Below are 57,671 nucleotides of genomic sequence, written 5' to 3'. Positions count from 1 at the left end.
TTCAATCGGCTTGATGGCGCCGTGCAGCTCTTTGATCTCGCCCATCATGGCTTCATCAACCGCCAGACGACCGGCGGTATCGACGATTAGCACGTCGTGGAATCTCAGTTTCGCCTCAGCCAGCGCCGCATTGGCGATATCCACCGGTTTCTGCTCGGCGGTGCTAGGAAAGAAGGTTGCACCGACTTCAGTGGCAAGGGTTTCAAGCTGCTTGATGGCCGCCGGACGATAGACATCGGCACTGACCACCATCACCTTTTTCTTTTCTTTTTCCTGCAGGTAGCGCGCCAATTTGGCTACCGAGGTGGTTTTACCCGCCCCCTGCAGACCGGCCATGAGGATGATCGCCGGCGGCTGGGTTGCGAAGTTCAGGGGTTCGGCCTGCGAACCCATAATCTTTTCCAGCTCTTCCTGAACAATTTTAACAAACTGCTGACCCGGACTCAGGCTCTTGCTGACCTCCTGGCCTACCGCCCGCTCACGCACGATGTCGACAAAGTCTTTCACCACCGGCAAGGCTACATCGGCTTCCAGCAGGGCCTTGCGCACCTCGCGCATGGTGTCCTTGATGTTGTCCTCAGTCAGGCGCGCCTGCCCGGTTACCGCGCGCAGGGTGGAGGATAAACGTTCGGTCAGATTCTCAAACATGCCAGTCAGCTCTCTTGCCCGCGCCCTGCTCTGTCGACAGGGCCTTGTTAACACGCTTACAATCGTGCTCTAAAAATTGAAGGCGGGCATTATAGCGAACTAATGCCCCAAGCCCCACCGGAAACCGCCGTTTTACCACGGCCCGTATTTAAGGACAGCGTGCCGACACCATGAATACCACACTCAGTTTGCTGGCTATTGCCCTCTACGCGGGGGCGACAGTGCTGTTGTGGCAGGAAATCCGTCAGGGCCATGCGCGCTACAAGCTTGCCCTGACACTCGGTGTCGCCGCCATGTTCTGCCACGGCACCGCCAGCTATGTGGGCATGTTTACCACTCAGGGCATGAATATCAGTCTGACTGAGATGAGCATTCTGATCAGTTGGTTTGTAGTCGTCATCACCCTGATCAGCGGCATGCTGCGGCCGCTGCTCAATATTCTGCTGATGATTTTCCCGTTCACCGCGGCCATTCTGGGCATTACGCTGTTAGCTGACTCCCCCGCCAAATTGATTCAACACCCAGGCGGGGTGATGCTGCACATCGCCCTGTCTGTGCTCAGTTACAGTGTGCTGACCATGGCGGCATTGCAAGCCATCGTGCTGGCAGTACAGGAATATCGCCTGAAACACCACCAGCTGAACGGTATCCTAAAAGCCCTGCCGCCGCTGGTGACCATGGAAGCCATGCTGTTCGAGCTGGTGTTGATTGGCTTTATCCTGCTGACCCTGTCGATCGGCACCGGTCTGTTTTATGTGGACGACATCTTCGCCCAGCACCTGGCCCATAAAAGCGCCTTCTCCATGATGGCCTGGGCCTGCTTCGGTATTCTGCTGATTGGCCGCCACCAGCTTGGCTGGCGCAGCCGCACGGCGATCCAGTGGACGCTGGCGGCCTTCGCCCTGCTGCTGCTGGGTTACGTGGGCTCCAAGTTCGTACTGGAAGTGCTGCTTAACCGCATCTAAGCTTGCGAGCTGCCGGATATTTCTTCAAGATAGGCGCCTCATATCGATTATGAGGTTAAAGGCTTCTTGAACGAGGCACCGCTGGGTTTCCTTTTCGGCCTGATTGGCTTTCTTATTCTCCTCTCCGGTTTTTTCTCTGGCTCTGAAACAGGCATGATGGCGCTGAATCGCTATCGCCTGCGGCATTTGAGCAAGAGCGGGCACAAGGGTGCACGCAAGGCCAGCAAACTGCTGGAAGAGCCCGAGAGCCTGATCAGCACCATTCTTATCGGCAACAACCTGGTCAACAACCTCGCTGCGGCCACTGCCACGATTCTGGCCATTCGGCTCTACGGCGACAGCGCCGTTGTCTTCGCCTCGATCCTGCTCACGCTGGTATTCCTGGTATTTGCGGAAATCATTCCGAAGACCATTGCCGCCTACAAATCCGAAGCCGTCGCCTTCAAGGTCAGCTATGTGCTTCTGCCGCTGAAAACCCTGCTGTATCCGGTTATCTGGGTAATCAATCACTTTATTCGCGGGTTTCTGCGTCTCACGGGTTTTGATGCCCGTAACGACGACGAACACCTGAGCATTGACGAGCTGCGCACCATTGTCGGCGAGGCCGGACAGATGATTCCCCAGCGTCACCAGCATATGCTGATGAATATCCTGGATCTGGAGCAGGTAACGGTGGACGACATCATGATCCCCCGCAACGAGATCTATGGCATAGACCTCAATGACAGCACCGACGTGATTCTGCGGCGCTTGCAGGAATCGGAATTTACCCGCATGCCGGTGTTTCGCGAAGACATCAACAACATCGTCGGCATCCTGCACCAACGCGATGTAATCAGCAGCATTAACAACCGTGGCGAAGTAGATCTCGACAAACTGATGAGTATTGTCAAAGAACCCTACTTTGTGCCGGAAAGCACGCCTCTGCACACCCAGCTGTTCAACTTTCAAAAACAGAAACATCGCCAGGGTGTGGTGGTGGATGAATACGGCATGGTGCAAGGGATTGTGACCCTTGAAGACCTGCTGGAAGAAATTGTCGGTGAGTTCACCTCCAATCTGCTGGAGGAGATCAATCAGGACATTATCCATCTCAAGGACGGCACCCACCGCATTGACGGCACAGCGACCATTCGCGATGTGAATAAATCGCTGAAATGGGAGCTGCCAACCGACGGACCGAAAACCCTGAACGGTCTGCTGCTGGAGCATCTCGAGTCCTTCCCCGACGGACCCTGCTGCGTCAAGCTGGTAGGCTGCCACTTCGAAATTGAAGCGTTAAAAGACAACCGGATTGAAAGCGTGCTGGCCTGGCGGCCCGGCAAAAAGGCCAAAAAACGCAAAATAACCTGATGTGCATTCTGCACTTTGACGGCAGTGCCTGGGTCGGCTTTACTTTCGACATCATCCTAGCTGCAAGGAGCAAGCCAAATGAAGATCGACATCCCCGACTACATGCCGGACTGGATAAAGAATCACATCGAGCTCTACCTCAACGATCCGGAAAAGGCCCATCTGTGGGACGCCAGCCTGGGCGGTGGCTCCGGCATGCTGTACACGTTGCTTCTGATTACCCGGGGCCGAAAGAGCGGCGAGCTTCGCCCTCTGCCACTGATTTACGGTGAAGACGGCGACAACTATATCGTGGTTGCATCCAAAGGCGGCGCCCCGGAGCACCCGGCCTGGTATCGCAACCTGCTCGACCATCCCGAATGTGAAATTCGCGTCGGCAGCAAGCAAATGACAGCCAGAGCGCGCACGGCTGACGATGAAGAGCGGGAACGCCTGTGGAAGAAGATGGCTGAAATTTATGCGCCCTACGATGACTATCAGAAGGCGGCGGGGGACAGAAAAATCCCTGTGGTGATTCTGGAACCGGTCACAGACTGACCGCGTGTGGCGGCAAAATCAGTGCCGCCGTTTTAAGATTATCAAATCAGGCGAGGTTATAACGGCGCTTCATACGCTGCCGCGCCTGCGCAACCACTTCGCGCTTTCTGTCGTTCGAATACTCCGACCAGTCGGTGATTTCTCGCATCGAGCGAAAACAGCCGACACACACATCGTCGTCATCCAGCGCACACACGTTAATGCAGGGAGATTTTACCGTCTCCGTCATGACCTCGCCTATTGCTCCGCTTTAAGCTCTTTGCGAAAACGCTGACCGTTTTCCACATAGTGACTGGCAGACAGTCGCAGTGCCGCCTGTTCGTCTTCAGATAACATACGTTTCACCTTGGCCGGCGCGCCCAGCACCATGGAGCCATCCGGTATTTCGGTGCCCTCGGTAACCAGGGCATTTGCCCCAATAAGACAGCCCTTGCCAATTTTTGCGCCGTTCAAAACGACCGCATTAATACCAATCAGACTGCCATCACCGATTGTACAGCCGTGCAGCATAGCCTTGTGTCCCACGGTGACATCCTCGCCAATTTCCAGCGGAAAGCCCGGATCGGCGTGCAGCACCGAGGCATCCTGAATATTGGAGCGGGCACCAATGCTGATTTTCTCGGCGTCGCCACGAATCACCACGTTAAACCACACACTCACTTTTTCAGCCAAGGTCACATTACCGATTACCGTGGCATTGTGGGCAATAAACTGGTCGTCGCCTTGGCATTTAACTTTCAAATCACCCAGCTGAAACAGCATCACTTATCTCCTGTTCGAGTTTCGATGGGCAATTCCGCATCGAGCAATTCATTGAGCAGATCGGCGAGAACCATCGCCGTCACACCCCAGATATCGTGATCCTGATACTGAAAGCGTGCAACCCGCTTGGTGATGCCCGTATCCAGCACATCGACCACACTGAACAGCCTACCATCAATCAGCTCGTCCAGTGGCACGTAGAAGGCCGTGTCCAGTTCACCATAGTTAATTTTAAAATCGAGTCCCGCCGGCAAAATCCCCAGAAACGGAGTCATTCGAATCTGGGTTCGGGTAATGCGCTGGTCGAGAGGGCCCAGACATTCAAAGTGCTTGGCCGCAACACCCACCTCTTCTTCCATTTCGCGCACAGCCGTATGCAAAAGGTCGCGGTCGTCCTCATCCTGCTTGCCGCCGGGAAAGGCAATTTCGCCGGCGTGAAGACTGAGATGAGGCGAGCGCTGGGTAAGCAGCACTCCAGGGCGGTCGCTGTCATTGATGGCAACCACCACCGCCGCATCCGGATAATCACCCGCAACTTCGCGCGGCTCGTAATCATCAATGCGTTGCCGGAGCGATTGCAGCAGCGGAGAATCAGCCATCGATATCCACCAGCTGAATCACTTCAAAAGCCGGTTCCTCGTAGGGATGGGCCTCGCGCAGCGCACTGACAACTGCTTTCAGCCGCGCTTCCTCACAGAGCATTTCCACTCGGTACTCGGCAACCGTCTCAATGTTACCTTGCTGGCCGATAAAGGGCTTGCTGCCATCCAGTGGTCTAAACTGCCCCTGCCCCAGCGTCTGCCAGGCGCAACAATCGTAATCCCCCTGACGGCCGGCACCGGCTGCAAACAATGCGGTTTTAACCTGTTCTGTATGAGTTTCGGGTATGAAGACAATCAGCTTGTACATCGCTCCTCCCGTTGCTGGCTTTGGTAGAACTGATCGGCAAAGGCGTCCAGCGACTTGTTTTCAATCGCGCTGCGAATAGCCGCCATATGGGTCTGATAAAAACGCAGATTGTGGATGGTATTCAACTGGGCGCCGAGAATTTCCTTGCAGCGATCCAGATGATGAAGATAGGCCCGGGAAAAATTCTTGCACGTGTAGCAGTCACAATGCTCGTCGAGCGGAGCCGTACTGTGCTTGTGGCGCGAGTTGCGAATTTTTACCACCCCCCCCGACGTAAACAGGTGGCCGTTGCGCGCATTGCGGGTTGGCATGACGCAATCGAACATATCCACGCCGCGGCGCACGGCCTCCAGAATATCCTCCGGCTTGCCCACTCCCATCAGATAGCGGGGTTTGTCGGCGGGCATGGCGTGGGCGAGATGGTCGAGCACATTGAGCATGTCTTCTTTCGGCTCGCCCACCGACAGGCCGCCAATGGCATAGCCGTCAAAACCGATCTCGGCCAGCCCTTTCAGGGACTCTTCGCGCAGATTCGGGTACATGCCCCCCTGCACAATACCAAACAGGGCCGAGGGGTGATCGCCGTGAGCATCGCGGCTGCGTCGCGCCCAGCGCTGGGACAGCTCCATCGAGTCACGTGCCTGCTTTTCGGTAGCCGGATAAGGCGTACATTCGTCAAAAATCATCACGATATCCGCGCCGAGATCATGCTGCACGCGGATGGAGGTTTCCGGGTCCAGGTAGACTTTGCTGCCATCGACCGGCGACTGAAAGCTGACGCCCTCCTCGGTAATCTTGCGCAGCTTCCCCAGGCTCCAGACCTGAAAACCGCCCGAATCAGTCAGGATCGGCCCCTGCCAGCCACTGAAGTCATGCAGGTCACCGTGGGCCTTCACCACCTCGGTGCCCGGCCTCAGCATCAGGTGGAAGGTATTCCCCAGAATAATTTCAGCGCCGATTTCCTTGATATCCCGCGGCAGCATACCTTTTACCGTGCCGTAGGTGCCCACGGGCATAAAGGCCGGGGTCTGTACGGTGCCGCGACTGAACGTCAGCTCACCGCGCCGGGCCTCGCCATCGCTACCGCTGACACTGAAAGACATATCACACTGACGCGCCACGCTTACTCTCCTGAACCAATGGCAGAATCGTTGGGAAATACCAGCATGGCATCTCCGTAACTGAAAAACCGGTAGCGCTGTTCCACCGCTTCGGCATAGGCGGCCAGCACCCGCTCGCGCCCGGCCAGCGCACTGACCAGCATGATAAGAGTGGACTCGGGCAGATGAAAGTTGGTCAGCAGCAGGTCGACACTTCGAAAACGGTAGCCCGGGTATATGAAAATATCGCTCTCCCCGGTATAGGGCGCAATGGCGCCGGATTGCGAGGCCGTCTCCAGACTCCGGACTGAGGTGGTCCCCACCGCCACCACCCGACCACCCCGGGCGCGGGTGGCATTCACCGCATCGCACACCGCCTGATCCACTTCCAGATACTCGGCGTGCATATGGTGGTCCTGAATATTTTCCACCCGCACGGGCTGAAAGGTGCCGGCCCCGACGTGCAAGGTCACAAAGGCCGTTGCCACGCCCTTGGCCTGGGCTCTGGCCAGAATGTCGTCGGTAAAGTGCAAACCCGCAGTGGGCGCGGCCACGGCGCCGGGCTTTTGAGCGTAAACCGTCTGGTAGCGCTCTTCGTCGAGGCTTTCGTCTGCCCGGTCGATATAGGGAGGCAAGGGCATATGGCCGATGGACTGCAGTACGGTCAGCACGGGCTGGTCAAACTCCAGCTCGAACAGCTCGCCCCGCCGACCAAGCACCGTGCAACAGGAGTGTTCAGCTGCGCCGTGCTCGCGCGTCACTGACAGCCGCGCACCGCTTTTGGGTGATTTGCTGGCACGAACATGCGACAAAGCGGTAAATTCGCCCGTCACCCGCTCAATCAAAAATTCCAGCTTACCGCCGCTTTCCTTGTGCCCGTAAAGGCGACCGGGAATCACCCGCGTGTTGTTGAACACCAGCAGGTCGCCCGGGTCGAGAAAATCGAGAATATCTGGAAATTGCCGGTGCTGAACCAAACCATCACCCGTTAGCACCAGCAAACGGCTCTGATCGCGTTGCGCGGCCGGGTAGCGAGCAATCAGCTCGTCTGGCAGCTCATAGTGAAAGTCGCGGGTTTTCATGGGGGCGTCGTTCATAAAACAGGCGCGCAGGGTACCGGAAAACCGGTTTTCCCTCCAGTTACACCGAATAAGCCGTCAAATACCTTTGACCGCCTGCGCGAGGTTGCTATAATCGCGCGCTGTTTTCATCCTGTGCCAGAGTGGTGAAATTGGTAGACACAGGGGATTCAAAATCCCCCGGGGTAAAACCCGTGCCGGTTCGAGTCCGGCCTCTGGTACCATCTCTTGATTCTTCCGCAACATCAGCTCAAGCAATTCATGAACGAAGCCACCCCGGCCGGACGAGAACCAGCAGGTTCGACAAAAAGCGACCATAGGAGCTTTTTGATACGAGCGGCTGCAAGCCGCGATGCCCACAGGGCTGTAACAGCCCCAAGGCTGTTACAGTTACAAATTGCGAGTAGCAATTTTATACGAGCGACTCCTAGCCGCTCAGCCCGAAGAGCTGGAAGGTAACAGACTCGATATGATCAATCCGGGCTTTGGGACGGACCTAAAAACAACAGCACACGTTTAATAGCACTTGTCGCTTTCGAATAAGCTCGGCAAAAGGCTTTTAAACTAGCAGGCAGAGTGCGACTCAAGGTAGTCAACATTGAGCCACCATTCACCACTGTGAAAGGCTCTGAGACGCTTGAGCTCCCCCCGAAGGTATGCCGCAGGCTTTTCAAACGCAATGATGAGGTCTTGCTTGACCGGTTGCTCTGCACTGTCGTGCTTGGCCTGTTTCTCTGATGTGGCTGGTTTCACTATGTTCTTCATCATTTATCCCCCAGGTTATGGGCCGATTGCTCTCTTATGGAACAAATCAGCAGATGTGTGCATTTTGGAGGGAATCGCTGCTTTACATAATTCGGTGAAACACGTGTTTGTATAGGTGATTTCCCTTGGTTAGCTCAACCAGATCGCTCACCAATTCAACTCGATAGGTCTTGCGCACCCAAAAACTGACGTCTTTCCCCAGGGCTGATACAGACCCAAGGCTATTTACCATCCAGGTTGCAGGTATTTGTTTGAAGAGTTAATGCCTGTCGCAATACCCAAAGCACGCTCTTCAATGGCGGAGCGCATTTTTAGGTGTCAGTGAGGAGTGCTTAGCACGCTGAGCGCGAATCAATGTAGTCGACGTAGTCAACATTGAGCCACCATTCACCGCTATGAAAGGCCCTCAGACACTTGAGCTCCCCCCTAATGTATTCAACAGGCTTTTCAAACGCAGTGGCGAGGTCTTGTTTGACCGGTTGCTCTGCGGTGTCTTGCTTGGTCTGCTTGGCTGAAGTGGCTTGTTTCACTATTTTGTTCATCATTTATCCCCCTGATTACGGGCTGATTGCTCTCTTACGGACCAAATCAGCAGATGTATGCATTTTGGGGGTAACCGCTACTTCACATAATGCGGTCAAACACGTGTTTGCATAAGGGGTTTCCCCTAAATCGATTAGCCGGATGCTCTACAAATCGGAGGGATAGCCCGTGCGCACCCAAAAACCGACCCCTTTCGTCATTGCCCCTGCACCGGCGAATAGCCAAACTTCCCCCTCTTTAAACCATGAGCGGAATCATGTCAGAACAGAACCTCCGGGCCCTCAGTGCCTACATCAGCACCTTGCGCCAGACACTGGAACTCAGCGCGAATCTGGATACCGATGCCGATAGCCTACATGCGCTGACCGAGCAATTGACGGCCCTCAACAAACAGTTACAGCCGGCAAGTGGCGTGAAAGCTGCGCCGCATTACATTGCCGATTACGGCGATGACATATCCGGCATTCTCCCCTACTCGCCGATCAGCGGTCGCCTGAATCCGATCGCTCCGCCACTTGAGGTCGAGCGCGATGACCATAAGCTCAGTGCGACGGTTACCCTGGGACGTGTCTACGAAGGCCCGCCCGATCTGGTGCACGGCTCTGTGGTTGCCGCTATTTATGATCAGATCATGGCCTTTTCTGCCGTTGACCAGAAAGTGGCCGGCTTTACTGCCAATCTGAGTGTGGACTATCTCGCCGGCACGCCTTTGTTGAAACCGCTTACCTTCAGTAGCTGGGTAGATAGCGTCGACGGCAAAAAAGTGATTGTAAAGGCAGAATGCCACAGTGATGGTACACTGCTGACCCGCTGTACAGGGCTGTTCATTACCTTTCAGCCCGAACCCAAAAAGTAATAAGACCCAGATACAGGAATCACCATGCTGACAAAACAAAAACAGGCGCTATTGGGGGCCGCACTGGCAGGTGCGACAACACTGACCCTGGCGGCAGAACTGGAACAGGTCATTGTTTCCGCCAGCCGTATCGAGCAGACCGAGGCACCACTGAACAGTCTCTCCGTTATTGGCGAGCAGGCTATCGAGCGGGTTTCTCATACCCATATCAATGAATTGCTTAACCGAGCCCCCGGCGTCTGGGTTTCCCGCGGCAACGGCCAGGAACACCTCACGGCGATTCGCTCTGCCGTGCTGACCGGCGGCGGCTCCTGTGGTGCCTTTTACATGGCCCAGGATGGCATTCCCCTGCGCGCGCCGGGCTTCTGCAACGTCAACCAGTTGTTTGACGCCAACAGTGAACAGGCCGCGCGCGTTGAAGTGATTCGCGGCCCCGGTACCGCCGTGCATGGTTCGAACGCCCTGAACGGCGTAATCAATGTGATTACCCGCGCGCCCACCGAAGAACCTTCTACTCGCATTTCTGCCGAGGGCGGCCCCCACGATTACAGCCGCCTGAAGCTGGAGCACAGCCAGGGCAATGAGAACCACCGCATAGGCTTTTACGCCAATGGCGCCCACGACGGTGGTTACAAGGACGATTCAGGCTTTGACCAGCAGAAAATGACCCTGCGCTATGATTATTCCGGTAGCGTCTGGAGCAGCCAGAATGTACTGACAGCAACCAACCTTAATCAGGAAACCGCTGGCTTTGTGCTTGGGCAGGATGCCTACAAAAACGAAGCACTGAAAAAATCCAATCCGAACCCGGAAGCCTACCGCGATACCAGCAGCGGACGGTTTTACAGTCGCTGGGAGCGGGAAGGCAGCCAGAATACCCACTTCGTCGCGACACCCTATTTGCGCTACACCGAGATGGCGTTCCTGCAACATTTTCTGCCCGGCACACCATTAGAAGAAAACGGCCAGAAAAGTGCCGGGGTGCAAACCGCCTTCTACAGCAGTCAGGGATCAAATACTCGCCTTCACTACGGCTTTGACCTCGACATCACTGAAAGCTATCTCCAGCAAGAACAAGCAGCCCCCACCTTTGCAGTTTTTCCAACAGGGAAACACTACGACTATGAAGTAGACGCCACCACTGCCGCCTGGTTTGTGGGCGGTACCTGGCAGCCCAAAGCCGAGCGCGAGCTGAACGCCGGCATGCGCTATGAAATACAGCGCTACGACTACGACAACCTCATGCTTGACGGCAATGACGATGAGAATGGCGTTCCCTGCCCAAGCCCCTGTCGCTACACCCGGCCCGCCGATGACAAGGACAACTTTTACAACTGGTCCGGTCATCTGGGTTACCGCGAAGCTCTCAGCGACACCGTTGATGCGGTGGTGCATTTCTCGCGCGGCTTTCGCGCGCCGCAGGCAACCGAACTCTACCGTCTGCAGTCCGGTCAGGTGAAGGCCGATCTGGAATCGGAAGAAGTCACCAATGCGGAGATTGGCCTGCGCGGGAACTGGTCGCGTGTGAACGCTTCCATCACAGCCTACCGCCTGGAGAAGGACGACGTTATTCTGCAGGACAGCAACCGGCTGAACTTCAGCAACGGCAAAACCCTGCGTCGCGGTATCGAACTGGATATCAGCTGGAATATTCTCGACAACCTGCGCCTTGATGTTCAGGGCAGCTACGCCAAGAGTCAGTACGACAACAATGTGCTGGGTGTTGAGGGCAATGAGATTGATACCGCGCCGCGTCAGCTCGCCAGCGCCCAGCTTTTATGGAAGCCCTTCTCCGCCACCACGGCTGAGCTGGAATGGGTGCATGTGGGCGAGCACTATCTGGACGAAGCGAATACAGCGATGTACGACGGCCACAATCTGGTCAACCTGCGTTTGGCGCAGGGTCTTACCAAAGGCCTGGAAATCTCGGTGCGCGTAACCAACGTGACCGACGAAGACTACGCGGAGCGGGCGGACTTTGTAACGTTTGGTGGTGGCAACTACCGCTATTTTATCGGTGAGCCGCGCAGTGCTTATGTGGGGATTACGGCAGAATTCTAGACCGCTCCCCCTCACCCCAGCCCTCTCCCATAGGGAGAGGGTGCGCACTGAAGCTGGAATATCGGTTCCCTCTCCCTCTGGGAGAGGGATAGGGTGAGGGATCTTTTGAGAATGCGCTTACGACAACGGCGGGATACCTACCGCCGCTTTCACTTTAGCCAGCAACTTACCTGCCCGCTCGCGAGCCTTTTCCGCACCTTTGCGCAGCTCGGCATCGACAAAGCCCGGATCGGCCATCAGCTTTTCGTACTCTTCCCGAGCCTCAGACAACTCGCTGTTGATCAGCGCACCCAGCTCTTTCTTGGCCTGCCCCCAGGCGATGCCTTCTTCAAACTGCTTGCGCATCCAGGCCGTCTGCTCTTTGGACGCAAAGGCCTGCCAGATCTGAAACACGGTTGAGGTGTCAGGGTCTTTCGGCTCACCCGGTTCCAGCAGATTGGTTTTGATTTTATTGATCGCTTTCTGCAGTTTCTTTTCCGGAAGAAACAGCGGAATGGTGTTGCCGTAACTCTTACTCATCTTGCGACCGTCGAGACCATTGAGCACGGCGACATCGTCGTCAATCTGGGCTTCAGGCAGGGTAAAGGTTTCGCCATAAAGATGATTGAAACGCTGGCCGATATCCCGCGCCATTTCGATATGCTGAATCTGGTCACGCCCAACCGGCACCTTGTGCGCGTTAAAAGCGAGAATATCCGCCGCCATCAAAATCGGATAGCTGAACAACCCCATGGTGATGCCGTAATCCGGATCCTGCTGCTCGTCTTCATTGGCCTGCACCGCCGCCTTGTAAGCGTGGGCGCGATTCATCAAACCCTTGGCGGTCACACAAGTAATCACCCAGGTGAGTTCAGGGATTTCCGGCACATCGGATTGGCGGTAAAAGGTGGTGTTTTCGGTATCCAGCCCCAGTGCCAGCCAGGTGGCGGCAATTTCACGCGCCGACTGCTGTACCTGCGCCGGATCGTGACACTTGATCAGGGCGTGGTAGTCGGCCAGAAAAAAGTAGGAGTCAAGTTCAGCGGATTTACTGGCGGCAATCGCCGGGCGTATGGCGCCCACATAGTTTCCAAGGTGGGGAGTGCCGGTCGTGGTAATGCCGGTCAGAACGCGAGACTTTTCAGGTGACACAGAAGGACTCCAGACTGATCACAGGGTAAACAAAGGCGCCTATGATACTGGCTCTCGGGGCAAATTGTTACCAAGAGCATGAGCTATGGCCGCCCGATACCGGGTCGCCTGGGCACTCCAGACTAAGCCTGACAAATCGGGCACATTGGGCAATCCGCGCTCGATCCATACTTGCAATCGATCTGCCAGCGCCTTGCTTTCCGCTTCAATGTCATTCGGGAAGCTGCTATAGCGGTATTGGGCGTCGAAGAAATCCGGGTAACACAGGCGGTCAGGCAATAAGGGAGCACAGCCGGCCTGCACGGCTTCCATAATCGACAGCCCCTGAAAGTCGTGGAGCGAAGTCGACAACACCACATCCTGCTCTCCGAGCAAAGCCAGATACTGCTCGCGATTCTCAATGAAATCGGGGCACTCCACGACCACAGCACCTGCCGGTAGAGCCAACAGGTCCGTCATGGCCTGCGGTACGCTGCGAAAGCGCTGCCCAAGCAGCGTCAGCCGCACCGGCAAAACCCGCCGGTTAAGCTCATTGACCAGCGCCAGCAGTCGGTCGACACCCTTGTCGTATTCCCAGCGATGATTCCAGACTACGCGCAATACGCTGCCGCGAAGGCCCTCCGCGCGTGGCGGCGATCCATTTTGTTCCTGCAGCGGCACTGGCAACACCAGAGCCTTTTCTCGCAGACCATGAAACCAGCCGGCAGAAGGCACCCGATCGGGCAGCTTGCGACACAGGGCTTCGCAGCCGTCTATCAGGCTGTCGAGATTGAACCGCGAATTAAACCAAAGAGCGTCCGCCGACAACGCCGCATAGAGGTTCACCATCTGCGGTTCGACCTGCTGGCGGACATTGCCCTCAGGCGAAGGCGGGTAGGCAAACTGGTTCTCATGAAAGTAGACCACCCACCGCGTATTGCGCCAAGCGGGTATCAGGCCGCGCAGGCTTGCCACGTCCACGGTTGAGGTGGCGATGATCAGGTCATAGGGAGTTTCGAGTTCGGGTCGGCCTTCACTGTACCAGCTCAGTGGGTTACCGCGGATACGCCAGTTGAAATAGCGCGGCGGCAAGGTCAGGGTATCCCAGCAATGCTCGGGCAGAGCCTTCTGCAGCCCCTGCAGCCAGTAGTCGTGACTGGCGGCGTGGTAGGCGGATAAAACCAGAATATGCATAGTCAGGGCAGCGCTGTGTTTTCAAAGTCGCCACCCTAGCCGATTCGTCACTCCGGCACTAGCCTCCGCTTGCTGCGGGCGCCGCTTCCTCTGGCTGCGGCTCGATATAGGCGTAACGCGCCTCGCCCTTGGCATTGCAGCCCGCCTGTACACTCGGCGTTTTGCAGCCCTTGAGCTTGAGCCCGTAAACCACACTGAAAGCCAGTACATTCTTGATGTATTCGCGGGTTTCGCCGTAAGGCAGGTTTTCGATCCAGATATCAGCCGGCAACGGCTCTTTCTGCCGCGCCAGCACCCGGCGAATGCGCTCAGGACCAGCATTATAGGCGGCTGTCGCCAGAATATGATTACCGCCGAAATCCTTTAGCAAGCGGCCGAGGTAGTAGCTGCCCATTTCGATATTCACGATCGGGTTGTGAAGCTCCTGCAGCTTGGGCGACGGCCTGCCCAGTTCTCGGGAGATGGTGCGCGCCGTGCCGGGCATAAGCTGCATCACTCCCCGAGCCCCGACACGCGACTGCGCGTGTTCGGCAAAGGCACTTTCCTGTCGGGCGATGGCGTAGGCCCAGTTCAAATCGATATCACGAGCCTTGGCGTTTTCTTTAAAGGTGTCGGCAAAGGCTAGCGGGAAGCGTAGCTCCAGGTCGTCCCACTCTTTTGCCTTGATCGCCGTCATCACCGCTGCATTCGGCCAGCCCCATTCCAGCGCCAACTGGGAAGCCGCCACCTGCTCGTCGCGATTCAGTTTGCGCAAAGCCCGCCGCCATTCCGCATCAGCGTTGCGCACCAAGCCGTGCCAATAGAGTTCACGCGCTCTTTGTACGGCCGGGAGCTTTTCAATGGCAGGCATAAGTTCGCGATTAACCGTGCGACGTTCGCCCATCTGATAGTCCTTGCCCAGCATATCGGCAGCCAGAAAACTGTAATAGCCACGGCTTTGGGCGAGATATTCAAGAGAAGCCCGGGTTTCCTCAGTCATCGCCTGGCGCAGCTCGATGTCGGCCCGCGCCGACCAGTACTGCCACTGGGCATCACTATGCGTTTCGGCCGGAAGTGCCTGAATGAAATGCTGGGCCGCACGCCAATCACCGTCTTTCAGGGCCAGGCGCACGCGCCACTCTGTCAGGTAGGGATCTTCAAAATTCTGATCATTGGCATTCAGCCAGTCGCGGGCATAGGGTGCGCCGTCGGCAATAATCTGCCGGGCAAAGGTATCTCGCAGCGTGTAGTTCTCGGCATCTGTGAACTGAAAACGACGGGCAAGCTGGTGCCAGAGCGGGTTGCTCGCTTCATAGTCCCGGGCGGCCAGCCGCTTCAGGGTCAGAATCACCAGCTGGCGATTGAAGGGGGTGACTTCCAGTTTGCCGCCCAGTTCATGCAGGCTCTCCGGTTGCCGCAGCAATTCACGCTCCGTCTCGGTGCCCGGTACTTTGCGCAGCAAATAAAGCGCAAGACCGCTCTGCCCGCTGCCGATCGCCAACTCGGCCCGGCGTCGATGCATTTGCTCAACTTCCTCAATACCCAGCCGCGATAGCCATTCGGCCAAGACGTCATCGCAGCTATCGGGCAGCGAGTAACCGGTAAGCCACAGGGACTGCGTTTCACGGTCGGCTTTGGCATCTTCTCCGGTTGCCCGCAGCGCCCGCACAAAGTCACACTGCAAGCCCCGCGGCGCCCTGCCTTTGGTAGCCTTCAGAAAAGCCTCCCACTCCTGATTCCGCGCCAGCTTGGCTCGCCAGGCCTGCTTCATCAGTGAACCAACGGCGGTACCTTTGTAGCGCGTCATTTCACGACTGGCGTATTCGTGGCTGAGGGTATGGATTTCCGCCTTGAACAGTTCAAGGTCCAGATAGGGGACAAGCGCATAGTCCTGCAGGCCTTGCCTCGCAGCCCGGGCTTCTGCAAGATTACCCCGGCGCGCCTCATCGACAGCGACCACAAACAACTCACGCTGCAGCTCCAGCTCCGACCTGGGCGCACTTTGAGCGCTGGCGCAGACCAGAAGACTGCTGAAAGCTACCAGCGTAGCTAACAAAAACCGGCAGTTTGTAAGGAACGGCCCTGACGTTGGCATACAGAAAAAACACCTCGATTCGTTTGGTCCGGCACCTTTGGTCGCCCCACTTTTACCCCGGAACAGCCAAGCCGACTCCATCGGAATAGATGTATCACATCGGATCAGCCGACAACAGGCACTTTTTAACAGGTCTGACAGGATTAGTTACTTATCCAGCGGCACTGGTATGGGCCAAGCTCAATGTTCACCTTGATGTCGCTCAGAACCTCGCCACTGATCAGGTCGCGCCAGTTATCGGTCGCGATAAGATTCAGTTGCGTGAGGCTGATGCTCTGTGGGTTACGTGAGATGTTGTGCAGGGCAAAAATACTCTGGCGCCGGTCGGCGCTCTGACGCCAGAAGGCAAAGACCTGATCATTGATATGCAGGGTGTATTGGGTGGCATTGGGATGAAAGGCCGGCTGGACCCGTCGCAAGCGAATCAGTGCCTGCAATTGTTCAAACACGGCTTTGTGTGCCCCCTCCTCGCTTAGCGCATCCAGCAATTCCTGCCACTGCCACTGATGGCGATTGATAGAGCGGTTGTGACTGGTATTTTCCAGACGGCGATAGTCGTTGCGGGTTGCAAACAGGCTGTGAATGTAAAAGGCCGGTATCCCTTCAAGCGCCAGCATAATGGCATGGGCGCAGACAAAGCGGCCTACCGCAAGATCGTCTTCTCCGGCATGGGTACCCTTGAGCGCATCAAACAGGCTGATATTCAACTCGTAGGGGCGGTTTTCGCCGTTTTCCAGTGCCCGCCAGGATATCTTACCGCCAAAGCCTTCAATACTCGCCACCATCTGCGACAGCTCGTGATCAGACAGCAGCCCTTCGGCGGGACGCAATCCTATACCATCATGCGAGGCAATAAAGTTAAGGTAGGTTGTGCCGTGTTGCGCTGGCGGCATACTCATCAGCCAGGTTTTCAGATGGCTGCAGTCTTCGCTCAACAAGGTATGCAACAGCAAGGGCGGCAGGGAGAAGTTGTAAACAAGGTGCGCCTCATTGGCGTTGCCAAAGTAGCTGAGGTTCTCGCGATTGGGAATATTGGTTTCGGTAATGATGACCACGTCATTGCGGTAGTGTTCAGCAACAGTTCTGATCAGGCGCACCACTTCATGTGTTTGCGGCAGGTTAAGCGAATCGGTGCCCGGAACCTTCCAGAGAAAGGCTATGGCGTCCAGGCGAAAAATGCGCACGCCTTTATCCATATAGAGTTTGATAATCGACAGAAACTCCAGCAACACCGCCGGATTACGAAAATCCAGGTCCACCTGATCGTGACTGAAAGTACACCAGACGTGCTTCACACCATCGGCCGTTTCAGTCTCACGCAACAAGGGACTGGTTCGTGGGCGGACGACCTGGCTCAAGTCGTCTTCGGGTGATGCGGTAAAAAAGAAATCTGAACCAACACCACTGCCCTTCTTGAAGTTTTCAAACCACAGGCTGCGACTGGAGCAATGGTTGATAACGCAGTCCGCCATCAGGCTGTAACTCTGCGCCAGAGCTTCGATGTCCTGCCAATCGCCCAGCGAGGAGTTGACTTCCGCGTAATTGATAACCGCAAAGCCATCATCAGAGCTGTAGGGGAAAAACGGTAAGACATGCACACCGGATATCACGTCCAGCAGATGCTTATCGAGAAACTGCTTTAGAACCTGCAGCGGCGGCTCCGGCTCGCGCTGAATACTATCACCATAGGTGATCACCCAGACGTCGCTCTGATCCCAGTGATTGGTAAACGGCTTGGGCCCCTGTGTTTGGTCGCTGAAACCAAAACTTGCTATCACCTCGCGGCAGAGTGTCGGGGCGCGTTCTTCGCCGTAAAGAAAAGCGAGCTGGCTTTGCAAGGTCGCCTGAAAAAGCGCGAAATCGCTGCTGTTACTCACCCCCGGCAAACTCCCTGCGATCCGCTTCGACTGCCTCACGCAGATCATCCAAAATAGTCGGTATCGCGCTCACCACCCGATTCCAGCTCGGGATAAAAGGTGTCTCCATAGGATTGTCGAGAAAGATATTTCCCGCCTTCACAATATTGGCCGCAAACAGTTCAATCGCCTGCTCTTCCCGGTGAATATCCAGACTCAGGCCATTCATGCGCGCATCGTTGTAATACATTTCGACGAAGTCTAGGGCGGTGCGGTAGTAGGTCGCCTTGATCGAACGAAAGGTTTCGTTGGAAAACACCGCGCCGTTGATCGCCAGTTTTCGGAAAATCGCTTTGGTGATATCAATCGACATTTTCGACAAGCCACCGCCGTCGTCGTGTTCTGACAAATCCTGATGTTTATGGTCGTAACGATCTGCTATGTCCACCTGACACAGACGGTTGCTGGAATAATTGCGGTACACCTCGGACAAAAGACCGATTTCCAGCCCCCAATCACTGGGGATGCGCAGTTCACCCACCACGTCGGCCTGCAGTGAAAACTCGCCGGCTAGGGGATAGCGAAAGCTATCGAGATAGTCGAGATAGTCAGTATTGGGGTAGATCTTTTTCAGGGACCGCACCAGCGGTGTCACCAGCAAGCGGCTGACCCGGCCGTTGATACTGGTGTCGGTAACCCGCGCGTAATAGCCCTTGCAGAATTCATAACTGAAGGCTGGATTGGCTATGGGGTAAAACAGGCGCGCCGGCAGCAGTCGCTCGTAAGTCACGATGTCGCAATCGTGCAGAGCGATTGCCTTGCCGCGCCCTGAGGCGAGCACATAGCCCAGACAATACCAGGCATTGCGCCCTTTTCCGGGTTCACGCGGCGCCAGCCCCTCGGCCTGCAAGCGCTGATCGATAGCGCGCAGGCGTGGGCCGTCGTTCCAGAGAATGCGGTGGTGCTGAGGCAGCCGGCCAAAATAATTGACCGCCTGCCGAAACTCGTCGGCACTAGCACGGTCGAGGCCGATCACGATTTCACTGAGATAAGCCACATCGCGTAGATTCTGCACAATATCTTCCAGCGCCTGCCCCTGCAGTTCAGAAAACAGGCTGGGCAGCACCAAACTCATTGGCCGGGATTTCGAAAAATCGATCAGATCGGCCTCGAGATCTTTCAGCGGCCGATCGACCAGGTTATGCAGGGTGGCAACCATTCCCCCCTGATAAAAGTCACCCATCGCGCCACTCCTTCTGTTTTAGTTCGTTTGTAAAATATCGCTTATCGCTTCTGCCCAACCTTCAGGGCCACAGGCCAAGGTATGCAGCACGGTGTTGTTTGGTCCACTCTCAAGGCGCAAACGCCTGCCGCTGGTCGAACGAATACATACCGCGATATCCGCGCGTTTCAGCATGGCAAGGTCATTTTCGCTATCACCCAGTGCCACCACCGGGCCCTCTATATCAGGATAGTAGCTTTCTCGAAGCTTCTGCATGGCCACACCTTTATCACAGCGCCCCATTGCATGCAGAAAACGCCCGCCTTCCAGACACTGCAATCCCTGTGCCTGAATCCAGCTGATAAATTCTCTGCGCCGTTCAGGCGTTCCCCGCCAAACCAAGGGTTCGGTAAATTCCCGGTCTAGCGAGGCCTTGGCAGCCGCGCGATCCAGGCCGGTTTGCGCCATCACGCCGTCAAGCCGCAGATCGCGGTAACTGCGGAATTCAAAGCCCTGGCGGCGCGCCTCATCCAGCGTCTCCAGCAAGACCGGGCGTTTCACACCCAATACCTGACACGCCTCACCATCGGCTTGATAAACCGCGGAGCCGTTTTCGACAATAAAGGGGGTGTTCAATTGTAGTGCAGGCAATAACTGCACCAGTTCGGTGCGCGTTTTGCTCGTATTGAGTACAACAGGAATGTTGCGGCGGGCGAGCTCTGCCAGTGCCGCCGTCGCGGGCGCATGGGAGTAGGTGTGGTGGTCGAGTAAGGTGCCGTCGAGATCAGTGACAACTAGCATGGAAAGTAGCCGCTGCGAATATCGCAGCGGCCTTTTACTTAGTGAACGTGGCCGTGAGCAATTTCCTCTTCGGATGCTTCACGCACCGAATCGATGGTCACGTCAAAGTTCAGTACCTGTCCGGCCAGGGGGTGGTTGCCATCAACCAGAACCGCTTCTTCGCTGACTTCGCGGACAACAACCATCTGCGCCTGACCGCCCTCGCCCTGGGCCTGGAACTGCATGCCCGGCTCTATGCTTTCTACGCCCTGAAAGGCCTCACGAGGAACCTGTTGCAGCAGGTCGGGATTGATCTCGCCGTAACCGTCAGCAGGCTGCACAACAACCTTCAGCGACTCACCTGCCTCTTTGCCTGCCAGCTCGTTTTCCAGACCGGGGATAATGCCATTGTGGCCGTGGAGATAGGTCAGCGGATCGCGACCTTCGGAGCTGTCCAGTGTCTGGCCGTCTTCGTCAGTCAAGGTGTAGTGGAAGGAGACGGCACAGTTGTTTGCGATTTTCATAGTAACCTCGTTAGTAAATGAGCTGCACAGGATGCCATTTTGAAGCCTCGAGGTCACGGAAAACAGGAAAAATAGCCCGGATTATGGGCGTTTTTCCCGGTTGATGGGGGAACATGCCCGACTATACCGCTGCGCCTCAACGCTCCGCGTCAAACGGCCGTTCGGGCCACATGCGCCAGGCCAGCAGCATGGGCATGAGCATCCAGGGCAAGTTGAAGGCGAGGTAATAGAGCGTATTCGGCGGTGGATGAGCGCCATTAAAGGTCTCGTAAAAGTAAAAATACATATTGGTGACGGAAGAACCGGCAAACAGTAAGGCCCACAGGCGAATCCAATTACGCTGTTTCCACAAGGCATACAACAGAACCAGCAGAAAGGGCGAATGCACCAGACCATCAAGCGCAGTGCTGGCCAGCAGGGTCATAGGTGGGTTCAGGTGCTGTGGTTCTTCCGCGACAGCCCAGCCATGAAGCCACTGCAGTGGCGGCCAGGGGCTATCCGGACTCACCGGCACACCCAACGCCTCGGGCAGGCTGAACAACAGGCCGTAGGTAACGGAAATACAATAAAAACTGAACAACAGCAGGTCGACCGGACGCTTGTAAAGTGGCATAGCCTTATCCATTTTTATTTTTTTGCTTTGGATGAGCCTAGCCGATAATGCGATTAAATGCCTACCGGTTTGTGGTTTCCTGAATAATCCGCTGGCCCAGATCGACAATTTCGCGGCGCAGCCAGATATGTCCCGGATCGTGCTGCAGCAGCGGACTCCAGGCAATCTTCAGCTCAATCGGTATGATCATGAAAGGCGGTTTGCGAATTGCCAGCCGCGAATCCTCCGCGTGCAGGCGGGCAACCTGAGTCGGGAGCGTGGCAATCAGATCCGGCTGACTGGCCAGCAGCGCGGCAACCTGATAGTGACGGGTAAACAGGCGGATGCGGCGGGTGTGGCCGGATTCTGCCAGCGCCTCATCAACCCAACCCAGACGCTGTGGGTCCTTGGTGTTCATGCCGCGCCCGACTCCCATACCGGTCTTGCTGACCCAGATATGGTTACCCTGTAAATAGGCTTCCAGATCAAAATTTTCCAGCACGGGGTTATCGGCGCTCATCAGGCAGGAAAAGCTGTCACGCCAGACCGTAGCCTGATGAAAGGATTGGGGCAGCTGATCGAAGCGGTTAATGGCCATGTCGATTTTGCCCTGCTCCAGATCCTGAAAGGACACGTCAGAGGGCGTAAGGATATCCAGCGTGATGTCGGGGGCCGCATCGCGCAGGTCGTTCAAGAGCGGCGCCAGCAGGGTTGATTCGGCATAGTCCGTGGCCATAATCCGGAACACCCGGGTACTGGTTTTGGCATCAAACTCCGCCACCGGCAGCACGGCCTTTTCAACCGAGGCCAGTATGCCACGTACTTGAGGCTGAAGTTCATTGGCGCGCTCTGTGGGCGTCATCCCCTCACTGGTTCGCACCAGCAAGGGGTCGCCAAACAGTTCCCGCAAGCGGCGCAGGCCGTTACTCAGGGCTGGCTGGGTGATGCCCAACTGCTCCGCCGCACGCGTCACGTTTTTTTCACGCAGCAGCACGTCCAGATACACCAGCAGATTGAGATCAACGCGGGACAAATTCATAGGATAAATGCCTCAAGCCCAATAATAATTATGAAAAATCATTTAACCAGAAGCTTCGCCGAATGGAAACACAGTCCAGAGGGCTTAAAAAAAAGCCCGGCAAATTGCCGGGCAAGCCTCACACTGACAGGTATGAAGTCGGTTTGGAAAGCGCCCAGTGCCCGATCAGGCTACTGGCCGCGCTTTGCCTTAAGCTCTCGGCGACGGGCGTGCAACACCGGCTCGGTATAGCCATTGGGTTGCTCGGTACCCTTGAACACCAGATCACAGGCGGCCTGGAAAGCCACACTGTCATCAAAGTTCGGTGCCATGTTCACGTATTCCGGGTCGCCCGCATTCTGGCGGTCTACCACTTCGGCCATGCGCTTGAGGGTTTCCATGACCTGCTCTTCAGTACAGACCCCGTGGCGCAGCCAGTTGGCGATATGCTGACTGGAGATACGCAGGGTGGCGCGATCTTCCATCAGGCCAACGTCATTGATATCCGGCACTTTGGAACAGCCGACACCGGCATCGATCCAGCGCACAACATAACCAAGAATGCCCTGGGCGTTGTTGTCCAGTTCATTCTGAATCTCTTCCGCAGACCAGTTAGTGTCCTTGGCTACCGGAATGGTCAGAATATCATCCAGTGCTGCTCGCTGACGCTTTGCCAGCTGCTGCTGGACATCGGCAACACTGACTTCGTGGTAGTGCATTACGTGCAGAGTCGCGGCGGTAGGTGACGGTACCCACGCACAGTTGGCGCCGGCCTTCGGATGGCCAATTTTGGCGTCCATCATCTGCGCCATTTCATCGGGCATGGCCCACATGCCTTTACCGATCTGGGCCTTGCCACTGAGGCCACATTCCAGACCAATATCGACGTTCCAGTCTTCGTAGGCTTTGATCCAGGCTTGCTGCTTCATGTCAGCCTTGCGCACAAAGGCGCCCGCTTCCATGCTGGTATGAATTTCGTCACCGGTGCGATCAAGGAAACCGGTATTGATAAAGATCACCCGTTCCTTGGCCATGGCGATACAGGCTTTCAGGTTCACCGTGGTGCGACGCTCTTCGTCCATGATGCCAATTTTCAGGGTGTTGCGGGTCAGGCCCAACGCGTCTTCAATTCGATCAAACAGTTCGCAGGCAAAGGCCACTTCTTCCGGGCCGTGCATTTTCGGCTTAACGATGTACACACTGCCTTCACGGGAATTACACAGGGTGCCGGTGCGCTTCAGATCGTGAATGGACGCCAGTGCGGTGACCATGCCGTCCATGATGCCTTCCGGAACCTCGTTGCCGTCGGCGTCCAGAATCGCCTCGTTGGTCATCAGGTGGCCCACATTACGCACCAGCAGGAGGCTGCGACCGTGCAGAGTCAACTTACTACCGTCTTTGGCGGTAAAGACGCGGTCTTCAACCAGACGGCGGGTGATGGTTTTCCCGCCCTTTTCCAGGGATTCTTCCAGCGTGCCCTTCATCAGGCCCAGCCAGTTGCTGTAAACCACCACCTTGTCTTCAGCATCAACCGCCGCGACAGAATCTTCGCAGTCCTGAATGGTAGTCAATGCGGCCTCAAGCACCACATCTTTGACATGGGCCGGGTCCGTTTTGCCAATCGGGTGCTCTGCGTCGATTTGAATATCGATGTGCAGGCCGTTGTTAATCAGGAGAATGTTGCTGGGCGCGGCAGTATCACCCGCATACCCCACAAACTGATCGGTGTTCTTCAGGCCCTGGGTGCTGCCATCCTTCAACGCTACCTGCAGCTGGCCGTCACCAACGGTATAGCCGGTGGCGTCAGCGTGTGAACCATTCGCCAGCGGCGTATGGGTATCCAGAAACTTGCGGGCGTAGGCAATGACCTTGTTGCCGCGCACCGGGTTGTAACCTTTACCTTTATCGGCGCCGCTGTCCTCGGGAATCACATCGGTGCCGTAGAGCGCATCATAAAGGCTGCCCCAGCGGGCATTGGCCGCGTTCAGGGCGTAGCGAGCATTCATGACCGGCACGACCAGCTGCGGACCCGCCAGGGTGGCAATCTCGGCATCCACATTGGAGGTGCTAACCTCAACATTGGCCGGCTCTGGCAGCAGGTAGCCCAGATCCTCGAGAAAGGTTTTGTATTTGGCGGCGTCAAAATCCGGGTTCTCCCGGTGCCAGCTGTCGATGGTGGCCTGCATTTCGTCACGCGCGGCCAGCAGACGCTTGTTCTTGGGCGCCAGATCCTTGAGGATGGCCGCGAACTGCGACCAGAAGTGGTCTGGCTCTACTCCGGTGCCCGGTGCAATTTCTTCGTTGACCAGGCGATACAGCACCTCTGCAATCTGCAGGCCGCTGTGTTCGATGCGCTTGGTGGAAGATGAAGACATGCTTGCTCCTTAATATACAGGTCTTGGTAAGTACAAATGCCCGGCAGTCCGGGAACCGGAGTTTGCGGGCATGTTAGCGAGCGCAGGATAATTTCACAAATTAATCCATATTATCCACGCAATTCACGCAGAAAATAAACAAAACTACCGGGATTGTGTGCCACACCTTCATTTATAGACGCCACCGCGCTGTCTACAATACTTTTTGTTGGCAGAAATTCCCCTGAGTGATGGGGAGAATGCTATTTACACGAAAAATACTCGCTATTAAGTCTATAAATTAGATAAATCAGGAGCCCAGCCCTAGAATACGCGGCATCCGTCAACTCCATTCGACACGAGAAGGGATCGAATATGTCTGATTATCGCTCAACTATCGAACACATCGCCAAACTGCGCGAGCAGATGGGTGACGCCTGGCGCGACATCAAGCCGGAAGCCGCTGCCCGCATGAAGCTGCAAAACCGCTTCAACACCCACCTGGATATCGCCAAGTACAACGCCGGCATCATGCGTAAAGACATGGCCGAGTACGATGCTGATACCAGCAAGTACACCCAGTCTCTGGGTTGCTGGCACGGCTTTATCGGTCAACAGAAGATGATTTCGGTCAAGAAACACTTCGGCACAACCGATAAAAGCTACCTCTACCTGTCAGGCTGGATGGTTGCCGCCCTGCGCAGCGAGTTTGGCCCCCTGCCCGACCAGTCCATGCATGAGAAAACAGTTGTCGCTGACCTGATCCGCGAGCTGTACACCTTCCTCAAGCAAGCTGACGCGTGGGAACTGAACCACCTGTTCCGTGGCCTGGACGAAGCTCGTGAAGCTGGTGACAAAGCCAAGGAAGAAGAAATCATCAACAAGATCGACAACTACGAAACTCACGTTGTACCGATCATTGCTGACATCGACGCCGGTTTCGGTAACGCTGAAGCCACTTACCTGCTGGCCAAGAAACTGATCGAAGCCGGTGCCTGCTGTATCCAGATCGAAAACCAGGTATCTGACGAGAAGCAGTGTGGCCACCAGGACGGTAAAGTAACTGTACCGCACGAAGATTTCCTCGCGAAAATCCGCGCCTGTCGCTACGCCTTCCTTGAGCTGGGTATCGATGACGGTGTAATCGTTGCCCGTACCGACTCTCTGGGTGCCGGCCTGACCAAGCAGATCGCTGTAACAGAAGAGCCAGGCGACCTGGGCGACCAGTACAACGCCTTCCTCGACGGCGAGTACATCGAATCTGCCGACCAGATCGAAAACGGCGACGTTGTGATCAAGTCCAACGGCAAACTGCTCAAGCCCAAGCGCCTGCGCTCTGGCCTGTTCCAGTTCAAGCCGGGCACTGGCGAAGACCGCGTGGTTCTGGACTGTATCACCAGCCTGCAGAACGGTGCTGACCTGCTGTGGATTGAAACCGAGAAGCCCCACGTTGGCCAGATCGCCGGCATGGTAAACCGTATCCGCGAAGTGGTTCCCAGCGCGAAACTGGTTTACAACAACAGCCCGTCTTTCAACTGGACCCTGAACTTCCGCCAACAGGTATTCGATGCCTGGGAAAAAGAAGGCAAGGATCTGTCTGGCTACGATCGCGCCAAGCTGATGAGCGAAGAGTACGACAACACCGAGCTGGGCCAACTGGCCGACGAGTGGTGCCGCAACTTCCAGCGCGATGCGTCGCGTGAAGCCGGTATCTTCCACCACCTGATCACCCTGCCGACTTACCACACTGCGGCCCTGTCTACCGACAATCTGGCCAAAGGTTACTTCGGCGACGAAGGCATGCTGGCCTACGTTGAAGGTGTTCAGCGCAAGGAAATCCGTCAGGGCATCGCCACCGTTAAGCACCAGGACATGGCTGGCTCTAACATCGGTGACGACCACAAGGAATACTTCGCCGGTGAAGCCGCGCTGAAGGCCGGTGGTAAAGACAACACGATGAACCAGTTTGGTTGATTGTGAGCTTTACTAGCTGACTACGATAAGGGGTGACATTATGTCGCCCCTTTTTGGTTTAGGTGTGCGTCAAACATCCGACGTCTGGCGCCAAGAAAGGAGGCACCATGACTAATATATCCACTCCCGATCTCTGCGATGCCTACGGCGACAAGGTCCAGGTAGCCGACCCTGTTTTCCGCCACTTCGGCGGCAATGACAACTTCCACGGCGAAATTGCCACCGTCAAATGCTTTGAAGACAATTCCAAAGTTGGTGAGTCTCTGCGTACCAATGGCGAGGGCAAAGTACTGGTTGTTGACGGCGGCGCCTCGCCGCGGCGCTCACTGCTGGGCGATAAACTGGTGCGCATGGCTATGGACAATAGCTGGAAAGGCATTATTGTGTACGGCTATATTCGCGATCTTGAAGATATCGCCGATATGGACATTGGCGTGATGGCGCTGGGCAGCATTCCCCGCAAGACTGAGAAACGCGGCGAAGGCCGCACCGGCATCAATCTGCAGTTTGCCGGCCTGAGCGTTCAACCCGGCAACTTTATCTACGCGGACCGCACCGGCGTGATTGTCGCAGGCGAAGCACTCAAGCTGACTGATCTCGGCGACGACAACTGAACCAAGAATAAGGAGCTGTTATGAAACTCGGAATGATGCTGGGCTACTCTGGCAAGAAAATGACCATCCCCATGGATCTGATCAAGAAAGCCGAGTCCCTCGGTTTTGATTCAGTCTGGACCGCCGAAGCCTATGGTTCGGACTCTATCAGCCCGGCGGCGTGGATCCTGGCGCAGACCGACAAAATCAAGGTCGGCACCTGCATCATGCAAATGCCTGCGCGTACTCCTGCGATGGCAGCCATGACCGCCAATACCCTCGACCATTTGTCTAACGGTCGTTTTCTAGTGGGCCTCGGCGCCTCCGGCCCGCAGGTGGTTGAAGGCTGGCACGGGGTGCCTTACGGCAAGCCGGTAACCCGCGCCAAGGAATATATCCAGATCATGCGCAAGATTTTTGAGCGCGAAGCCCCGGTCGAATTCGACGGCAAGATGTATCAAATGCCGGTCAAAGGCGAAGGCACCACCGGACTGGGAAAACCACTGAAGTCCATTCTGCACGGCAATCCCAACATTCCGATTTACCTGGCCTCCATTACCCCTGCCGGCCTGGCCAACTCGGCTGAAGTCGCCGATGGCGTATTCCCTGTGTTTATGATTCCCGAAAAGTTTGATGTGCTGAAAAAGGACCTGGATCGCGGTTTCGCCAAAAGTGGTCGCAGCATGGAAAACTTTGATGTTGCGCCTACCGTCGGTGTGGTCATGGACGACAATCTCGACGGCTGCCGCTACTTCATCAAGGATTTCCTGTCACTCTATATTGGCGGGATGGGCGCCAAGGGCAAGAACTTCTACACGGATTACGCAACCCGCCTGGGCTACGGTGACGCCGCCGAAAAGATTCAGGATTTGTATCTGGCCGGTAAAAAAGACGAAGCCCGCAATGCAGTACCCGATCAACTGGTAGACGACATCGCACTGGTTGGCCCGGAAGCGCGAATTCGCGAGCGCGCTCAGGACTGGAAGGCTGCTGGCGCCCGAGGTGAAATTGGCACGCTGCTGATCAACGCGCAACAGCCTGAAGTACTACCAATACTCGCAGACGCGCTGCTGTAAACCCCCTCACCCCAACCCTCTCCCTAAGGGAGAGGGTGCGCACTGAAACACAATGGAGGGTTCCCCCTCCCTTTGGGAGAGGGTGCGCACTGAAACACAATGGAGGGTTCCCTCTCCCTTTGGGAGAGGGACAGGGTGAGGGAAATTACTTTATTCGCCCGCCGGTAACTCGCTATCATTCGTACTTCGTCTACCCGGAGCCATTTCTCCTGTGACCACCATAACCCGCCGCCTGGCCCTTGCCATATTGAATGGCTTCGATGCCTTCTTCGCCGAGTACAAAAACATCACACTCGGCGCCCAGGCGCGCTTTGAAGCCGCCGACTGGCAAGCCGCGCAAAAGGCCATGCGCGACCGCCTGGACCTGTGGAAGCAAAAGCGGAAAATTGTAGCCGAAGCAGTAACTACGATTACTGCCGGCGGCGTCTACGATCGGGATAACTGGGAAGTTGCCAAAGCTGAATACTCGGAATTAATTCAGCACCACCCGAACTTTGAAATCGCCCAGTCTTTTTTCAATTCCATTTACTGTTATATCTTCGAGCACGAAAAAGTGCGCGAGCTACACGCCTTTGTCTCCGCACCGCAGGGTTATAAGCCGGAGGGCAGTGAACGCATCATCCACGTCTACAACTTTCGCGGCGACGGTCGCGATGTCGTTAAGGAGATGCTGGATAACTGCCACTTCAATATCCCCTGGGAAGACCAGGAGCGGGATATCGGCTTCATCATGGAGTTGGTGGAACGGGAACTGCTGCCCAAACTCGACACCAAAAATCATAGGGCCAGAGCCGAAACACTGGAATCTCTGTTTTTCCGCAACAAAGCCGCCTACCTCGTCGGCCGCATTGTCTGCGGCGACACCAGCCTGCCCTTTGTTCTGCCCATCCAGAACAGTGGCGAAGGTTCAGTCTACGTCGACACCCTGCTTTACGATCCCGATGACATCAGCATCGTGTTCAGTTTCGCCCGCAGCTATTTTATGGTCGACGCGTCCATTCCCTCGGAGTACGTCGCCTTCCTGCACAAACTGATGCCACACAAGGAAGTATTCGAGCTCTACAACACCATGGGCATGCCAAAACACGGCAAAACCGAGTTCTTCCGCTTTGCCGTCGATGACACCCTCAACAGCGATGCCCCCTATATCATTGCGCCGGGGATCAAGGGTATGGTCATGCTGGTGTTTACCCGCCCCGACTTTGACTATGTGTACAAGGTGATCAAGGATCGCTTTACCCCACCCAAGGAAATGAGTCAGGAACACGTCAAGGCCTGCTACAGCCTGGTAAAACGCTGGGACAGGGGCGGGCGTATGGCGGACACCCAGGAGTTTAACAACCTGGCTTTCGACCGCCGCCGTTTTTCCGAAGAACTGATGGCCGAACTGAAGAAAGAAGCTCCGTCGAAAATCGAGGAAAGCGGCAATGCTCTGGTGCTCAAGCACGTCTATATCGAGCGCAAAATGATCCCTCTCAACCTCTACCTGAAGCAATGTGACGACGATCAGCTCTACAGTGTGATGGACGAGTACGGCAATGCCATCAAGCAGCTGGCTTCCAACAACATCTTTCCCGGCGATATGCTGCTGAAAAACTTCGGCGTAACCCGCCACGGTCGGGTTGTGTTCTACGACTACGACGAAATCTGCCCCCTCGTAGATTGCAAGTTCCGCTCACTGCCGGAACCCCAGAATGACGAGCAGGCCATGTCGACCCAACCCTGGTATGAAGTAAATCCGGAAGATGTTTTTCCCGAGGAATTTCGCCTGTTTTTCTCAGGCAATCAGCGCGCTAAAAAAGTTTTTGATGAGCTCCACAGCGACCTGTATGACCCGGAGTGGTGGCAGGATTTACAGGACAAGATCAGCAAGGGCTTTGTGCCGGACCTGTTCCCCTATCGGCGCAAGCAGCGCTTTCAACAGCGCTGATGCCCTCACCCTGCCCTCTCCCAGTGGGAGAGGGTATCTCCCTAAGCTAATTTAGACGCCCCCTCTCCCCTTGGGAGAGGGTCGGGGTGAGGGGCTTCGAATGGGCTACAGCAACAATCGCCGAATATCCCCCAGCACCTCATTCAAGGTGCTGAAGAAACGCCCGGCATCTGCACCGTTAATCGCCCGGTGATCGTAGGACAGCGACAACGGCAACATCTCGCGCGGCACAAACTCCTGCCCATTCCATACCGGCTTCACCGTCAGTTTTGATACCCCGAGAATGCCCACCTCCGGTGTGTTCACAATCGGTGTAAAGCCCTGACCGCCAATATTGCCGAGGCTGGAAATGGTAAAGCAGCCGCCCTGCATTTCCTGAGGTTTGAGTTTGCGGTCTTTTGCCTTGGCCGCCAACTCGGCGGTTTCTTCCGCCAGTTCCCACAAGGATTTTTTATCGACATCGCGTACCACCGGCACCACCAGTCCGGCCGGAGTATCCACGGCGATCCCGATATGCACATACTGCTTGTAGACAATGGTTTCACCGTTGTCGGCCAGCGAAGCATTGAACTTCGGGTTAGCCTTCAATGCCGCCGCGCAGGCTTTCAGCAGGAAAGGCATGGGCGTCATTTTCACACCCTTTTGCTCTGCCTCGCCCTTCAGCCCTTTGCGAAAGGCTTCCAGTTCAGTGATATCCGCATCATCCCACTGGGTCACGTGGGGTACGTTCAGCCAACTGCGATGCATATTGGCGCCGGTCAACTTATGCAGCTTGCTGGCAGGCTCCGCCACCACCTCGCCAAATTGAGCGAAATCCACTTCGGGGACAGCGGGAATACCCGCACCGCCAGCGGCACCGGCAGGAGCTTTGTTCTCTACCAGGCTTTTAACGTAGTCCTGCAGGTCTTCCTTCAGCACCCGACCTTTCGGCCCACTACCGGAGACCGCCTTGAGGTCAATCGAGAATTCCCGCGCCAGTTTGCGCACCGCCGGGCCGGCATAGACCTCGCCTCCAGGCGCCTTGTTGGCCTGTTTACCGAGGGCCAGTTTGTCCTGAGCGGACTGTTCGGGCTTGTCGGCTTTGGCTGGCGACGAACTTTCTGAAGACTCCGTTGACGCCTCAGGCTTGTGCTCAGGTTTTTCCTCAGGCTCTGAGGCGACGGCGCCTGCCACGCGCATAACCAGAACCTGATCGCCTGTTCTGGTTTTGCTCCCCTCTTTCAGGGCAACTGATTCGACGGTGCCGCTATAAGGCGAGGGTATTTCCATCGACGCCTTATCAGACTCCAGCACCACCAGCGAATCGCCTTCGCTGATCTCGTCGCCCTCGCCGACACAGACTTCTATGACATCGACTTCGTCGTCGGTACCAATATCGGGAACCGATACCGTCTGTGAGCCGCCCTCTTCCTGTGTCTTTTCGGCAGCTGCTGGCGGGCTCTCGTCTTGATTGTTTTCAGCTTTTTGATCCGATGCTGCAGATTCTTCAGCTTTGGCATCCTCCGACTCGGTATCTTCCGACTTGGTCTCTTCGCTTTCTGCCGCGCCGTCCTCGCCAGCGACCTCGATCTCCACCAGATCATCGCCTTCACTGATGCTTTGGCCTTCCTTCACGAGGATCGCGGTGATTTTTCCCGCCTTCGGGCAGGGCACTTCCATTGAGGCCTTGTCAGACTCCAGCACTACCAGCGAATCTTCAGCGGCTACCTCATCACCCACCGCCACACTGATCTCAATCACGTCGGCGGAATCGGATCCGATATCGGGAATCTTGATAGTTTCTTTACTCACGATTCTGTCCTTAACACTCAGGCGTAGAGTGGGTTGGGTTTGTCGGGGTTGATGCCGAGCTTCTGGATAGCCTTGCTGACCACGGAGCGTTCGATCTCACCCTCATCCGCCAGCGCTTTCAGGGCGGCCAGAGCCACAAAGCTGCGATCCACTTCAAAGTGGTGGCGCAACTTGCTGCGTGTGTCAGAGCGACCGAAACCGTCGGTACCCAGCACCACAAAGCGCTTATTGATATAGGGGCGAATCTGCTCGCCGTAAGATTTGATGTAATCGGTGGCGCAGATGACCGGGCCGTCGCGACCGTCGAGCATTTGCGACACATACGGCACCCGAGCCTCTTCATCCGGGTGCATCAGGTTGAAGCGCTCGCAGTTTGCCCCGTCGCGCTGCAGCTGATTGATACTGGTCGCACTCCAGACATCGGCGGCCACACCATAGTCCGCCAGCAATTCAACCGCTGCTTCCACTTCCCGCAGTATGGTGCCCGAGCCCATAAGCTGAACGCGGTGTTTTGGTTTTTTCTGATCGCTTTCGCTTAGCAGATAGAGCCCGCGAACAATGCCCTCTTCGCAGCCCTTGGGTATTTCCGGGTGACCGTAGTTCTCGTTCATCAGTGTGATGTAATAGAACACGTTTTCCTTGTCCTGATACATCCGCTTCATGCCATCCTGGATAATCACCGTCAGCTCATGGGCATAGGTGGGGTCGTAGGACAGACAGTTTGGTATCATGTTGGCCATCAGGTGACTGTGTCCGTCCTGATGCTGCAGACCTTCGCCGTTCAGCGTGGTGCGACCGGCCGTTGCGCCCATCAAAAAACCGCGCGCCTGACTGTCGCCCGCCGCCCAGGCCAGATCCATAATGCGCTGGAAGCCAAACATCGAGTAAAAAATGTAAAACGGCACCATCGGCAGACCGTGGTTGCTGTAAGACGTCGCAGCCGCCAGCCAGGCACTGAAAGCACCCGCCTCATTGATGCCCTCTTCCAGAATCTGACCGCTCTTGTCTTCCTTGTAGTACATGATCTGGTCGGAGTCATGCGGCGTGTAGCGCTGGCCCTGCGACGAGTAGATACCGAGCTGACGGAACATCCCCTCCATACCGAAGGTACGCGCCTCGTCGGGAACAATGGGCACCACAACCTTGCCGACGCCTTTGTGTTTCACCAGGGTTGAAAGGGTACGCACAAAGGACATGGTGGTGGAAATTTCTCTTTTGCCGCTGCCCTTCAGCTGACCGTTTAGGTCATCAAGACTAGGCACCTCAAGTGCGTCGAAGTCGGCCTTGCGCGCCGGCAGATAGCCACCCAGTTCTTCGCGTCGCTTGCGCATGTAAACCATTTCTGGGCTGTCTTCCGCCGGACGGTAATACGGGACCTCTTTCAATTCTGCATCGGAAATCGGTACCGCAAAACGATCGCGGAATTTTTTCAGACTTTCCAGATCCAGTTTCTTGATGCCGTGGGTTTCGTTCTGGGCTTCACCGCCCTTGCCCATGCCGTAGCCTTTGACCGTCATCGCCAGCACCACGGTGGGCTGTCCTTTATGCTCAACGGCGTTGGCATAGGCAGCATAGACTTTATAGGGGTCATGGCCACCGCGGTTCAGGTACATGATGTCGTCGTCAGACAGGTCTTTGACCATATCCAGCAGCTCAGGGTACTTGCCGAAAAAGTGCTCGCGGGTATAAGCGCCGCCATTGGCTTTGTAATTTTGCAGCTCACCGTCGCAGACTTCATTCATCCGGCGCTTGAGAAAGCCCTCTTTGTCTTTCTCTAACAACGGATCCCAGTGGCGGCCCCAGATCACCTTGTTGACGTTCCAGCCCGCACCGCGAAATACGCCTTCAAGCTCCTGAATAATCTTGCCGTTGCCGCGCACCGGCCCATCAAGGCGCTGGAGGTTGCAGTTCACGACAAAAACCAGATTATCGAGTTGTTCACGACCGGCCAGCGCGATAGCACCAAGCGATTCCGGCTCGTCGCACTCGCCATCGCCGAGGAAGCACCAGACCTTGCGATCCGCCTGATCTACCAGACCACGGCTATGCTGATACTTCATCACGTGGGCCTGATAAATGGCCTGTATCGGCCCGAGTCCCATGCTGACGGTAGGGAATTGCCAGTAGTCCGGCATTAACCAGGGGTGCGGATAAGAGGAAAGCCCGTTACCGTCCACTTCGCGACGGAAATTGTCGAGCTGATCTTCGTTCAAGCGCCCTTCCAGATAAGAGCGGGCATACATACCCGGCGCACTGTGGCCTTGATAGTAAACCAGGTCCGGCTTGTCACCACCGCGAAAGAAATAGTTAAAGCCCACATCGTAGAGCGTTGCCGCTGAGGAAAAGGAGGAAATATGCCCGCCCAGAGCCTCGTTGTTGTCGTTGGCGCGCATTACCATTGCCAGCGCATTCCAGCGAATCAGCGAGCGGATACGGCGCTCCATGAAAAGATCGCCGGGCATACGTTTTTCAGCGGTCGGTTCGATGGTGTTGCGAAAGGGCGTGGTGATTGCAGGAGGAAGTTTGGTGCCTTGCTGGGCGGCGTGGCGCACCAGCATCTTCAAGAGATAGGCGGCTCGCGCCTTGCCTTGATGACGCAAGACACCGTCGAGGGCATCCAGCCATTCCTCAGTTTCCTGGGGGTCTAAGTCGTCGCGTAATTGTTCGCGCAGCTCTTCAAGCTCTTGCAGCATGAAACCGTCCTTCCATCGAATGTCAGTGTGATGGGCCAAGTTAAGCCCATTGTGGCCAGGATTGACCACCTTCTGCACCTTCGATTTCCGACATGCGGGGCTCCGCCGTCAGACGATTGAATGGTTGCCTGAGTGAAGGTTATCACCTGGCCTGCTTGCGTGTTATCGCCTTGTGGGCTGATACCCGCTTTTGTGTTTTGATCGAATGCAAAAACGGGCCGGTCAGGCCCGTATTGCGTGTAAAAATTTTACAGTTAATTCAGAAACATGCAAGTGCATTTGCGGACACACAAATTTTGCGCAGTATACTCACCGCTAACATAACGATTTTTAACCAGTTACCTGAAAACCCGCAACTACACGACCTGTAGTTTTACTACAGGATTAATCTGTCAGCGGCGGGTGCTCATATAAAAAGAACTGCCGTTTGCGACCGATCCACTGAGGACCGTCCAGTGATTGCGTACCCAGCACCTTCTCGCCGCGCTCGCCGCCTGCCTGCAGCCACAGAGAACGACGCGATTCTTCGGCCAAAATAGCCGAGAGCTCCCGCTTCCAGGTCTCGTAACCCATACTGTCCAGAACGTCGACCAACTGCTCACGGCTGTCAAAGTTTGTGTAACCATCCATCAGGTCTCGCCAGAACTGGTCACCGGCCTCCCACAGATTGCGCGGTTGCTCCAGCAGCTTGACCCGCAACGCCTGGCGGTTGCGCTCAAAGCTTTTCTTATCGAGACCGTTTTCCTGCCAGTCCTTTAGAAAGGCCCGAAAGCGTTTTTGTAGATCTGCGGTATCCGTCACCGGAGACTGCACCACAAAATACAGCGCGGGCACTTCACGCACCGGGTAGGCGCCGCCATAGACGACATAACCGAGCTGATCCTGTGTGCGCAGCTGGTTGAAGAACGCCGGCCCAACCATCTGCCCGGCGATGCCCAGCACCACCCGCGCCCGATGCCCCGGATCCGGCGCTTGCAGATACCAGAGCAGCGCCGCGTCACCGTGTTCAAGTGCGTAACTGTCGCCAAAGTCGCCTTCCGGTATCCGGCGAATCTGTTCCGGCTGGGCATCCGGCAAGCGCCCACCTAAAAGAAAGTCTGCAGCGACCCGCGCAAACTGCCGCGCATCGCTCTCGCTATAATTGCCATGGGCCATGATATAGAGCTGAGTGGCTGACATGACTTCCTTGCTGTAGGCCTTTACCTCGCGCATACCCAGCCCACGAGCGGCCTCGAGCCGCAGCTCACTGGAAAAACGGAAGCGCCGCAGTTTCTGCCCCAGCTCGCTCGACAGATAGCGGTAGGGATCGGCGTGGCGCTGGTTTTCCAGGTCGCGGATATATTCCATTTTCACCCGCAAAAAACGAACCTCGTCCCACTCGGGGTTCGCCAACCGACTGGCAAGGCTGTCCAGCAGCATCCCCTGCTTGTCGTTAAAGCCTCGCAGCTCCAGCGCAATGCCGTCCCAGCGCGCACTTAGGCTGTAGTCGAGCCCGGCCAGCTGCGCCGAATAGGCAAAGGCATTCAGCTCGTCGCGAACCATGCGCACCCACAGCTCAGCGGCAGCCTGACGAGTGGCGTCTTTGCTGGCACCGGGTGAGCGAATCAATACATTGAGATTGCCTTTCGGCAGGGCAAAGCGCTTGTCGAGCATATGCCAGACGCCTACCCGTCCGGTACGCAGCACGGCTTTTGGTGTTTCACTGGCGTCGCCGGTTTTAATGGAGAGATCATCGGCTATAAAGGGATTGGGCTTGGGCAGAACCAGGCCGGCGACGCCGGCGCGGCGCTGCCAGCGTTCCACTTCGGCTTCGCTGGGCGGCAATACGCTGTAGGGCACACCATAAAGTTCTGAGGTTTGATCGCCCTCCATCTCCGGCCGCGTGATCGCGATGATGGCCTTTTCCGGCTTCATCTCATCGACCAGCGACTGTATCAATTCCGGATCGAAATCCGTCATCGAATAGTCACCGCGAATCAGATCCGCGGGCGAGTGGTAGTGCAGATTGTGGGCAAGCTGACTGGCTTCGTGAATTTCGCTGGGGCGAGTGCGAAAATCAAACTGCAGTCGCGCGATATCCGTCAGTTCCTGATAGCGCCATTGGGCCACACCCTCGGCCTGAACCAGCGCGATGGCTTCAAACACCATGTCAGTTACGGTATCCACCGCCGCCATACCCGCCGGGGTCAGCTGCACCTCTACATTGAACAAACTCCCGCCCTGGTACTCGATACCAGCACCCGCACGCAGACCTTCAGCCCAGCCATTTTTTTTCAACACATAAAGCAGGCTGCCTTCACCTTCATGCCCGAGCAGGTGGCCGAGATAGCTGAGCGGTTTTTTATGGTATTGCGCGCGCACGTCCGGCAGTACAAAACTCACAGACAGCGAGCGCATCTCTTTGCGCGGCTTGAGTTCAAAGCGCAAGGGGGTATCTTCGACCAAAGCCTCCTTGATAGGCTTGTCTCTCACTTTGTGGTTTTCGATTTCCGAGAAACGCTCCACCACCATAGCCTGCAGCTCGTCCAGGTTTTCGCGACCGATAACAACCAGTCCCATGCGGTTGGCTGAGTAGTGCTTCTGGTAGAAATCCAGCAGGTCCTGGCGCAGCGCGTCTTCTCCGCGCCCGCCCAGCAAGGTCGACAGATTGCCCACAGTGAACTTGCTGAATGGATGCTCGGGGTTGGCCAGTTCCTTGAAGACATCGAGCGCACGGCGGAAATCGTTTTGAATGCGCGCCTGATATTCCGAATTCACCGCATTGACTTCGCGCCCGACGAATTCTGCGTTAAACAGCGGCGCCACAAAAAACTGTGCAAACCGGTCCAGCGCCTCGTCGAGATGATCGGCGCCGATATCAAAAAAATAGTTGGTGTGTTCGAACGAGGTGTAGGCATTGTGAGAGCCGCCCCGCGACGCAATAAAAGACTGGTATTCACCGGCATCAGGGTACTTTTCCGTACCGAGAAACAGCATATGCTCCAGGAAGTGCGCCAGCCCCTGCCGGTCCTTCGGGTCGTGACGGCTGCCGACGTTGATATCCAGTGCTGCGGCCGCCTTGTCGGCGGAAGGGTCGGAGATCAACACCACCTGCAGATCATTGTCTAGCCGTAAGTAGCGCACCTCCCTCGAATCGGTTTGCGGCAGAACCACATTCTCAACGGGCCTCTCGCCACACGCACTCAGTACGACCAGTAACCACAGAATTAACCAGCGCAGGCGCGACTCCATCATCGACTAGCGTCTCCCATTGTTGACGAATTGTTTGTTTGTGTTGGCCAGGCGTTGAGGATTGCCTTGACCAGGGTGGCCAGCGGAATGGCGAAAAACACACCCCACAGCCCCCACACCCCGCCGAACACCAGCACAGACAGAATGATGGCTACCGGGTGCATGTTGACCACTTCGGAAAAGAGCAGCGGCACCAGCACGTTGCCATCGAGCCCCTGAATAATGCCGTAGACCAACAGCAGCGTATAAAACTCGGACCCCACACCCCACTGCAGGTAGCCCACGATCACCACCGGAATGGTAACCACAGCAGCACCGATGTAAGGAATCACTACTGACAGCCCGACTAACAGGGCGAGCAGTGCGGCGTAGTTCAGATCCATCCAGATAAAACTGATGTAGGTGGCAACACCGACAATCACTATTTCGATACCTTTACCGCGCACGTAATTGGCCACCTGATCGTTCATCTCCAGCCATATCTTCGCCATCAGCGGACGCCGATGCGGCAAAAAATGCTTCAGCCAGCCGAGGATGAGATCTTTATCCTTGAGGAAAAAGAACACCAGAATGGGAACAAGCACCAGATAGATCAGCACACCAACCAGGTTGGGTATCTGCCCGATGGAAAAGGACACCACCTGCTGCCCCAGCTTGCCGACTTCAACCCCGGCCACTCCAATCAATTCACGTACCTGCGCTTCGGACACCAGATCGGAGCGTTCCGGCAGTTGCATCAGCGCTGACTGTAATTGACGCAGCAACAGAGGCAGTTCCTGCACAAGACTGGTGAGCTGATTCCAGACCAGCGGCATCAAACCAAAGATAAAGCCAAAAAACAGACTCATAAACAGCAGGTAAGACACAGTGATGGCAAGCCAGCGCGGCGCTCGCCAGCGCATCATCTGGGCGATAACACCCTGCATCATAAAAGCGAAAACCAGCGATGCGATCACCGGTGCAAGCACGTGCCCCAGCGTAATGATCAATACCAGCGCAACAATGATCAGCAACAGCAGAACAACGGTTTCTTCTTCGGCAAACAGCCGGTCGACCCAATTGCTAATTATGCGCAGCATGCCCGTTTCCTGATCAGGATTTTTCAAGGATATAGCGGTACTCACCGCCCTCTTCTTCAGACAGCAAAAGCGAGTGTCCACTCTGCTCGGAGAAAACCGCAAAGTCGCGCACGGAACCCGCATCGGTGGCAAGCACTTCCAATTGCTGCCCGCTTGCCATGCGATTCAAGGCCTGTTTGGCTTTCAACAAGGGCAACGGACAATCCAGTCCGCGCGCATCAACCGTCACCTCACAAGCCCTATCCATCTACCACTCTCACTGATTACAGTTCTGACAATAGCGTGGAGTATACCGACACTACCCTAGCCCGCCCAGCACACCTGGAGGCGACCGGCCCACACTTCGGCACTTTTTACGATTCTTGCGGTCTGATAAGTTCAGCCTTGTTTTCGGTACTCACAAGGCGATAAAGTTCCCTATCACTCGCCGAGCATAATGAGTCACGTGGTTAAAACCCTACTTATCGCCCTGTTTGCCCTGTCATCACTGGCGGCCTCAGCACAATCCTCAGGCTCTGCCAGCAGCGACGGCTACAACCTGCCCGAACTCGGTGACGGCAGCTCCAGTCAATTCAGCCTCGAGCAGGAACACCAACTGGGCCGCGTCTGGCTGAAAGCCTTTCGCAGTCAGGTGACCACAGTTTCAGACCCGCTGATGCAGGACTACATCGAGAACCTGACCTATCAGCTCGCACGGCACAGCCAGTTGAGTGACAAGCGTCTTGAGCTGGTGATCGTCGACAGCCCCGAACTGAACGCCTTTGCCGTGCCTGGCGGAGTCGTAGGCGTTAACAACGGCCTGCTGACCTACGCCGAGAATGAAGCTCAGCTTGCCGGTGTGCTCAGCCACGAACTTGCCCACCTCAGCCAGCGCCACTTTGCCCGCTCACTCGACAAACAAAAAGCAGGCAATCTGTCGATGATGGCCGGCCTATTGGCGGGCATTGTGTTGGCAGCCACAACTGGCAGTGATGCAGGCATGGCGGCCATTGCCACAGGTCAGGCAGCCGCTATGCAGTCTCAGCTTCGCTTCAGCCGAGAACACGAACAGGAAGCCGACCGCATCGGCATGCAGACCCTCGCCAAGGCGGGCATGGATCCCGGCGGCATTCCCAGCATGTTTGAAATCATGAACCGGCGCCTGCGCTTTAACAGCAACAAGCCTCCGGAATTTCTGCTGACTCACCCGCTGACCGATTCCCGTATCAGTGACAGTGAAAACCGTGCCCGGCAATTCCCGCGCGGGGTTTACACCGACAGCCTGAATTTTCAGCTGATGAAAAAGCGCGCCGAGCTGTCACTGGCCAGTAACAAGCGCGACCTGCTGGCCCAGTGGCAGCACGCGCTGGAAAAATCACCCAGCGACGCCAACACCTATGGCGTAGTGATCGCCCTGATGGCCAACGACAAGTGGAAGGAAGCAGACAGCAGGTTGGCCCCGCTGCTGGCTGATGACTCCAGCCGCATTGCTTACGTGGTAGCCAAGGCCAATATCCTTGCGGGTCAGAAAAGCTATGATGAATCCGCTGAATTACTGCGCAAACATCTAAACCTGAATCCGGGCAATAACCCACTGACAATGACGCTGGCCGATGTTCTGCAGCGCGCCGGCCGGCCTCACGAGGCCGAGGAGCTGCTGATCGATCACAGCAAGCGCCGCCCGGAAGACCCGGCCCTGTGGTATCAACTGGCAGAGCTGCACGGCTTGTCGGGCAATATTCTCGGCGTGCATATGGCGCGCGCGGAATACTTTATGCTGCGGGGTTATCTGGACAGCGCTGAGAAACAATTGCACTACGCCTGGCCCCTGACCGAGACCAACAACGTGGCCCGGCATCGGGTTCGCCAGCGACTTAAAGATTTGCAGGAATTGAGAGAAACGCTGAAGAAATTCTAGCATTTCGCGGTTACTGCGTACCCAAAATGCTTCACCGTGCATGCTAAGCGCAGCGAAGCAATTTTCCAGGGCGGGAAGAAGAATTAACGAGGTTGCTTCGCTACGCTCGCCATGACGGATGCACAAACGAACGGCGTTGGATGTGCCCGAAAATCGCGTTAGAGGTTTTTACTAGCGAAATCCAGCATTCGATCCAGAGGCACCAGCGCCTTTTCAATCAAAGCTGGCTCCACAAACACCTCGTTCAGACCTTTGTCCAGCGCTTCCGCCAGATTGTCCAAAGCGTTCATCGCCATCCAGGGGCAATTGGCACAGCTGCGACAGGTCGCGCCGTTACCCGCCGTCGGGGCAACAAGAAATTCCTTGTCGGGTACCAACTGCTGCAACTTGTAGAAAATCCCCTGATCAGTCGCCACGATAAAACGCTGATTGGGCAGGTCGCGAGCTGCATTGATAATCTGGGTGGTAGAGCCCACCACATCCGCCAGTTCCACCACGGATGCGGGTGACTCCGGATGCACCAGTACCGCAGCGTCCGGGTAAACCGCCTTCAGATCGCTCAGGCCCTTGGCCTTGAACTCATCGTGAACGATACAGGCACCGTCCCACAACAGCACGTCGGCACCGGTTTCCCGCTGCACATAACTGCCGAGGTGCTTGTCCGGCGCCCACAGGATTTTCTGCCCGAGAGAGTCGAGATAATCGACAACTTTCAGTGCGATACTGGAGGTTACAACCCAGTCCGCACGAGCCTTGACCGCCGCCGAGGTATTGGCATACACCACCACGGTGCGATCCGGGTGCTGGTCACAAAACGCGGAGAACTCGTCGGCCGGACAACCAATATCCAGTGAGCAGGTCGCTTCCAGGGTGGGCATGAGTACCCGCTTGTCGGGTGACAGGATTTTTGCGGTCTCACCCATAAACTTGACGCCGGCAACCACCAGCGTTGAGGCCGGGTGATCGCGACCAAAGCGGGCCATTTCCAGGGAGTCAGACACACAGCCGCCCGTCTCCTCGGCCAGGGCCTGAATCTCAGGGTCCGTGTAATAGTGAGCGACCAGAACCGCGTCACGCGCCTGCAATAGTGCCTTGATACGCTCAATTTGAGCTTCGCGGTCGACGCCAGACGCTGGCAGCCCTGCATCGAGACTGTCCAGATGATCACGCACCCACTGCTGCTGAGGAGTTACCTGCTGCTCCATACAACACAACCCGTAGTTACAACCTAGCGAGCTAGTTTATCAGGAATCTATTTTGGCAGGAAACTTTACCGCAAGCCTGGATGCCTTAGCCCAAGCCCGGTAGGGGCAACGGTGGCAGCGGCAATCCCGGCTCGGACGGCTCCCCCTCTGCGGACTCAAGCTCAAGGTAGGCGGTGCGAATATCCGAGCCCGTGGCAAAATTCGACAGGTTGGGAAACAGATCACTCATATCCTCATCCTCTACCCCGAACCAGCTGCACAGGGTGGCCAAATATTGATCCACAGAGGTAGTAGGTATCAGGCGACCTTTCCCGTTACGGGTAGAGGTGTCGCTTTCGCCACTCAGGGTTAAATCCGGCCAGGCGCCCAACAGGCGGCCCCCGTCCATACCGCCACCCAGCAAGATATTGTTTCCCGCCCAGGCGTGGTCGGTACCATCGCCGTTATTGCCCAGTGTGCGACCGAAGTCGCTGAGGGTGGCCACCATCACTTGATCGCCCAAATCGAGATGATCCATGGCGGTAGTAAAGTCGCTCAACGCCAAGCTCAGCTCCCGGAGCAGTAAGGGATGTTTGCCGGTAAGATCGGCATGGTTGTCGAAACCGCCGATGCCGACATAATAAATTTGTCGGTCCAGGCCCAAATCCGTGCGGGAGTAGCTGATCATTTTCGCCACGGCCTCCAGGCCCCTCAGGGCCTGCCCTGATAAACGCCCCTGCAGGTTGAGGTAATCAGGCTCATTGTACTGAGCCATCCGCTGATCCGGATGACTGAAAAGCGGTTGACCGTAGGAATTAGCCAATTCCGGATGCGGGAAGGGGTCGACGCCTGAGCCAAAGACAGCAGACATCACATCCGACAGGTCGGCCGATTTTCGATTAGCCGCGTGCAGTACCCGACGCAGCGGGTGATCGGATGCGACCTCCTGATTCAGCTGCCGGAACACATCGACATCAAAACCATTTCCGGAAAACAGCTGACCCGATGAAGACATCGCAGCCGCGCTCGTAAAACGGCCGCTCTGCAATCGATTGTTGCCGCTGAAAGAGACATTCAGCCCGAGGGGCGAGCCACCATTCACTCCCGATAGCTGATGCGCCTCCCACAAATCGGCAATGCGCCCAGCCCAACCATTGGCGTTAAGGTTATCCGCCCAACCCGTTTCCATAGCCCGGGTCTGGTGGTTATGGGCAAACAGAAATGGCGGCAACGGAGCGTTATGCAAATCGTCCTTGGTGACCGGTTGAATCAGGCTGCCGACATTGGCCACCACCGCTGCACGCCTCTCGGCGTAGAGCTGAGCCAGCTCTGGCATCACGGCGTTAAAACCGACGTCGTCAAACTGGTATAAACCATTGAGGTACTTAGCCGAGTCAGTATCCAGGCCAGGTGCATCGTAGGGGTTCCCCGCACTAAGGTCACGGCCGGGCGTACGAGGCACATCAGAGATGGCCACCTCACCCCGACTGGTCAGGTAAGTCGAGTGACTGCTGTTGCCGGAACCGCGTGGCACTGTCATATTAAACGCATCGTTGCCACCGAAAAGGTAAACGACAACCAAGGCCTTGTAGTCTTCAAACGCTGGTGCTGCAGCGCGCGCCAATCCCGAATACAGCGTTCCCACACCGCCAGTGGCAGCCAGCGCCCCGCCCCCCAATAAAGTCTGCATAAAATCGCGACGATTCATCCTGGGCATGCTCAATTCCTCGCCAGATAATCAGCGGACAGGGCAACGTATTGCACCATGTAGCCCAGCATCTTGTGTACCCGTTCACTGTCATCACCCCAAGTGAAAACCGGGGCGGAATCGAAATAATCGACCAGCGCTTCGCGCTGGGTTTCTTCAATCACCTGATTACCCAACAGCATAAGCTCCAGCGTTGCCAGCGTAGCGCTGATCGCACGCTGTCGCGCCGTGCGGCGGCTGGCATCTTGCTCCGCGCTGTCGAGCCCCTCGTAAACACCATCACGAGTACCGTCGAGGGCGAGATCGAAGGTCTGCAGCAAGGGGCTGTAGTCGACCAAGGCAATCTGATCCCGGTTCACCCAATTGCTGGTATCCGCCACAAACTGCTCAACACTGCCGTAGCGTCTGACCAGCTCATTCACTTCCGGGAGTGTGTTGCCATCGATCCGCAGCAACTTCTGCATTCCCGCAATGTTGGCGGGCGTACGCAACTGCAACTCAGGCAGCACCAGCGCCTGCCCCTCGCGCCCCTGATGGTAAAACCCATCCTGCGGCACAAAGTCTGGGCTATAGAAGTTAAATACTGAAGGCGAGCGCAGCGCCGCCTGCCCCAGATCCCAGCCAAAATCCGACCGGAAGTAGTACATGCTCTCTACCGCAGGCGCGGTTCCTTCCACCCGGTTGTTAAACCAGCCATTCAAAGGCTGCACCGAAAAGGCACGCAGCAGGCCGGTATAGGCCAGCAGGGGTTCCACCACTTTACCCCCTGCGGGCTCGCGGGCGCGGCGCTCATCGCGCGCTTCCGGATCGAGCAGAATCGCCCGTACTGTGGCCTTCAGGTCGCCCCGCTCACCGAAACCGTTATTTTCAAATACCGCCGCCACACGCTCCACGTACCCTGATGTCGGATTGGAGGACACCAATCGTTGAATCAGTTGTCGCGAAATAAAGGGGGCGACATTAGCGTGATAAAACAGAATATCCAGCGCTGCATCGAGGTCTTCACCGCTTCCAGCATCGCCAATGATCTGACCGAGCAGCTGCTTTTCACTGGTTTCATGCTCATCTGGGGTGAATTCCATCGGGTGGATCAGACTGCCCTCGTCCGCCCTGACCAGCCCGTAACGGGAGTTAAAACGCAAATCCCAGCCAGTCATGACTTTCGACAACTCTTCAATATCGTCTTGCGTATAGGAGGGAATCAGCTGTCCGTTTGCGTCTTGCTTCGGCGTTCCGTCGAGATTTAATTCGTACAGACCAATGGTAAACAGCTGCATCAGCTCGCGGGCAAAGTTTTCATCCGGCGTGGTATTGCCGCTCGTCTTGCGGTTTCCCTGATGAGAGAGAAAAACACCCATCGCCGGACTCCGGGCGACGTCGCCAATCAAATCCCGAAAATTGCCGAAGGCATGTCGCGCCAGAATATCGTAGTAATGCGCCAATGCTTCTGCGCGACTATCCAGCGGCGACTCGGAAAATGACACCACCAGAATCTGACTGAGCGCATAAGCTACTCTCTGGCGCAATTGATCCGGGGCGTGGAGAGCGTTTTCAAACCAGACACTGTTTTGGTAGTGCAGGCTGGATCGCGAGGCAGCGCCGCTAAATACCGGCTCACCGGCGCGGCCTGCCAACGCTGAAGGATACCAATCCGCGTCCGGCTCCAACGCCTCGGCCATAACGATCATCCGCTGCAAATGACTAAGTCTGGCGTCGTCGGGATCATCGTAGGCCGACGGTGCGGCCAGTTGATCATCGATCCAGGCGCGGAGTCCACGCTCGCGCATGGCGGCTACCAACTCGGTGGTCGGCCCAAAGGTAGCTTGCCTGGCCAGGCGAAAGGCCTCGTACAATTCTGGCGTCGGTTCCACATTGGCGACAGTCGGAAGCAGCGCAGTAGAGCCATTGGAATCGCTGTCGCACGCAGACAGAATTGCCATGGACACGGCCAGAACGGCACACCGCACATTGCGGCCTGCAGGAAAGAGCTTGAGTTTCACGTAGTAATTTTCCGAGGCAGAACACCGGCGAAAGCGGTGCTCCGCTAAGCTGTTATGTTTTTGTCATTATGATTCTCGGCGCCCTTGCGCCGTTACCCTTCAAAACATTAACCCAGCTGACCTTTGAAATCAGCGCGCACACCATCTGCTTGTGACCGAGCTCACGCTTTGCGATCAGCCGCCTCCACCGCAGCGACTAGCGGAAACATTCGCAGTGCGATGCTGGACGGCCTGAGGCTTTGCCAGTAATGTTGCCGCCATGATCGAATACGCTGCGGTCGCCCTGACCACCTTTTTCGCAACAGTTGGCCCCATTGATGTGGCTACCATGTTTGCGGCTTTTACCGTTGCCCTGCCCCGCAAGGAACGACGCCGCATCGCCTTTAAGGCCTCTTTCATTGCATTGATTATTTTGGTCGTATTCGCCCTGATTGGCCGCTTCGTTCTGGACAGTCTGGGCATTTCGATGGCGGCCCTGCGCGCTGCGGGCGGGATCCTGTTGCTGTTGATCGGTATTGATATGGTGTTCGCCCGACATTCCGGTGCCACCTCGACGACCGCAGACGAAGACCACGAAGCCATAGAAAAGCACGACATCGCCGTTTTCCCCCTCGCTACACCACTGATCGCCGGGCCCGGCGCTATCGGTGCCACACTGCTGCTCATGGCCGAAGCCCAGGGCAATCTGCTGCACCAGACCATCGTGCTCAGCTCGCTGGCCGCCATTGTCCTGTTAACACTGGTTTCGATGCTGATGGCAGGCGAAATCAATCGCTTTCTGGGCGTTACCGGCATTCAGGTCATCACCCGAGTGTTCGGCATCCTGCTGACCGCGCTGGCCGTGCAGTTTCTGTTCGATGGCATTGCCCAGGCGCAGTTGCTATCCGGGGGGCTCTAGATGACCAGTTCTGAACACTGGGATTACCCGGAGCCTTTCATTCTCCGTTTTACAGTTGAGCCGCAGCACATCGACGTACTCCAGCACGTCAACAACACCGTGTATGTGGACTGGTGCCAAAAGGCGGGCTGGCAGCACTCTCAGGCGCTCGGACTCGGTATCGAACACTACCGGGAGTTGGACACCGCCATGGCCATCCGCCGCGCGGACTACGACTACATCAGCGCGGCCTATCTCGGTGACGAACTGGAACTGGGCACCTGGCTGACCGGCTGCGATCACCGTTTGCAGCTGGAGCGCAGCTTTCAACTGCGCCACCGCAACCGGGGCACCACCCTGTTGCGCGGCCGCTGGCAATTGGTTTGCATCGGTCTGTCCAGCGGCAAGGCCAGGCGCATGCCGCCGATTTTTTGCCGTCTTTACGGGGATGCCGTTATCGAGACCAGCACCGTCAGCGTGGAAAGGGCCCGCGACTGAAAGGCTGCTTCAACAGCTGAATCAGCGTCTGGCTCCGCGCCTCCCGAAATTGACTCAAACCTGCCCCCACCTGCAAGTCACCCGCCTGCGCGCTTGCACGATAGCTTCCCAGCCAGCGATCCCACAAAGACAGGGTGAAACCAAAATTACAGTGATGCTCATCAGGCTCCGGCGAGTGATGAATTCGATGCATCTCCGGGGTTACCAGCAGCCGTCGCAGGCCCGGCTCGAAACGTCCCAGCGCTACGTTGCCATGATTGAACAAAGCAGCCGCATTCAGCGCAATCTCAAACACCACCACCGCCAGCGGGCTTGCGCCCAACAATGCCACCAGCCCCATCTTGAGCAGCATCGACAACAGGATTTCCAAGGGATGAAAACGCACGCCGGTAGTTACATCTATTGCCGTGTCACTGTGATGCATCGCATGCAGACGCCACAGCGGTGGCCAGCGGTGCATCAGGCGGTGCTGCCAGTAAATCGCCAGATCAAGCGCAACCAGCGCCGTGGCGAACTCGACCCAGCCGGGCAAGCTGACGCGATTGAACAGGCCAAAACCGGCATACTGAGCCTCTATGGCGACTCCCGCCGCCAGCAGTGGCAGGCAAAACCGCAGAAAGGCGGTATTAACCACCACCAGCGTCAGATTCGTCCAACGGCGGCGCCCTGCTCTTGTCGGCCTTGGCCGGTGGGGGCGATACCACTCCCAGCCCCACATCAGCAGCAGAACCGCGGCAAAGACCGCCAAGCGCCACCCATCCAGACTCATAGTCTCTCCAAATCATCACCAGGCTAAATGCCGAGTATAGGGTTAATTTGGCGATTAACCGCTGCAAAAACATCCCGAACGGTTGCCAAAATGCTCAATCTGTATAAAATTTGGCCAGCCGACCCGGCACACGCCTCGGCCGGCAAGCGCAGATGCAGGATTGCGCAATGCCGTGAGCTGCTTCACAATAGCCCGCAAAGTACGTAAAAGTACCAATAGAAAATCTGCCACGCACACCCAGGCGCCCCTATAGGGCATCGAAGTGCCTAAAGTTAGAGTTCATAAAAAATGCGAGACAGATACACCGTCACGATTACCGATTATCGGGGTGCCCGTCACTTCAATCTCAGCCAGCTGATGCGCCGTATGCTAGGTGCGGTCGGCACAGCGGTAACACTGGGGTTTGTGCTGGGCGCTTTTGCCATCTATATGCTGTCCACCAAAGTCGCGGCGCTGAACTCCGACCTGAAAATGCTGGAGAACTACCAGGCTCATATTAAGGAACAGAACCTGCAGCTGCTGCGCAAGCAAAAATCCCTGTTACACGCCGTTGAAGAAAAAGCCGACGCACTTACCCGCATGAGTGACGAGCTGGGAGACCTGGAGATCCTGATAGGCCTCAAGCCACAGACTACCAATACCATAGCTGATCGACTCGACTCCGCCACGCTCACTGCCCAACAGAAAAGACTGATGCTGGAATCCATCCCCAGCGGCCTGCCCCTGAAGCAAACCCGGCTCACCAGCGGCTATGGTATGCGTGTGCACCCGGTGCTCAACCGCAAAGCCCTGCACGGCGGCCTGGATATGAGCGCCAAAGTTGGCACACCGGTCTACGCCACAGCGAACGGCGTAGTCGAATGGGCAGCACCCCACAAGAGCAGTGGCCTGGGCAATATGATCAAGCTCAACCACAATTACGGCTTCAGCTCTACCTTCGGCCACCTGAACAAGATACTGGTCAATGTGGGTGACTATGTGCAGCGCGGCGACCTGATTGGACACACCGGTAATACCGGCATGAGCAGCGCTCCTCACCTGCACTACGAAATTCGCTACCTGCATCGCAGGCTCGACCCAAAACCATTTACTGACTGGTCCTTTGAGAACTATGATGTGTTGTTCGAACGGGAGGAGAATATAAAATGGGATTCCTTGGCCGAGTCAGTAAGGAAAGCGGTGATCAGCCCGGAACGACTGTTGTTGCAGGCGGAACCAAAATTGTCGGCGATCTCCAACTAAGCGACGATTTTCATCTCGACGGCCGCATGGAAGGCCGGCTGTACTCCAGTCTGAACGTATCAGTCGGCGTCAACGGTCAGTTTGACGGCGAGATCGAAGCCAAAAAAGTCATGATCAGTGGCCGTGTTGACGGCACCATTGACGCCGAGCGCCTGGAAATTGTCAGCACCGGACGTGTTACCGGTGAAATCAAGGTCACCGAGCTGGTCATCGAACCCGGCGGTCAATTCAGCGGGACCAGTCATATCAAAGAAGCCGATGAATCCGCCCCGCGCCAGCTCACTTACACCAGCAGCGCGCAACAGCCCACTGAAGCAAATGATTCTGACAATGGCTTGGATTCCGATAAAGACGCATCACTGCGAGCCGATCCCTCCATTGCGGTTTGAACCATCGCGGGCCTTTCACCTAAACGGGTGAAACGCCCCCTATCCGTTTATTGCCCGCCTCCAAGCAGAAAAACAAAAGTTTGCAGGGTAAACCGTACACACGGGGCAAGATTCTATAATTCACTCCTTCGTATCGATCGCAGCAACGCACGCTAAGAAATCGGCGCTCCAGCAACCCTGGACTCTATAGGTCGTTTTGCTCAGACTCTGGGTGATCCGCGCTTCTATGACATGGACGTCGAAAGATACTTTAAGCAACCCGCAGTCAGGTATTGTCTGGTTGCAGGCCGGGGAGTAGAAAAAATGTGATAAATGTCTAGTTTTCAATCAGTTCCCTGTCATCTCACAGACAAATTAACAAACATTCCCACTGCATCCCGCACCTTCATAGTGCAGTATCCCCTCCCACCAAACACTATCGTGTGGAGGAACCCTCATGAAGAAAGTTCTCTGTTTTGCGGCCGCCGGTTTGATCGCGGCGGGAGCCAGTGCTCAACAAAGTCAGCCACAGCTTTATGGCAGCGCCTCTTATGGCCTGCTGGAAACCGAAGTCGGCAGCACCGACTTTGACACACCAACCCTGAACTTGGCCTTTGGTGGCAAGTTCAACCCCAACTTCGCGCTGGAAGGACGACTGGGATTTGGAGTCGGTGATGACAGCAAAAACGGCGTAGAAGTTGAGATCGAAGACTACATTGGCATCTACGCGAAACCCATTCTCCCCGTTTCAGACGTGATTTCTGTTTACGGTTTGCTCGGTCTCGCAGAAACGACTGTCGACACTAACTTCGGCGATGACGATGATGACGACATCAGCTATGGCATAGGTATCAGCGCTCGCCTGAACAATGGCATCGACCTTTTCGGCGAATACATTTCGCTGTATGACGACGACAATGTTGAAATTGGCGGCATCAACCTCGGCGCGAGCATGCGTTTCTAAGCAGCCTCAGGCGGCACTTCCAGTCTGGGTGGTCAAGACGCCACCCAGACCCTTTCATACAAGCCGATAATGTCTTCACGCTCTGGCACCTGCGGATTGTTGGCGGGCGAGCCCGACGCCAGCGCCTGCTCCGCCATCAGTGGCGTCAAGGATTTCCAGTCACTCTCCGCAATGCCAAACTCGGCTGGCGAGGGTACCTTCAAATCAGCGCACAACTGCCGCAAACCCGTCACCAGTTTTGCCACAGCCACCTCCGTATTGTCTGACTGAGCCGCGTAGCCCATCGCCCGCGCGCTGTCCGCGTAGCGCTCGGTCGCGCCAGGCACCGACCAGGCGGTTACCTCCGGCAGTAACATCGCATTACTCAAACCGTGCGGTACGTGAAAATGCGCGCCAATGGGGCGGCTCATGCCGTGAATCAATGTGACCGAGGCGTTCGAGAAGGCAATGCCGCCCTGGGTCGCTGCCAGCATCATTGCTTCCCGCGCGGCGCGATTATCCGGCTCGGCGCAGGCAATCGGCAGGTACTCGACGATGCTGCGCATACAACTCAGTGCAATCGGATCGGTAAAGGGGTTGGCTTTGCGACTGACGTAGGCCTCAAGCGCGTGGCACAGGCTGTCCAGACCGGCATCAGCTGTCAGGCGGTAAGGCATGGTCATCGACAGCTCGTAATCCACCAGCGCGGCCACGGGCATCAATCCAAGCCCCATGCACAGCATCTTTTCCTGGGTTTCAGAATCTGTGGCTACCGCCGCGCGGGTCGCTTCCGAGCCGGTTCCTGCCGTGGAAGGAATTGCGATCACCGGCAGGCCGCTGTCCAGGGTGGCCGGCACCTTGTAATTGCGCAATTTACCCTCGCGGGTGGCCATTACGGCAATAAACTTGGCCGTGTCGATGGCGCTGCCGCCGCCAAGGGCGATAATCGCGTCGTGGTCTCCGTCCTTGAGCACGTTCAGCCCGACGTCGATGGAATCCGTGGTGGGGTCGGGCACCACCCCCGAAAAGATGCGCAGCGCCATGCCTCTCTGACGCAGGGACTGTTCCAGCGCCTCGGCATGTCCCTGCCCCTTCAGGAATTCATCGACAACCAAAAAGGGCCGGCTCAAGCCCAGGCTCTGCAAGACTTCACCAATCTCATGTCGTGCGCCGGCGCCCACGCGTAACACCCGTGGCAGTAACAGCGTTGAATCCATTCCCTTCTCCCAAAGCAGATGACTTGTAACCGGGCATTATAAGCAATGCACGGCATAGACCACTTCGATCCGACCGAAGCCGAACCTTTTTGCTACCATCGGTGATGCTACCACTGAGAGCGAGGAAGTCTTCCATGGAACCCGGTGTTCACAGCATCAATTCACTTTTCAGACAACTGGGATTGCCTGACGGTGACAAAGACATTGAGAGCTTCATTCAATCTCATCAACCGCTCCCGGATCGCGTTTGCCTGCAGGATGCGGCGTTCTGGTCGCCCGCCCAGGCCGACTTTCTGCGTGAAGCCATCAGCGACGACGCCGACTGGGCCGAAGTGGTGGATGAACTGGACGCACGATTGCACACCCCAGCCAGCAGACCCCTTCCTGGAAAACCGTGGTTGACCGAAAGCTGTCGTGCCTATCTGCCGGAAATGTGCGGTTACTGATAACACGCTCCGCCAAGGAATAATCGGCCCTAGACACTAAGCAGTAGTGCATTTTTCTCGTTATACTCCCCGGCGTGACTAGGGAGGTTTAGTCTTGCGCTTAGTATTAGGGTTTCTGATTATCGCGGTGTTGTTGGTGCTGCCGCTGCTGGCACCCCAGCTAGAAAATCACCAGCCACTGATCGACTATAGGCAGGAGCGGAATCTGTCGCTCGCGGCCTCAGAAAGCGGGGTTACCCGTTATCAGAGCTGGGGGAAAAGCAAAGACCCAGTCGTGGTATTGATTCACAGCTTCAACGGCTATCTGGAAACCTGGGAACCCAACATAGAAGCCCTGGTCAATGCCGGCTACCGGGTCGTAGCCTACGACCTGTTTGGTCGCGGCCTGTCCGACCGGCCACTGAAACCACACACCCTGGCACTGTTCCGTGAGCAGTTAACCGCCCTGCGCGATACCCTCGGGATTAGCAAACCCATGCACCTGATCGGCGCGTCATTCGGCTGCGTCATCGCCAGCGACTTTGCCCTGCATCACCCGGATCAGGTCAAAAGCCTGACGCTCACAGGCCCCGCCGGCTGGCCCGACGACAAAAACGCGGCGCAGGAATGGGCCAGAAAGCCCTTTCTCGGCGAGTATATATTTTACTATGCGGGCAAGCCCCTACTGCTATCCAAACTCGACAGTTATTTACTCAATCAGGAGGACAATCCTTGGGCCAAGGCTTACTGGAAGGTCTACCAGAGTTATCCCGGGGTGAAACGTGCAGCTCTGTCGACCCTTCGCTATTCGCCAGTGCTCGACTACACAGCCGGCTGGCAAAAACTCGGTAAAACAAAAATACCCGTTCAGTTTATCTGGGGCCGTCAGGACAGCAGCTTCCCCTACTACCATCACCGCGAAGCCGAGAAACTGATTTCCCAAGCCGAGATTGTCGCCATCGACAGCGCCGAGCACTGGGTCAACGCCGACCAGCCGGCCGAAACCAACCGCGCAATAATCGACTTTCTGCGCGGGATACGCTGAATGAGTCTCGGGGACGCGCATCAGGAACAGGCCATACTGTCCTCATGGCAGGTCAATGCGTCCCCCTGGACTGACGCGGTACGCCAGCGCCAGATTGCCAGCCGCGAAACGCTGACCAACGCTGCCATTATAGAAACGCTGCTCGCTCTCAAACCCGACTCGCTACTTGATATAGGCTGTGGCGAAGGCTGGCTCTGTCGTGCACTCTCAGGCCACAACATCGCGTGCACCGGCGTGGATGCCATCGACGACCTGGTGCAGCAGGCACAGGCCAAGGGCGGCCGCTACCTGCGTCTAGACTATCACGACCTGGCTCATGCCCCTGTGCAGCCGGTGGATTGCGCCGTCTGCAATTTCTCACTGATTGGAAAAACCTCGACCGAGGCCGTGTTCGGCGCTGCTTCACACTTTCTGAAAGCGGGTGGCAAGCTGGTGGTACAAACCCTGCATCCGGTCACGGCCTGCGGCGAGCACACCTATGAAGACGGCTGGCGCGAAGGCTCATGGCAGGGGTTTTCTGAGCGCTTTCAACAAGCGGCACCCTGGTATTTTCGCACCCTGCTCAGCTGGCAGTCGCTGTTTACCGAGTACGGTTTCAACCTCGAACAGCAGCGGGAACCAACGCCTGCCGATAGCGACCTGCCCCAGTCTCTGATTCTGGTCGGCAAGTTAACACCAGGGTAATACTGGACGACTGGCCACTGTGCAAAAATCATGAGCGCTAAACCAGAATAAGGACAAACTTATGCCCATGCGCCTCAACCATATGGAGCTGACCTTTCCGGAAGGCACTCTGACTCCGGAATTCAAACAGCAGATCACGGACTTTTACCGCGAACTGTTTGGCTGGAACACGCTGGAAATCGATATCGTCGACCAGAAGGCCCTGCTGCTGATGCTCGACGAAGATGTGAGCCAGTTTATTTTGCTGGCCGAAAGCCCCAAACCCATGCAATCCCCGGGCTACGACCACCTCGGGCTATTGTTCGATACCCGCGAGGAAGTGGATGCCCTGCTGGAAAAAGCCAAAGCCATGCAGACAGTGAATAGCGAGATTCAGATTAAAGAATACGAAGACCTCAAGGAAGGCGGTACCATTGTCCACGCCTTTTACGTCAGACACCTGCTGCCTATCTGGTTTGATGTGCAATCCATCGACTACGAAAACGGCGCCGAGCCAGCCAGGAAGTGGCACTATGGCTGATTCGCCCACAGGGTCCGACAAGCTGTCAGGACGTCGTATGCTTGAAGACCTACACAATCCCTTCCTTCCACTGGATGAGCGCACTCCGGCTACACCCCAATGGGAGGCCAAACGGCAACTCGCGCAAACGCTGCGGGATTACACCGAAGCCCTGATGACCTCAACGCCCACACCGGAGCAAATGTCGGCCATGAATGAGTGGCTGCAAGACGCCACCGTGCAACTGTCGCAGTCGCCCAGGGTTTACGGTCGCAATGGCTACACCGAGATTGGTGAAGGCAGCTTTGGTGAGGTGTTTCAGGAAGTGGGGCCCCTGTGCGGGCACAGCAATCCGATCGCGCCGCCGCTGGAAATGTGGGCCGAAGGCGAAACGGCATACGCCCGGGTCACCATGGGCTGGCGCTATGAGGGCCCACCCGGCTGCGTACACGGCGGGTTTGTCGCCGCCCTGTTTGACGAATTTCTCGGTATGGCCCAGTTTATGGGGGGCCACCCCGGCATGACCGGCACCCTCACCATAAAATATCGGCGACCGACCCCGCTGAACGTACCACTGGAAATGTCGGCCTGGATTGACCGCTCCGAAGGACGCAAGACTTTTGTCAGCGGCAAGATAGAAGCCAATGGCCATGTTACCGCCGAGTGCGAAGGTATTTTTATCCGGCCCAACCAGCCAGTAACAGCCCTGCGCGATGCGGTGATGGCAGAGAAAAGCTAATACGCGTGATTTATTCTGCTCTCGCCTTCGCCTGAAAGCACAGGCGAGAGCGAATGAAATTTTCTACACTAGAGCCATGACTCTGCGTTGCTCGACACTACCCTATGTAACCGCCGCTCTGGTGCTGGTCACCATCCACCTCTGTTTTCTGCTGTCACTGAACGAAGGCCATGTTCACGCCTGCGTTCCCTACTGGGCAGACTGTGTCAGTATCAGCAAATCGGGCCGCTATGGCAGTGCCTACTTCGTTTTCAAGGGCGGCATGATTCCCGCTTGCGTCCTGCTCGCCCTGTTCTGGAGGCTGGCACAGCTATGGCTGGCAGAGTTAGAACAGCCCAATCGTTGGCTGGGCTTTGTCGGCCTGATCGCCTCAGCCGCATTACTGACCTACACCCTTTCGCTCGGTCACAGTGGCGACCATTTCCGCACGCTGCGACGCTTTGGCGTCGTCTTGTTTCTGGGATTGAGCTTTGTCAACTTTGCTGGCCTGGCGCAATCCCTGAGGCAGACCCGCGAGTCCCGGTTTGCACAGGCGCTGACGCGTGCCTGCGCCGCGATACTCGGCATCGCCCTGTTTTCACTGGTGCTGGATGCGTCGATGGGCGAGGACTACGATAGGTTGGAAAACGCCTTTGAATGGTGGCTTATTGTTCTGCTGTTGGGCTTGCTGATCTATGTCGGAAGGGTGTGGCAGATATGCCGCTTCACCCTTCGACCTGCCGTGGGCGATTAATTACTGCTCGCTGGCGCTGGCGACGTGACGGAAGACTTCACTGGAGCCATCTTCCTTCAACAGCAGAACATCATAAGGCGAAAATCGGTCTCCCACTTCCATGCCCGGGCTGCCCACGGGCATGCCCGGCACCGCCAAACCAATGGCGCCTTCCGGCGGCGACTCGAGAAACTGCGCTATATCACGGGCCGGAATATGCCCTTCAAAAACATAGCCCTCGGGCGAAACGGCGGTATGACAGGACTGGTATTGCGGGGCAATCCCCTGCTCGTTCTTCAAGGCACCGAGATCTTCCGGATGATGAACGGCGGTTGAAAAGCCCGTGTGTTGAACGTGCTCAACCCATTCGCCACAACAGCCGCAAGTGGGGCTTTTGTATACCTGAAAGTCGGCATTGCTCGACCCGGTAGCCAGGCCATCGCTGTCAACACCGTCGCTGGCCGTAGACTCGGCGTCTTTCTGGCAGCCCACCAGCAATAACACCAATACAAGTACAAAAACCGGGCGAAACAGGGTCATGGCAGTCTCCTTTAATTCCGAGGCAGCAGCATCTATGCTTTGCCAGAATGAGTCAAGCGGGGGGGCATAAAGCTTGCACTGGTTAATGTTTTCGTTTACGCGTATAATTTCCGCCCTTTTGTTCGCCCCGCCTAGGGCTCTTACGCCGACTCATAAATGAGTCAGTCAGCCCGAATCACCAGGAAAATTGAATGACCCAATCTGTCCCCGCCACTTTCGCGGACCTTGGCCTGCCCGCCAACCTTCTCGAGTCTCTTGCACAAGTAGGCTATGAACAACCATCTCCCATTCAGGCCCAGGCCATACCCAGCCTGCTTAACGGCAAAGACCTGCTGGGCACCGCCCAGACCGGCACCGGCAAGACCGCCGCTTTCGCCCTGCCGGTGCTGGCCGGCATCGACCTGTCGCTTCGCAAGCCCCAGGCACTGGTGCTGGCACCTACCCGCGAGCTAGCCATACAGGTAGCCGAAGCTTTCAAGACCTACGCATCCAGAATGCCGGGCTTTCGCGTATTGCCGGTCTACGGTGGACAAGGCATGGCTCAGCAGCTCAAGGCCTTGCGCGAGGGCGTGCATGTGATTGTCGGCACACCGGGCCGGGTTATGGATCACCTGCGGCGCAGCACGCTGTCACTGAGCGCACTGAAAACCGTGGTACTGGACGAAGCCGACGAAATGCTGCGAATGGGCTTTATCGACGATGTGACCTGGATTCTCGACCAAACCCCCAAGCAGCGCCAGGTGGCCCTGTTTTCCGCCACCATGCCACCGCCTATTCGCAAGATCACCAAACAGTATCTGAATGATCCGGTTACCGTGGCCATTGAAGCCGGCGAGCGCAGCATTGCCCGCATCGAACAGTGGGCCTGGCAGGTTTCAGGCACCAACAAGCTGGACGCACTGACCCGCATTCTCGAGGTGGAAGATTTTGACGGTGTGATCATGTTCGTGCGCACCAAAAACTCCACAGTAGAGCTGGCCGAAAAGCTGGAGGCCCGCGGCTACCGCACCGGGGCCATCAACGGCGATATGACCCAGCAACTGCGCGAACGCACCATCGAAAACCTGAAAAACGAGCGTATTGATATTGTTGTGGCCACCGATGTGGCGGCGCGCGGTATCGATGTGAGCCGGGTGACTCACGTTATCAACTACGATATTCCCTACGATACCGAGGCCTACACCCACCGTATCGGCCGTACCGGCCGCGCCGGGCGCAGCGGCAAAGCCATTCTGTTTGTGGCACCGCGCGAAAAGCGCATGCTGAAAACCATCGAGCGCGTGACCGGCCAGACTGTAAACTGGCTGGAGCTGCCCACCCGCGAAGCGGTGAATCTCAAGCGCATCGATCAGTTCAAAAGTATTATCAGCGAGACCATGGAAAATGAAGACCTGAGCTTCTTCAACGGCTTGATCGAAAGCTATCTGGCGGAGACCAGCGCCGATCTGTCAAACGTCGCCGCAGCGCTGGCCTTTATGGCCCAGAGTGACCGCCCCATCGCCCCGTCACCCGCGCGCAAGGAGCGTGAGTTTGAGAGCAAGGAAAAACCGGTTCGACACGAGCCGACGCTCGCTCCGGAAGACGTTGCCATGGAAACTTTCCGCATGGCGGTGGGCAAACAACACGGCATCACCAAGGGTGACATCGTCGGCGCG

General features: G+C 56.4%; 52 protein-coding genes and 1 tRNA gene (1 of these 53 running past the window's edge). 23 read left to right on the top strand and 30 right to left on the bottom strand.

The annotated features are described in order from the left end of the window. Positions 1 to 648: the beginning of a signal recognition particle protein gene (gene ffh, locus ABY734_RS04955; protein ID WP_372777894.1), read on the bottom strand. It extends 744 nt beyond the left edge of the window; only the first 648 of its 1,392 coding nucleotides appear in the window; the start codon lies at positions 646 to 648; the stop codon falls past the left edge of the window. 170 nt (positions 649 to 818) lie between these two features. On the opposite strand from ffh, the gene ABY734_RS04950 reads away from it, so the two are divergent. From ABY734_RS04950 to ABY734_RS04940, 3 genes are all read left to right on the top strand, one after another. Beyond that, complete coding sequence (locus ABY734_RS04950) at positions 819 to 1,613, top strand: inner membrane protein YpjD (protein WP_372777893.1); 795 nt, start codon at positions 819 to 821, stop codon at positions 1,611 to 1,613. A 66-nt stretch (positions 1,614 to 1,679) separates the two neighbouring features. Then, positions 1,680 to 2,966 carry an HlyC/CorC family transporter gene (locus tag ABY734_RS04945; protein ID WP_372777892.1) on the top strand — a complete coding sequence of 429 codons (1,287 nt, stop codon included), beginning with the start codon at positions 1,680 to 1,682 and terminating at the stop codon, positions 2,964 to 2,966. Positions 2,967 to 3,044: 78 nt separating this feature from the next. Continuing rightward, complete coding sequence (locus tag ABY734_RS04940; RefSeq protein ID WP_372777891.1) at positions 3,045 to 3,503, top strand: nitroreductase family deazaflavin-dependent oxidoreductase; 459 nt, start codon at positions 3,045 to 3,047, stop codon at positions 3,501 to 3,503. A gap of 46 nt (positions 3,504 to 3,549) precedes the next feature. On the opposite strand, the gene ABY734_RS04935 is transcribed toward ABY734_RS04940, so the two are convergent. From ABY734_RS04935 to queA, 6 genes are read right to left on the bottom strand one after another with little or no spacing between them, the layout of a single operon-like run. After that, on the bottom strand, positions 3,550 to 3,732 hold the full coding sequence (locus tag ABY734_RS04935) for a DUF1289 domain-containing protein (protein ID WP_372777890.1): 183 nt from the start codon (positions 3,730 to 3,732) through the stop codon (positions 3,550 to 3,552). Between the two features lie 8 nt (positions 3,733 to 3,740). Next, positions 3,741 to 4,265 carry a gamma carbonic anhydrase family protein gene (locus tag ABY734_RS04930; protein ID WP_372777889.1) on the bottom strand — a complete coding sequence of 175 codons (525 nt, stop codon included), beginning with the start codon at positions 4,263 to 4,265 and terminating at the stop codon, positions 3,741 to 3,743. Further along, positions 4,265 to 4,864, bottom strand: a complete 600-nt coding sequence (locus tag ABY734_RS04925; protein WP_372777888.1) for a CoA pyrophosphatase — start codon at positions 4,862 to 4,864, stop codon at positions 4,265 to 4,267. The genes ABY734_RS04930 and ABY734_RS04925 overlap by 1 nt, the downstream gene beginning before the upstream one ends. Further along, positions 4,857 to 5,174, bottom strand: coding sequence for a divalent cation tolerance protein CutA (gene cutA / locus ABY734_RS04920; RefSeq protein WP_372777887.1), 318 nt, complete (start codon positions 5,172 to 5,174; stop codon positions 4,857 to 4,859). Before cutA ends, ABY734_RS04925 begins: the two co-directional genes overlap by 8 nt. Continuing rightward, entirely contained in the window at positions 5,162 to 6,277 is a 1,116-nt protein-coding gene (tgt, locus tag ABY734_RS04915) for a tRNA guanosine(34) transglycosylase Tgt (RefSeq protein ID WP_372778192.1), read from the bottom strand. Before tgt ends, cutA begins: the two co-directional genes overlap by 13 nt. 20 nt (positions 6,278 to 6,297) lie before the next feature. Next, positions 6,298 to 7,356: a tRNA preQ1(34) S-adenosylmethionine ribosyltransferase-isomerase QueA gene (gene queA / locus ABY734_RS04910; RefSeq protein WP_372778191.1), complete on the bottom strand. Its 1,059-nt coding sequence runs from the start codon at positions 7,354 to 7,356 to the stop codon at positions 6,298 to 6,300. A gap of 134 nt (positions 7,357 to 7,490) precedes the next feature. Between queA and ABY734_RS04905 the strand changes: the two genes are divergently transcribed. Next, positions 7,491 to 7,577 (top strand) — tRNA-Leu (locus ABY734_RS04905). Positions 7,578 to 7,917: 340 nt separating this feature from the next. Here the strand turns inward: ABY734_RS04905 and ABY734_RS04900 are convergent. Both ABY734_RS04900 and ABY734_RS04895 read right to left on the bottom strand, forming a co-directional pair. Beyond that, positions 7,918 to 8,121 (bottom strand): hypothetical protein, encoded by a 204-nt coding sequence (locus ABY734_RS04900; protein ID WP_372777886.1) that lies wholly within the window; start codon positions 8,119 to 8,121, stop codon positions 7,918 to 7,920. A 329-nt stretch (positions 8,122 to 8,450) separates the two neighbouring features. Next, a complete protein-coding gene (locus tag ABY734_RS04895) occupies positions 8,451 to 8,663 on the bottom strand; it encodes a hypothetical protein (RefSeq protein WP_372777885.1) in 213 nt (70 codons plus the stop codon). Positions 8,664 to 8,917: 254 nt separating this feature from the next. On the opposite strand from ABY734_RS04895, the gene ABY734_RS04890 reads away from it, so the two are divergent. Further along, positions 8,918 to 9,517 (top strand): PaaI family thioesterase, encoded by a 600-nt coding sequence (locus ABY734_RS04890; protein ID WP_372777884.1) that lies wholly within the window; start codon positions 8,918 to 8,920, stop codon positions 9,515 to 9,517. Between the two features lie 24 nt (positions 9,518 to 9,541). After that, positions 9,542 to 11,578, top strand: a complete 2,037-nt coding sequence (locus ABY734_RS04885; protein ID WP_372777883.1) for a TonB-dependent receptor — start codon at positions 9,542 to 9,544, stop codon at positions 11,576 to 11,578. 117 nt (positions 11,579 to 11,695) lie between these two features. On the opposite strand, the gene ABY734_RS04880 is transcribed toward ABY734_RS04885, so the two are convergent. The 10 genes from ABY734_RS04880 to ABY734_RS04835 all read right to left on the bottom strand — a co-directional run bounded on the left by ABY734_RS04880 (position 11,696) and on the right by ABY734_RS04835 (position 24,323). Next, positions 11,696 to 12,709 carry a tryptophan--tRNA ligase gene (locus ABY734_RS04880; RefSeq protein ID WP_372777882.1) on the bottom strand — a complete coding sequence of 338 codons (1,014 nt, stop codon included), beginning with the start codon at positions 12,707 to 12,709 and terminating at the stop codon, positions 11,696 to 11,698. Between the two features lie 39 nt (positions 12,710 to 12,748). Continuing rightward, positions 12,749 to 13,882 (bottom strand): DUF3524 domain-containing protein, encoded by a 1,134-nt coding sequence (locus tag ABY734_RS04875; protein ID WP_372777881.1) that lies wholly within the window; start codon positions 13,880 to 13,882, stop codon positions 12,749 to 12,751. 58 nt (positions 13,883 to 13,940) lie between these two features. Further along, positions 13,941 to 15,917 (bottom strand): transglycosylase SLT domain-containing protein, encoded by a 1,977-nt coding sequence (locus ABY734_RS04870; protein WP_372777880.1) that lies wholly within the window; start codon positions 15,915 to 15,917, stop codon positions 13,941 to 13,943. A 182-nt stretch (positions 15,918 to 16,099) separates the two neighbouring features. Continuing rightward, positions 16,100 to 17,794 (bottom strand): alpha-amylase family glycosyl hydrolase, encoded by a 1,695-nt coding sequence (locus tag ABY734_RS04865; RefSeq protein WP_372778190.1) that lies wholly within the window; start codon positions 17,792 to 17,794, stop codon positions 16,100 to 16,102. Positions 17,795 to 17,825: 31 nt separating this feature from the next. Further along, complete coding sequence (locus ABY734_RS04860) at positions 17,826 to 19,055, bottom strand: glycosyl transferase (protein ID WP_372777879.1); 1,230 nt, start codon at positions 19,053 to 19,055, stop codon at positions 17,826 to 17,828. 18 nt (positions 19,056 to 19,073) lie between these two features. Further along, entirely contained in the window at positions 19,074 to 19,835 is a 762-nt protein-coding gene (locus tag ABY734_RS04855; RefSeq protein ID WP_372777878.1) for an HAD-IIB family hydrolase, read from the bottom strand. A 38-nt stretch (positions 19,836 to 19,873) separates the two neighbouring features. After that, a complete protein-coding gene (locus ABY734_RS04850) occupies positions 19,874 to 20,338 on the bottom strand; it encodes a peptidylprolyl isomerase (RefSeq protein ID WP_372777877.1) in 465 nt (154 codons plus the stop codon). 136 nt (positions 20,339 to 20,474) lie between these two features. Then, complete coding sequence (locus tag ABY734_RS04845) at positions 20,475 to 20,951, bottom strand: emopamil-binding family protein (RefSeq protein WP_372777876.1); 477 nt, start codon at positions 20,949 to 20,951, stop codon at positions 20,475 to 20,477. 61 nt (positions 20,952 to 21,012) lie between these two features. After that, the gene (locus tag ABY734_RS04840; protein ID WP_372777875.1) at positions 21,013 to 21,969 is read right to left on the bottom strand and encodes a LysR family transcriptional regulator; all 957 of its coding nucleotides are present in this window, start codon (positions 21,967 to 21,969) and stop codon (positions 21,013 to 21,015) included. 170 nt (positions 21,970 to 22,139) lie between these two features. Beyond that, positions 22,140 to 24,323: a malate synthase G gene (locus ABY734_RS04835; RefSeq protein WP_372777874.1), complete on the bottom strand. Its 2,184-nt coding sequence runs from the start codon at positions 24,321 to 24,323 to the stop codon at positions 22,140 to 22,142. A gap of 354 nt (positions 24,324 to 24,677) precedes the next feature. On the opposite strand from ABY734_RS04835, the gene ABY734_RS04830 reads away from it, so the two are divergent. The 4 genes from ABY734_RS04830 to aceK all read left to right on the top strand — a co-directional run bounded on the left by ABY734_RS04830 (position 24,678) and on the right by aceK (position 29,875). Further along, positions 24,678 to 26,276: an isocitrate lyase gene (locus ABY734_RS04830; protein WP_372777873.1), complete on the top strand. Its 1,599-nt coding sequence runs from the start codon at positions 24,678 to 24,680 to the stop codon at positions 26,274 to 26,276. A gap of 107 nt (positions 26,277 to 26,383) precedes the next feature. After that, positions 26,384 to 26,890: a ribonuclease E activity regulator RraA gene (gene rraA, locus ABY734_RS04825; protein ID WP_372777872.1), complete on the top strand. Its 507-nt coding sequence runs from the start codon at positions 26,384 to 26,386 to the stop codon at positions 26,888 to 26,890. A 20-nt stretch (positions 26,891 to 26,910) separates the two neighbouring features. Next, complete coding sequence (locus ABY734_RS04820) at positions 26,911 to 27,945, top strand: LLM class F420-dependent oxidoreductase (protein WP_372777871.1); 1,035 nt, start codon at positions 26,911 to 26,913, stop codon at positions 27,943 to 27,945. Between the two features lie 211 nt (positions 27,946 to 28,156). Beyond that, on the top strand, positions 28,157 to 29,875 hold the full coding sequence (aceK, locus tag ABY734_RS04815; protein WP_372777870.1) for a bifunctional isocitrate dehydrogenase kinase/phosphatase: 1,719 nt from the start codon (positions 28,157 to 28,159) through the stop codon (positions 29,873 to 29,875). Between the two features lie 105 nt (positions 29,876 to 29,980). On the opposite strand, the gene aceF is transcribed toward aceK, so the two are convergent. The 5 genes from aceF to ABY734_RS04790 all read right to left on the bottom strand — a co-directional run bounded on the left by aceF (position 29,981) and on the right by ABY734_RS04790 (position 38,916). Next, positions 29,981 to 31,666, bottom strand: coding sequence for a dihydrolipoyllysine-residue acetyltransferase (aceF, locus tag ABY734_RS04810; RefSeq protein WP_372777869.1), 1,686 nt, complete (start codon positions 31,664 to 31,666; stop codon positions 29,981 to 29,983). Positions 31,667 to 31,683: 17 nt separating this feature from the next. After that, positions 31,684 to 34,359 carry a pyruvate dehydrogenase (acetyl-transferring), homodimeric type gene (gene aceE / locus ABY734_RS04805; RefSeq protein ID WP_372777868.1) on the bottom strand — a complete coding sequence of 892 codons (2,676 nt, stop codon included), beginning with the start codon at positions 34,357 to 34,359 and terminating at the stop codon, positions 31,684 to 31,686. 384 nt (positions 34,360 to 34,743) lie between these two features. Then, entirely contained in the window at positions 34,744 to 37,593 is a 2,850-nt protein-coding gene (locus ABY734_RS04800) for an insulinase family protein (RefSeq protein ID WP_372777867.1), read from the bottom strand. After that, positions 37,590 to 38,669: an AI-2E family transporter gene (locus ABY734_RS04795; protein WP_372777866.1), complete on the bottom strand. Its 1,080-nt coding sequence runs from the start codon at positions 38,667 to 38,669 to the stop codon at positions 37,590 to 37,592. The genes ABY734_RS04800 and ABY734_RS04795 overlap by 4 nt, the downstream gene beginning before the upstream one ends. 13 nt (positions 38,670 to 38,682) lie before the next feature. Further along, the gene (locus ABY734_RS04790) at positions 38,683 to 38,916 is read right to left on the bottom strand and encodes a sulfurtransferase TusA family protein (RefSeq protein WP_372777865.1); all 234 of its coding nucleotides are present in this window, start codon (positions 38,914 to 38,916) and stop codon (positions 38,683 to 38,685) included. A gap of 189 nt (positions 38,917 to 39,105) precedes the next feature. Here ABY734_RS04790 and ABY734_RS04785 point away from each other — a divergent pair, with 189 nt between their 5' ends. Next, entirely contained in the window at positions 39,106 to 40,566 is a 1,461-nt protein-coding gene (locus ABY734_RS04785; RefSeq protein WP_372777864.1) for a M48 family metalloprotease, read from the top strand. A 158-nt stretch (positions 40,567 to 40,724) separates the two neighbouring features. Here the strand turns inward: ABY734_RS04785 and nadA are convergent, their stop codons facing one another. The 3 genes from nadA to ABY734_RS04770 form a co-directional block, all read right to left on the bottom strand. Next, positions 40,725 to 41,771 carry a quinolinate synthase NadA gene (nadA, locus tag ABY734_RS04780; protein WP_372777863.1) on the bottom strand — a complete coding sequence of 349 codons (1,047 nt, stop codon included), beginning with the start codon at positions 41,769 to 41,771 and terminating at the stop codon, positions 40,725 to 40,727. An 85-nt stretch (positions 41,772 to 41,856) separates the two neighbouring features. After that, positions 41,857 to 43,467 carry a DUF1501 domain-containing protein gene (locus tag ABY734_RS04775; protein WP_372777862.1) on the bottom strand — a complete coding sequence of 537 codons (1,611 nt, stop codon included), beginning with the start codon at positions 43,465 to 43,467 and terminating at the stop codon, positions 41,857 to 41,859. A 2-nt stretch (positions 43,468 to 43,469) separates the two neighbouring features. Then, complete coding sequence (locus tag ABY734_RS04770) at positions 43,470 to 45,458, bottom strand: DUF1800 family protein (protein WP_372777861.1); 1,989 nt, start codon at positions 45,456 to 45,458, stop codon at positions 43,470 to 43,472. 259 nt (positions 45,459 to 45,717) lie between these two features. Here ABY734_RS04770 and ABY734_RS04765 point away from each other — a divergent pair, with 259 nt between their 5' ends. Beyond that, on the top strand, positions 45,718 to 46,356 hold the full coding sequence (locus ABY734_RS04765; RefSeq protein ID WP_372777860.1) for a MarC family protein: 639 nt from the start codon (positions 45,718 to 45,720) through the stop codon (positions 46,354 to 46,356). Next, on the top strand, positions 46,357 to 46,833 hold the full coding sequence (locus tag ABY734_RS04760; RefSeq protein WP_372777859.1) for an acyl-CoA thioesterase: 477 nt from the start codon (positions 46,357 to 46,359) through the stop codon (positions 46,831 to 46,833). Here the strand turns inward: ABY734_RS04760 and ABY734_RS04755 are convergent. Then, positions 46,808 to 47,602, bottom strand: coding sequence for a sterol desaturase family protein (locus ABY734_RS04755; RefSeq protein ID WP_372777858.1), 795 nt, complete (start codon positions 47,600 to 47,602; stop codon positions 46,808 to 46,810). The genes ABY734_RS04760 and ABY734_RS04755 overlap by 26 nt on opposite strands. 288 nt (positions 47,603 to 47,890) lie before the next feature. Here ABY734_RS04755 and ABY734_RS04750 point away from each other — a divergent pair, with 288 nt between their 5' ends. From ABY734_RS04750 to ABY734_RS04740, 3 genes are all read left to right on the top strand, one after another. Beyond that, positions 47,891 to 48,844, top strand: coding sequence for a M23 family metallopeptidase (locus tag ABY734_RS04750; protein ID WP_372777857.1), 954 nt, complete (start codon positions 47,891 to 47,893; stop codon positions 48,842 to 48,844). Then, positions 48,748 to 49,233 (top strand): polymer-forming cytoskeletal protein, encoded by a 486-nt coding sequence (locus tag ABY734_RS04745; protein WP_372777856.1) that lies wholly within the window; start codon positions 48,748 to 48,750, stop codon positions 49,231 to 49,233. The genes ABY734_RS04750 and ABY734_RS04745 overlap by 97 nt, the downstream gene beginning before the upstream one ends. 436 nt (positions 49,234 to 49,669) lie before the next feature. Further along, positions 49,670 to 50,176 (top strand): porin family protein, encoded by a 507-nt coding sequence (locus ABY734_RS04740; protein ID WP_372777855.1) that lies wholly within the window; start codon positions 49,670 to 49,672, stop codon positions 50,174 to 50,176. A 32-nt stretch (positions 50,177 to 50,208) separates the two neighbouring features. Here the strand turns inward: ABY734_RS04740 and ABY734_RS04735 are convergent, their stop codons facing one another. Then, positions 50,209 to 51,372 carry an iron-containing alcohol dehydrogenase gene (locus ABY734_RS04735; protein WP_372777854.1) on the bottom strand — a complete coding sequence of 388 codons (1,164 nt, stop codon included), beginning with the start codon at positions 51,370 to 51,372 and terminating at the stop codon, positions 50,209 to 50,211. A gap of 134 nt (positions 51,373 to 51,506) precedes the next feature. On the opposite strand from ABY734_RS04735, the gene ABY734_RS04730 reads away from it, so the two are divergent. The 6 genes from ABY734_RS04730 to ABY734_RS04705 all read left to right on the top strand — a co-directional run bounded on the left by ABY734_RS04730 (position 51,507) and on the right by ABY734_RS04705 (position 55,497). Next, entirely contained in the window at positions 51,507 to 51,818 is a 312-nt protein-coding gene (locus tag ABY734_RS04730; RefSeq protein ID WP_372777853.1) for a DUF2789 domain-containing protein, read from the top strand. A 94-nt stretch (positions 51,819 to 51,912) separates the two neighbouring features. Beyond that, positions 51,913 to 52,842 carry an alpha/beta fold hydrolase gene (locus ABY734_RS04725; RefSeq protein ID WP_372777852.1) on the top strand — a complete coding sequence of 310 codons (930 nt, stop codon included), beginning with the start codon at positions 51,913 to 51,915 and terminating at the stop codon, positions 52,840 to 52,842. Next, complete coding sequence (locus tag ABY734_RS04720) at positions 52,843 to 53,526, top strand: class I SAM-dependent methyltransferase (RefSeq protein WP_372777851.1); 684 nt, start codon at positions 52,843 to 52,845, stop codon at positions 53,524 to 53,526. Between the two features lie 61 nt (positions 53,527 to 53,587). After that, positions 53,588 to 54,046: a VOC family protein gene (locus tag ABY734_RS04715; RefSeq protein WP_372777850.1), complete on the top strand. Its 459-nt coding sequence runs from the start codon at positions 53,588 to 53,590 to the stop codon at positions 54,044 to 54,046. After that, a complete protein-coding gene (locus tag ABY734_RS04710; RefSeq protein WP_372777849.1) occupies positions 54,039 to 54,764 on the top strand; it encodes a PaaI family thioesterase in 726 nt (241 codons plus the stop codon). The genes ABY734_RS04715 and ABY734_RS04710 overlap by 8 nt, the downstream gene beginning before the upstream one ends. A gap of 76 nt (positions 54,765 to 54,840) precedes the next feature. After that, the gene (locus ABY734_RS04705) at positions 54,841 to 55,497 is read left to right on the top strand and encodes a hypothetical protein (protein ID WP_372777848.1); all 657 of its coding nucleotides are present in this window, start codon (positions 54,841 to 54,843) and stop codon (positions 55,495 to 55,497) included. Here ABY734_RS04705 and ABY734_RS04700 read toward each other — a convergent pair whose 3' ends face one another. Continuing rightward, the gene (locus tag ABY734_RS04700) at positions 55,498 to 56,016 is read right to left on the bottom strand and encodes a DUF411 domain-containing protein (protein WP_372777847.1); all 519 of its coding nucleotides are present in this window, start codon (positions 56,014 to 56,016) and stop codon (positions 55,498 to 55,500) included. It abuts the gene before it with no gap. A 191-nt stretch (positions 56,017 to 56,207) separates the two neighbouring features. Here ABY734_RS04700 and ABY734_RS04695 point away from each other — a divergent pair. After that, on the top strand, positions 56,208 to 57,671 hold a 1,464-nt coding region (locus tag ABY734_RS04695; RefSeq protein ID WP_372777846.1), incomplete at its 3' end, for a DEAD/DEAH box helicase.

The sequence above is a fragment of the Litorivivens sp. genome (genome assembly GCF_041624475.1).
Taxonomy (GTDB): domain Bacteria; phylum Pseudomonadota; class Gammaproteobacteria; order Pseudomonadales; family Spongiibacteraceae; genus Litorivivens.
The sequence above is the reverse complement of the archived record's forward strand: the minus strand, read 5'-3'. Positions and strand labels throughout refer to the sequence as shown.

Coding starts and splice junctions, on each gene's coding strand:
- ABY734_RS04760 (WP_372777859.1), top strand. CDS start 46,357: ATGACCAGTTCTGAACACTGGGATTACCCGGAGCCTTTCATTCTCCGT.
- ABY734_RS04730 (WP_372777853.1), top strand. CDS start 51,507: ATGGAACCCGGTGTTCACAGCATCAATTCACTTTTCAGACAACTGGGA.
- ABY734_RS04735 (WP_372777854.1), bottom strand. CDS start 51,372: ATGGATTCAACGCTGTTACTGCCACGGGTGTTACGCGTGGGCGCCGGC.
- ABY734_RS04720 (WP_372777851.1), top strand. CDS start 52,843: ATGAGTCTCGGGGACGCGCATCAGGAACAGGCCATACTGTCCTCATGG.
- ABY734_RS04860 (WP_372777879.1), bottom strand. CDS start 19,055: ATGGGTGACTTTTATCAGGGGGGAATGGTTGCCACCCTGCATAACCTG.
- ABY734_RS04790 (WP_372777865.1), bottom strand. CDS start 38,916: ATGGATAGGGCTTGTGAGGTGACGGTTGATGCGCGCGGACTGGATTGT.
- ABY734_RS04755 (WP_372777858.1), bottom strand. CDS start 47,602: ATGAGTCTGGATGGGTGGCGCTTGGCGGTCTTTGCCGCGGTTCTGCTG.
- rraA (WP_372777872.1), top strand. CDS start 26,384: ATGACTAATATATCCACTCCCGATCTCTGCGATGCCTACGGCGACAAG.
- ABY734_RS04900 (WP_372777886.1), bottom strand. CDS start 8,121: ATGATGAAGAACATAGTGAAACCAGCCACATCAGAGAAACAGGCCAAG.
- ABY734_RS04740 (WP_372777855.1), top strand. CDS start 49,670: ATGAAGAAAGTTCTCTGTTTTGCGGCCGCCGGTTTGATCGCGGCGGGA.
- nadA (WP_372777863.1), bottom strand. CDS start 41,771: ATGGAGCAGCAGGTAACTCCTCAGCAGCAGTGGGTGCGTGATCATCTG.
- ABY734_RS04800 (WP_372777867.1), bottom strand. CDS start 37,593: ATGATGGAGTCGCGCCTGCGCTGGTTAATTCTGTGGTTACTGGTCGTA.
- ABY734_RS04820 (WP_372777871.1), top strand. CDS start 26,911: ATGAAACTCGGAATGATGCTGGGCTACTCTGGCAAGAAAATGACCATC.
- ABY734_RS04710 (WP_372777849.1), top strand. CDS start 54,039: ATGGCTGATTCGCCCACAGGGTCCGACAAGCTGTCAGGACGTCGTATG.
- ABY734_RS04715 (WP_372777850.1), top strand. CDS start 53,588: ATGCCCATGCGCCTCAACCATATGGAGCTGACCTTTCCGGAAGGCACT.
- ABY734_RS04925 (WP_372777888.1), bottom strand. CDS start 4,864: ATGGCTGATTCTCCGCTGCTGCAATCGCTCCGGCAACGCATTGATGAT.
- ABY734_RS04750 (WP_372777857.1), top strand. CDS start 47,891: ATGCGAGACAGATACACCGTCACGATTACCGATTATCGGGGTGCCCGT.
- ABY734_RS04795 (WP_372777866.1), bottom strand. CDS start 38,669: ATGCTGCGCATAATTAGCAATTGGGTCGACCGGCTGTTTGCCGAAGAA.
- ABY734_RS04785 (WP_372777864.1), top strand. CDS start 39,106: ATGAGTCACGTGGTTAAAACCCTACTTATCGCCCTGTTTGCCCTGTCA.
- ABY734_RS04885 (WP_372777883.1), top strand. CDS start 9,542: ATGCTGACAAAACAAAAACAGGCGCTATTGGGGGCCGCACTGGCAGGT.
- ABY734_RS04895 (WP_372777885.1), bottom strand. CDS start 8,663: ATGATGAACAAAATAGTGAAACAAGCCACTTCAGCCAAGCAGACCAAG.
- ABY734_RS04840 (WP_372777875.1), bottom strand. CDS start 21,969: ATGAATTTGTCCCGCGTTGATCTCAATCTGCTGGTGTATCTGGACGTG.
- ABY734_RS04830 (WP_372777873.1), top strand. CDS start 24,678: ATGTCTGATTATCGCTCAACTATCGAACACATCGCCAAACTGCGCGAG.
- ABY734_RS04950 (WP_372777893.1), top strand. CDS start 819: ATGAATACCACACTCAGTTTGCTGGCTATTGCCCTCTACGCGGGGGCG.
- ABY734_RS04935 (WP_372777890.1), bottom strand. CDS start 3,732: ATGACGGAGACGGTAAAATCTCCCTGCATTAACGTGTGTGCGCTGGAT.
- aceE (WP_372777868.1), bottom strand. CDS start 34,359: ATGCTGCAAGAGCTTGAAGAGCTGCGCGAACAATTACGCGACGACTTA.
- queA (WP_372778191.1), bottom strand. CDS start 7,356: ATGAAAACCCGCGACTTTCACTATGAGCTGCCAGACGAGCTGATTGCT.
- ABY734_RS04745 (WP_372777856.1), top strand. CDS start 48,748: ATGGGATTCCTTGGCCGAGTCAGTAAGGAAAGCGGTGATCAGCCCGGA.
- ABY734_RS04855 (WP_372777878.1), bottom strand. CDS start 19,835: ATGCTAGTTGTCACTGATCTCGACGGCACCTTACTCGACCACCACACC.
- ABY734_RS04850 (WP_372777877.1), bottom strand. CDS start 20,338: ATGAAAATCGCAAACAACTGTGCCGTCTCCTTCCACTACACCTTGACT.
- ABY734_RS04845 (WP_372777876.1), bottom strand. CDS start 20,951: ATGCCACTTTACAAGCGTCCGGTCGACCTGCTGTTGTTCAGTTTTTAT.
- cutA (WP_372777887.1), bottom strand. CDS start 5,174: ATGTACAAGCTGATTGTCTTCATACCCGAAACTCATACAGAACAGGTT.
- ABY734_RS04765 (WP_372777860.1), top strand. CDS start 45,718: ATGATCGAATACGCTGCGGTCGCCCTGACCACCTTTTTCGCAACAGTT.
- ABY734_RS04930 (WP_372777889.1), bottom strand. CDS start 4,265: ATGCTGTTTCAGCTGGGTGATTTGAAAGTTAAATGCCAAGGCGACGAC.
- ABY734_RS04700 (WP_372777847.1), bottom strand. CDS start 56,016: ATGACCCTGTTTCGCCCGGTTTTTGTACTTGTATTGGTGTTATTGCTG.
- ABY734_RS04875 (WP_372777881.1), bottom strand. CDS start 13,882: ATGCATATTCTGGTTTTATCCGCCTACCACGCCGCCAGTCACGACTAC.
- ABY734_RS04705 (WP_372777848.1), top strand. CDS start 54,841: ATGACTCTGCGTTGCTCGACACTACCCTATGTAACCGCCGCTCTGGTG.
- ABY734_RS04890 (WP_372777884.1), top strand. CDS start 8,918: ATGTCAGAACAGAACCTCCGGGCCCTCAGTGCCTACATCAGCACCTTG.
- ABY734_RS04775 (WP_372777862.1), bottom strand. CDS start 43,467: ATGCCCAGGATGAATCGTCGCGATTTTATGCAGACTTTATTGGGGGGC.
- ABY734_RS04835 (WP_372777874.1), bottom strand. CDS start 24,323: ATGTCTTCATCTTCCACCAAGCGCATCGAACACAGCGGCCTGCAGATT.
- ABY734_RS04940 (WP_372777891.1), top strand. CDS start 3,045: ATGAAGATCGACATCCCCGACTACATGCCGGACTGGATAAAGAATCAC.
- tgt (WP_372778192.1), bottom strand. CDS start 6,277: ATGTCTTTCAGTGTCAGCGGTAGCGATGGCGAGGCCCGGCGCGGTGAG.